The organism is Massilia sp. KIM, assembly GCF_002007115.1.
Taxonomy (GTDB): domain Bacteria; phylum Pseudomonadota; class Gammaproteobacteria; order Burkholderiales; family Burkholderiaceae_D; genus Telluria.
Map to the genome: position 1 here is coordinate 2,105,258 of NZ_MVAD01000001.1, position 55,590 is coordinate 2,160,847.

Genomic DNA, 55,590 nt, shown 5'->3' on the forward strand with positions numbered 1-55,590 from the left:
TCGCGCCCGCCCTTGCCATACAGTTCCTCGCTCGACGCGATCATCTTGGCGCGCGCATCCGCGTAGTTGGTGCTGGAGGTGAACTTGGTGGTGTTGGCGTGGAACCAGATGCGGAAGGCCTTGTCGAGGCCGATGCCGCTCATCGCCGCCGGCTGCTTCACCAGGAATTTGCTGTAGGCCTCGCTCTCCTTGTCGGCCTGCGAGCCCTTGGCCAGGAAGTAGAACATGCGGTTGTTGGGGCCGCTGCTGTAATGGACGTCCAGGCGCTTGAGGCCGGTGCTCCATGCGTCATGGCTGTTGCCGTCCTTGCTGGGCTTGATCATCCAGCGCAGCGGCGTGCCGTTGCGGCTGATCTCGCGTCCCAGCTGCCAGTCGTTGCCCTCCTCCGGAATCGCCTCGCCCTTGCCGCCGGCGCGCGCATAGGCCTCGACCACTTCGCCGGCGATGTCGGAGGCCGATTCGTTCAGGCCACCCGATTCGCCCGAATACACCAGGTTGGAGGTGGCGGCCGTCACGCCGTGCCCCATCTCGTGGCCGATCACGTCGATCGAGCCCAGGCTGGTGAAATAGGTGCCGTCGCCGATGAACATGCAGCGGCAGGCGTCGCTGTAGTAGGCATTGTCGTAGCCGCGGTTGACGTGGGCCGCGATGTAGGTGGCGGTGTCGTGGCCGTCGAGCGAGCGCCAGCCCAGCACGTTCTTGAGGGCGTCGTAGGTGTTCATCAGGCCCCACATCGCGTTCACGGCGGCGGTCTGGCCGTTCGGCCCGGTGGTGCTGCCGCCCTCGACGAACTGCTTGCCGTCGCCCCAGGTGTTGCTGCTGTTGGTGTACACCTGGCCGGCGCGGCTGGTGTTGTTGGCGTTGGTGATCGCCATCGCGCCGAAGGTCCCGCCCTTGCCGCGCTCGGGGTCGAGCATCTGGTAGCTGCCGTTGGCGAAGGTGGTGCTGAGCGGGACCTCGCCGTTGTACTGGCTCTTGCCCACGCCGGCCACGGTCTGCAGCATGCTCCACTGGTCGATCAGCGCGCCGTCGTGGGCGCTGAGCACCGTGTCGTGGAACAGCGGCTGCTCGCCCAGCTGCATGCGGGTGCGCACCAGGTAGGCCAGCTCGTAGCGATCGACCACTTCCTGCACGTCCAGGGCGTTCAGTTCGGACTCGTTCTTGTTCTGGGCGCTGGCCACCCGCTCCTCGCGCATCACGGGGTAGATCAGGAGTTCGGCGCGCGGCGGCACCACATGCTTCGCACCCGGCACCAGCAGGTTCACTGCCGCCGCGATCGCCTGGCGCGCCGTGAGGCGCGGCTTGACGGCGAAGCTGGCGGTGTGCGCCCCCAGCTTGTTGGCGGCGCCCCGGCCCAGGTGCAGGCGGCGCGGCGAGGCGGATTCGGACACCACCTGCTTGCGCGCGTCCAGCACCACCACCGAGTCCGAACCGAAGATGCGCAAGCCCCTGTAGGTATGGGCCGCGCGCAGCACCTGGGTGCCCTGGACGCCCGGGTGCAGGGCGCTGACGCGGTAGTGATGGTCCGCGTCCAGGCCCTGGGCGGTGCGCGCCGCCGCCAGCTGGCCCAGCACCGAGGCGCGCGCCCTGGCGTCCAGGGTCTGGGGCGGACTCATCATGGGCGCCGCCAGCGCGCAAGCGCCCGGCAGTGCGAGAAGAACGGCAGCCGCCAGGGCAGCGGCGCGAAGGGTCGAAAGCGGCGTCGTGTGCGAAGTCATCTCGTCTCCATCCGGTTAGTCCGGGCCTGCTGGCGGCGCCGGTCATCGACCAGTGTGGACGAGCTTACAAAGGGGAATTTGCTACAGCACAAGACACATGCGGGCGCGTCCAGCGCGCCCGCAAGGGTCGGGCGCGCGTGTCACGCGCCCGGTAAGGAAGCTCGTGGCCGTCAGCGATAAGGGTCGCGGCGGTTCAGCAGATACCAGGCGGCGCCCACCACGGCGCCGGCGATGGCAGCCTTCTTCACCAGTCCCGCCGGGTTGTGTTTCCACTCCGACTTGATGCCCATCTCGGCGAAGATGTTCGGCACATGGCCGCGTGCCAGGTCCTCGACCACCCCTTCGACCACGTTGACCCGGTCGGCCAGCAGCAGGAGCAGCCAGTGGCGCAGGTCGTTCTCGGTCGACTTGAAGGCGACGCGGCGGATGGCGCCCGACACCCCGGACGGCGGCTGCGCCGTGCCGAAGATCGGCGTGATGCCGGGACGCTCCGGCGAGACCAGCACCTCGACCCTCTCGGGCTGCTGCGTCACCGGGCCCTCCTTGGCGTCGGTGAAGCGCGGCGGGGTGCGCTCCATCGGCACCCCGGGACGGTTCTTGCGGTCGAGGTCCGCGCCCCAGCCCTGGATGTGCTTCAACTCCTCGGGCGAAGGGCGGCGCGGCACGAGATGGCCCTGGGACGGATGGGTGTGCACGTGGCCATGTTCCTCGTGTGCCTGCCCCGGCTGATGGTGGTGCTCGGCGATCTGATTACGCGTTTCCATGTTCCCTCCTCAGTGCAGTGCGCTGGCCGACACCGCACGCACCTGGTCGGCGTTGGGCGGAATCAGGACGGTCTTGATACAGTTGTCGAGTTTGCTCGAAAAGATGTGGTAAGCGTCGGCGACGTCTTCCAGCGGGACCTTGTGGGTGATGATCTCCTTCGGATTCAGGCGCCCTTCACGGATGTGTTCGATCAGGCGCGGCAGGTGGCGCTTGACGCTGGCCTGGTTCATGCGCAGGGTCAGGCCCTTGTTCAGGGCGTTGCCGATCGGGACCGCGTTGAAGGTCGGGCCGTAGACGCCGACGATCGACACGTTGCCGCCCTTGCGCACCGAGTTAATGCACCAATGTAAGACCGTGGCGGCGCCGGCCTGGCTCTTCATGAGACGCCCGGTCAAGGTCTGGGCGATGCTGCCGGCGGCGTCGCCGCCCACCGCGTCGATGCAGACGTCGGCGCCCATCCAGTCAGTCATCTTCTTGATGTGCAGGGCCATGTCGTCGACCTCGCGGAAGTTCACCACCTCGCACTGGGCGTAGCGCTGAACGAACTCGAGCCGGTACTCGACCTCGTCGACCACGATCACGCGCCCGGCGCCCATCAGCCAGGCCGACTTGGCGGCGAAGATGCCGACCGGGCCGGCGCCGAACACCACCACGGTGTCGCCCTGGGCGATGTCGCCCATCTCGGCCGCCTGGTAGCCGGTCGGCAGCGCGTCGGTGAGCAGCACGGCGTCGTCGTCGTGGATGTCGTCCGGGATCACCATCGGGCCGACGTCGGCCATCGGCACCCGCACCAGTTCGGCCTGGCCGCCGTCGTAGCCGCCGGCGGTGTGCGAGTAGCCGTAGATGCCGCCGACCGCCGTGGCCTGCGGATTTGTGTTGTGGCAATTGCCGTACAACTCGTGCTGGCAGAAGTAGCAGGAACCGCAGAACAGGTTGAAGGGCACAAGCACCCTGTCCCCGACCTTCAGTTTCTCGACCGCCGGGCCGACTTCGTGCACCACGCCGATGAACTCGTGTCCGAAGGTATGGCCGACCCGGGTGTCGGGCACCATGCCGTGGTAGAGGTGCAGGTCAGAACCGCAGATGCAGGAGCGGATGACGCGCACGATGGCGTCGCCCGGGTGCTCGATGACGGGTTCAGGCTTCTGGGCGGCGCGGACGCGGTAGGGGCCGCGGTAGTTCATTGCCAGCATAGATCCTCCTCATGGGGTGTAGGCAGCCTGTCGACGACGGGCCGATGTGCCAACCACCATATGTCAAAACACCAAGGAAGACGATACGCGCACGGAAACGAACAGGCGTTTTCTGCCAAATTTAACGCAATTAGTGGATGATAAGTTCGCGTTAGGAAATTTTAGCGACAATTCCCTTCACAGGCGGCGCGCCTCGAAGGTATTGCAGGCCGCGACCTCGCCGCTCTCCAGCCCGCGCTGGAACCAGCGCACCCGCTGCTCCGAGCTGCCATGGGTGAAGGAGTCCGGCACCACCACGCCGCGCGCCTGCTTCTGCAGGGCGTCGTCGCCGATCGCGGTGGCCGCGGCCAGGGCGGCCTCGACGTCGCCGCGCTCGATGATCTGCTCGCGCTGGTTGGTGCGCTTGGCCCAGACCCCGGCGAAGCAGTCGGCCTGCAGTTCCAGGCGCACCGAGAGCGCGTTGCCCTCGACTTCGGAGACGCGCTGCTGGGCCGCGTGCACCTTCTCCGACAGGCCGAGCAGGTTCTGCACGTGGTGGCCGACCTCGTGCGCGATGACATAGGCCTGGGCAAATTCGCCCGAGACATTGAAGCGCTGCTGCATCAGGCGGAAGAAGCTGAGGTCGATGTAGACCTTGCCGTCGGCCAGGCAATAGAAGGGGCCGGTGGCGCTCTGGCCGGTGCCGCAGGCGGTCGGGGTCCGGCCCTCGAACAGCACCAGGCGCGCCGGGGTGTACTGCGCGCCCTGCTCCTGGAAGATGGTGGCCCAGGCGTCCTCGGTATAGGCCAGGGTGGTGCGCACGAAGCGGGTCTCGCGGTCGTCGGCGGGCGCGCTGCGGGCCGGGGGCTGCTGCTGCACCGCCACCGGGGCGCCGCCCGACAGGAGGCTCAGGATGGTGCCGGGGTCGACCCCGAAGATGGCGCCGCCGATCAGGGCCAGCACCAGGGTGCCGATCCCGATCGAGCGCCCGCCGAAGCCGCCGAATCCGCCGAATCCGCCACCGCCGCGGCGGTCTTCCACGTTATCGCTCTCCCGGTCGCCTTCCCAACGCATGCTGCCTCCTTCGTGCCGGCCCGGTCACCTCCCGTGCCGCTTCAAGTTTCCCGTATCCGCGCGTTCGCGCGCATCCTTGGTGCGGAATTCCTCCGGCGTCGCCAGTCCGGCGCGCGCCTCGTCGTGCAGGCTGCGCTCGTGGCGCTCGCGTTCGATCTCGCGCGCGATGCGCCCCAGCGGCGCCCCTTGTTCTTCCCTGCTGGCCATGTTCTCTCTCCCTGTCGTCGGGCTCGTACGCTCGAGTCTGCCGCACTGCGCACACCGGAACCGTACGGGTCTTCACATAGTGAATGATATTCCCATGAGCACGCCGCTGTCTCCACAGTCTGCATTAAGTGGGCTGGCGCACGGTCGGCGGACGAGCGCCATGCCACGCTGTGGGAATGAACCCCTCCCAAGCCAACGCCCTGCTCGCCCTCGGCAATAGTCTGCGCGAAGCAGGCTACCGTTTCATGACCGTGACGCCGTCCACCCACCGGCGCATCAACTGCCGCCCGGGCAACGAGCGCGCAAACGATCTGCGCGGGGTGTTCGGCTGGAGCCGCCCCTTCGCCCCCGATCTGCTGCCCGGGGCGATGCTGGACCTGATGCGGGAAGCCGGCGTGCTGGAAAGCGTGGACGGGGGCCTGCTCAAGGCCGGGCTGCGGGTCTCCAGCCTGGGAGGCCTGCTGTTCTTCCATTCGGCCTGGCCCACCCGCGAGGACGACGCGGTGTTCTTCGGGCCCGACACCTACCGCTTCGTGGGGACGATGGAGCGCGCCTTCGCCTGGCTGGGCTCGGGGCCGACAAGGGCGCTGGAGATCGGCTGCGGCGCGGCGCCGGCGGCGATCACCATCGCCGACCGCTTTCCGCACGCCGAAGTGATCGCGGCCGACATCAATCCGCGCGCCCTCGACCTGTCGGTGGTGAACGCACGGCTGGCGATGCTGGACAATTTCGCGGCCTGCCGCAGCGACCTGTTCGACGGCCTGCACGGCGACTTCGACCTGATCGTCGCCAACCCGCCCTACATCCTCGACCAGGACGAGCGGCCCTACCGCCACGGCGGCGGCGAGCGCGGCGCGGAGATCTCGCGCAGGATCGTGGAGGAAGGCCTGGCGCGCCTGCGCCCCGGCGGCAGCCTGATGCTCTACACAGGAGTGGCGATCAGCGGGCCGGACGACCACTTCCTGGAAAGCGTGCGGCCGACCCTGGAACGTGTCTGCGGGCACTGGAGCTACGACGAACTCGACCCGGACATCTTTGGCGGCCAGCTCGGCGAGCCCGGCTACGAAGACGTGGAGCGGCTGGCGGCCGTGTGGCTGCACGCCGTGAAGCGGTAAGGCCTGCGCGCCTTGCGGCGCGCCGGACTCAGAAGGACTTGCTCCAGCTGACCGCCAGGGTGCGGCCGCGGCCGGCGTAGGTGGCGGTCGAGTCGGTGGCGGAGGCCGACTGCGAGTAGTAGCCGACGTACTGCTTGTCGAACAGGTTCTCCACGCTCACGCCCACGCGGCCATACGGGGTCTCCCAGGTGGTCGCCGCATCGACCAGGGTATAGCCCTTGAAATGCTCTTCCAGGTTGCTGGTGCCCACGCGGCGGCCGATGTTGATGTCGCGGTCGCGCAGGTGGATGGCCTGCAGGCGCATCTGGGCCTTGGGCAGGAAGCTCCAGTTGGCGCCCAGCACCGCCTTGTCCGGGCCCTGGGAGCGCGCGCCCAGGTCGAGGTCGAGCGGCGCGCCCTGGGTCGCCGCGGTCTTGCCGTCGGTGGTGGCATAGGTGCCGAACAGCGACAAGCCTTTCACCGGACGCCACTCGGCGTTCGCTTCCCAGCCCTTGACCGTGGTCGGCACGCGCTCGACCAGGCCGATGCCGGCCGCGTTGATACGGATCACGCTGCCCAGCTTGGAGCGCGAGTCGTAGCGCGAGATGCCGAACTGGCCCTGGGCGCCGCGCCAGTTGATGCCGACTTCCTTGTTGCGGGTGACGATGGGCTGCAGGCTGATCAGGCTGGCCACCGACTGGTTGGGCACGCTCACGCCGCGCAGCACCAGGCCGGCGTCGGGCAGGCCGAAACCTTCCGAGACCGCGGCGAAGGCCGACCACTGGGGCGCGAAGCGCCACACCGCGCCCAGGTTCTTGACCGACTTCGAGAACTCGGCCTGGCCGCCCTGCACCCGGCGGCTGCCATAGGCGGCCAGCGTGGTGTAGGTGTCGACCTCGAGCTTGGCGTCCTCGTAGCGCAGGCCGCCACGCACCGTGACCGGGCCGATTTCGTATTCGAGCTGGGCGAAGGGCGCGAGCGAACGGAACTTGAGTTCCGGGACCCAGATCCGGTTGGTGCCGGCCAGGCGCTGCTGGGTATGGTCGCGCAGCCAGTCCAGGCCGGTGGTCAGTTCCAGGCCTTCGACGAACAGGTCCGGACGCACATAGGTGATGCGTGAGCCGAACTTGTCCGCCACCACCTCGGACTGGTCGTACAGGGTGCCCAGCGGGGCGATATTGCGGTCCTGGAAGGTGGAGGTGTTGGTGGCGCCGTAGAGCGACTCGAAATCGTGGCTGAACAGCTGGACCGTGAGCGCCCCGCCCCACAGATCGTTGTGGCGGTAGTCCAGGCTGCCGCTGCGCACGCGGTTACGCGGGGTCATGCCCACCGGCGTGCCGGGCGTCGAGCTGGTCGGGATGCCGAGGGCGACATTGCCGGGCTCGTTGCGGTAGTCGCCGTCGCCGCTCAGGTCGAAGCGGTTGACGCTCAGCTGCAGGCGCTGGGCGCCGAAGGTCTTGCCGATCTTCACGAACAGATCGTTGCCGTGCGAATCCAGGGTGTCGCCCTGGACGTTGTCGATGCCCAGGCGGCGGCCGTTGCCGTCGTAGCCCATGCCGCGCCGCTGCACGCTGCCGTAGGCCAGCAGGTCGAAGGCCTCCGACTTGTGGCTGACGGTCAGGCCGGTCTTCCAGTCCAGGTTATCCGAGCGGAACTGGGTGGCGAAGCGGGTGTTGACCGTGTAGCTGGTGCCATTGGCGCGCGGGGTCTTGGTGATGTAGTTGATGATGCCGCCGGTCGCGCCCAGGCCCTGCATGGCCGAGGCGCCGTTGATGACCTCGATGCGCTCGATGATGGCGCTGTCGGCGAAATAACCTTCGCGCATGCCGGCGCGCAGCGGATTCGATTGCGGAATGCCGTCCAGCAGGATCAGCGGCTGGCGGCCGCGCAGCGATTCGCCGGTCGAGGTCATCTTCTGGCGGCTGGGGGCGTAGCCCGGGATATAAGTAGAGAGCGCCTGCGAAGGGTCGTCGGCGATCAGGTACTGGGTCGACAGTTCCTGCTGGGTGATCACCGACACGGCGCCCGGAATCCGGTCGACCGCCTTGGCGGTGCGGGTGGCCGTCACGATGACGGAAGCCATGTCGGCATCCAGCTCCTGCGCGTTGGCCTGCTCCCCTGCCGTCTGGGTTTGCTGGGCGTAGGCGCCATGCGCGGCCATCAGGGCGCAGGCGGTGGCGACGGCGAGGCGGACCGGTTTCAAGGAACTCATTGCTAATCCTGACTTTCGAGATAGAAATTTTTTATGCGGTGCAGATGATAATGATTCTCATGTCACTACGCAAGGAGTATAGGAATCATTCTCATTTGCGTTTATCATGCAGGTCATGAAAACGCTCATCCGCACCATCCATCTCTGGGCCGGCCTGATCTTCGGCAGCATCCTGGTCCTGCAAGGCCTGACCGGCAGCCTGCTGGCCTGGCACCACGAGCTGGATGCGGGCCTGAATCCCGGCCTGCTGCGGACCGCGCCCCCGGCCGGGATGGCGGCGGGTGCGCCCTTCCACGCGGAGCCGCGGCTGGCGGCGGCGGTGCTGGAAAGCCTGGTGCGCGACCCCGACTACGGCCGTCCCGACACCCTGTTCTTCCCCGAGACCGCCGGCGAGGTCTTCGTCGCCTGGTACCGCCCGGCCAAGCCGGCCTCGAGCTGGGAACAGGGAGTGACGCGCCAGGTGATGGTCGACCCGGCCAGCCTGCGCGTGCTGGGCGAGCGCAATTACGGCGAATTCGGCCTCTCGCGTCCGCTCCTGATGCCGACCGTCTTCCACCTGCACCGCTACCTGATCGCGGGCGAGACGGGCAAGCTGGTGATCGCGGTCCAGGGCGTGGCCCTGTTCCTGCTCACCTTGACCGGGATCGTGGTGTGGTGGCCGAAGCTCACGCCCGCCGCCTTCTGGCATGCGATCACGGTGCGCCGTGGCGGCAACCTGACCAAGTTCAGCTTCCAGTTGCACCGCGCGGCCGGCTTCTGGACCGCGATCCCGCTGCTGGTGCTGTCGGTGACCGGGGTCTACTTCAACAAACCGGACTGGGTCAAGCCGGTAATCAATGCGGTCTCCCCGCTGAGCGCGAGCGGCAAAGTGGCCAACGCCAGCCCTCAGGGCGCTCCGCGCATCGGCCTCGACGCCGCCGTGGCGGCGGCCCAGGCCCGCGTTCCGCAGGGGCGCGTGTCGCGCGTGGGCATTCCGGCCAAGCCCGAGCTGCCTTTCGAGGTGAGGCTGCGCCAGCCGGGCGAGCTGCGCCAGGGTCCGGGCGCGACCCGGGTCAGCATCGACGCCGGCAGCGGCGCCGTGCTGCGCGTGATCGATCCCCTGGCCGCGCGCGGCGGCGACTGGCTGGTCAGCACCGCCTTCCCGGTGCACAGCGGCGAAGCCTTCGGCCTGGCCGGCCGCGTGCTGGTCTGCCTGCTGGGCCTCGCGCCGCTCGGCTTCTTCGTCACCGGTCTGGTGGTCTACTTCAAGCTGCGCCGCAAGCCCGCCACGCGCAAGGCCAGGCCAAAGGCCGACGCCCCCTTGCGCCCCGCGCCGGCCCCCGTGCCCGCTGACTGAACCCGCGTCCCGCGCAAGGGGTAGCGCAGGTTCTCATGATTTAACACAGTGTCCCAGACGCGGCGCGGCGCGCGGTGTCACGCTCTGGCTGGCGCTGTCTCAGCCTGCGCCAGCCTCCAGGCGTGCGAGGATTTCCTCGATACTGGTGCGGCCTTGCCCGAAATGCGCGCCATTCAGGAAGCTCATCGGCACCACGCGCACGTCGCGCGCCTCGGCTTCGTCCCTGAATAAGCTGCCGTCGATCGCCACCGTGCGGATGCGCGGGTTGAGCGCGGCCATCGCATTGAGCATCTGGACCACGTCCGCGCAGTTATGGCAGTCGAAGGAAATATAGGTCTCGAACAGGAAGTCGCCTTCGAGATCGCGGATGCGTTGCGCCAGCGCAGGCTCGATCCGCGGCGGACGGCCGCCGGCCTGCAGCAGCGCCAGCACCAGCGACGTGAACTGGCTGCCTTGCGGGGCCAGGGCGAAGCGCACCGCGCCGGCGGCGCCCGCGCCCTGCACCGCGAACGAGGGCGTGGGCGGGTCCGGCGCCTCCTCCAGGCTGACCCGCGCGCCGAGTCCCGCCACCGCGTCGAGCAGGCTGCGCATCGTGCGCGCCGCCACCGAGTCGTCGAGGGAGGCGAGCAGCCGCACCGGGTGGGCAAGCTGGTCGAGGTGGCCGCGCAGTTGCGCGGCGAGGGCCGGGTCGAGCATGCTTTGTCCTTGAGGGCGCAGTATGAGGAAGTCCATTGTAGACCGGTAGCGGCGGCCACGCCGGCGAGGGGCGCCAGGCCGGGGGCGAAAAATAAATGCGGAAATGGTGTAACGGGACGGCGGCGGCGCCGACTTAACGCTACCCACCACTCGTACAGGAGCATGTCATGAACAAGATCCTCGCAGCCGCCGCCCTGCTGTCCCTCGGCGGCGCCGTCCAGGCCCAGTCGCCCGCCAGTCCCGGCCCTGCCGACCTGGTCGACGCCCTCAACGGCGCCTTCGGCAGCCACGCCGGCAAGCGCGCCTCGCACGCCAAGGGGTTGTGCGTGCGCGGCGAATTCACCCCGGCCGCCCGCGTCGGCGACTTCGTCGACAGCCCGCTGTTCAGGCGCGGCGCGGTGCCGATCAACGCCCGCTTCTCGATCGGCGGCGGCAATCCCAAGGCTCCGGACAAGAGCCGCTCGGTGCGCGGCCTGGCCCTGCGCATGGAGGGTGGCGGCGAGACCTACGACCTGCTCCTGGTCTCCGAACCGGCCTTCTTCGCGGCCACCCCGGCCTCCTTCGTCAGCTTCCTGCAGGCGCGGGTGCCCGATCCGGCCACCGGCAAACCCGATTCCGCGAAGATCGCCGCCCACAACGCCGCCCACCCGGACGGTGCGCGCCAGCCGGCGCTGCTGGCCGCCCATGCGGCGCCGGCGTCCTACGCGACCACGCCCTACTTCTCCAACAATGCCTTCGTATTCGAAAGCCGCGACAAGATGCGCCGGCACGCGCGCCTGGTGGCCGAGCCGCAGGCCGGCACCCGCTACCTCGGCGCCGACGAGGAAAAAGCCCTTCCCGAGCTGTTCCTGGAGGACGAGCTGGGCCAGCGCCTCGCGGGCGGCGCGGTCGGCTTCACGCTCTACGCGCAGTTGCCGGCAGCCGGCGACTCCCTGGTCGATCCGAGCACCGTGTGGCAGGGCGCGGGCAAGGTCGAACTGGGCCAGCTGCGCATCACCGCCAGGTCCGCGCCGGAGCAATGCGAGGGCATCGTCTATATGCCGGTCGCCCTCCCGAGCGGCATCACGCCCTCGGACGATCCGATCCTGCAGGCGCGAGCGGCCGCCTACGCGGTCTCGCTCTCGCGGCGCAGCCAATGAGCATGCGCGCCGGCGACGCCGGAGCCGACCTGTGGCAAGAGCTCGCCGCCGAGCGTCCCTTCCTGCTGCGTCTCGCACGCCTGCAGCTAGCCTCGCAGGCCGACGCCGAGGACGCGGTCCAGGAAACCCTGGCCGCCGCCGCCGCTGGCCAGCAGGGCTACCAGGGCCGCTCCAGGCTGCGCAGCTGGCTCACCGGCATCCTGCGCCACAAGATCGTCGACGCCATCCGCAGCCGGCGCGTGCGCCTGCCGCGCTGCGAGCCGGCCGCCGCCGGGGCCCATGAGGAGTTCGACCGCCTGTTCACGGCCGACGACGCCTGGCATCCGGACACCTTCGTCGACCACGTCTGCGGCGCCAGCGCCGCGGCCCAGCGCCAGCTGCTCGACATCGTCGAACTGTGCATGCGCCGCCTGCCCGAGGACACCGCGCGCCTGTTCCTGATGCGCGAATACCTCGGCATGGAACTGAAAGAAATCGAAGAGCGCTGCGCGCTCACCAACGCCAACCTGCGCGTCGTGCTCTATCGTGCGCGCATGCGCCTGCGCGAATGCGCGGTGCGCAGCTGGGGAGAAGATTGATGGACCATCCGCCCGCACCACTCACCTGCCGCGACACCACTTACCTGGTGTGCGGCGCGCGCGACGCGGCGCTCAGCCCGCAGCAGGAGCGCCAGCTCGCCGCCCACCTGGCGGGCTGCCCTTCCTGTCAGGTCGCCTCGCGCCAGTTCGCCCGGCTGTTCGGCCAGCTCGACACACTGCTGGCGCGCGACGAAGATGCCGATATTTAATTAGGACTCTTGACTAAAAACGCCGAGAGCGTATGATCTGCACATGCTCAGGCGCACCCTCAGCTTAGCCGCCTGAAACATATCCTCACGCGTGAACGCGAGCCCGGCTCACGCGATTTTTTGAACCATAATATTTAGGACTCCTATTTCAAGAGTCCGCAGGCCACAAGGAGAATCACATGAAACGCCTCGCCACCGCCCTCGCCGCCGCCGTTCTCGCGTCAAGCTTCGCCACATCCGCCCTGGCCCACAAGGGCCACGCCGGCGGCATTCAGAGCGCACCGTCCAAGGCCGTGAAAGCCGACTTCGACATCGTCCACACCAAGATCACGACGGAAGACAACAATGCGATCTTCCATATCGCGGTCTCGGGCAAGGCCGGCAAGTCGACGCCGTCGAAAGTCGGCAAGCTGGCCGGCAGCAGCGTGTTCTCCTATGTATGGCCGACCACCATGGACCCGTCGGTCGTGGGCTTCGACAAGGGCGCCGGCATCCTGGCCTTCGCCGTGACCTCGCATCCCGACTTCGACGACACCCCGCTGTACGACGAGAACGGCGACGGCGACCGGAAGAACGACGGCGACCTGTGGCACTCGCACTGGGTTGTCCTGACGCCGGACGAGGCTTGCGGCAAGGGTGCATTGAAGGTGGTCGACATCCCCGAAGGCGCCAAGCCGAAGCTGCCCAAGACCTGGCCCGGCCTGCCGCTCTTGATCGACAGCCCGGCCTGGAGCCCCGTGTTCAAGGGCGACACGCTGGAAGTGCGCGTGCCCTTCGACGACATCGGCGTGGTCAAGGCCGCGAGCTTCGACGGCGTCAGCGCGGCCCTGCGCGTCAATGCCAGCGTCCACAGCCCGCTGCTGTGCGTGGTCGACGTGTTCAAGGTCGCCTCCGGCAAGCTGAACCTGCCGGGCAAGGTCGACCAGTAAACCCCTGCCCGGCCTCGGCGGCCGCTTACAGGCTTTCCAGCGCCAGCGCGATGCCCTGGCCGCCGCCGATGCACAGGGTCACCACCCCGCGCCGCGCCAGGCCGCGCCGCATCGCATGCAGCAGGCGCACCGTGAGGATGGCGCCGGTCGCGCCGATCGGATGGCCGTGCGCCACCGCCCCGCCCTCGACGTTGACCACGTCTTCCGCCAGCGACAGCTTGCGCGCCACCGCCAGCGGCACCGCCGCGAAGGCTTCGTTGATCTCGTAGCGGTCGACCTCGGCCAGGTTCCAGCCGGCCCGCTCCATCAGCTTTCTCACCGCCGGCACCGGGCCCAGGCCGAACATGCCCGGCTCGACCGCCGCCACGCTGGAAGCCACCAGGCGCGCCAGCGGCTGCAGCCCGAGACGCTCGGCCGCGCCGCGCTCGGCGACGATGACGGCGGCCGCGCCGCTGTTCAGGCCAGGCGCATTGCCGGCGGTGATGCTGCCGTCAGGACGGAAGGCAGGCTTCAGGCGCGCCAGCGCCTCCTGGGTGGTGTCGGGGCGGTTGGCCTCGTCGCGCGCGAACACCTCCACGCCCTTGCGGCCACGTACCTCGACCGGCGCGATCTCGCCCTCGAAGGCGCCCTCGGCCTGGGCCTGGGAGAAGCGCGCCTGCGAGCGCGCGGCCCAGCGGTCCTGGTCTTCGCGGCTGATCGCCAGCTCGCGCACCATGTCTTCGGTATGCCAGCCCGAGTGCTGGGACGAGAAGGCGTCGTTCAGGCCGTCGTACAGCAGGCTGTCGTAGATCTGGGCATGGCCCATGCGCGCGCCCCAGCGCGCCGAGGGCTGCAGGTAGGGCGCCAGGTCCATGTTCTCCATGCCGCCGGCCAGCACCAGCTGCGACTCGCCGGCCAGGATCTCGTGGGCGGCCGAGGCGATCGCCTGGGCGCCCGAGCCGCACACCCGGTTCAGGGTCATGGCCGGCACCGCCACCGGCAGGCCGCCCCCGATCCCGGCCTGGCGTGCAGGGTTCATGCGGTTGCCGGCCTGGACCACGTTGCCCATCAGGACCGAGTCGATCCGGGCCGGATCGATGTCGGCGCGCGCGATCGCGGCCCGCACCGCGACCGCCCCCAGCTCGGTGGCGGGGACACTCTTGAGGGAACCGTTGAAGGCACCGATGGCGGTACGCACCGGGGCGCACAGGACGACGTCACGCGTAGACATATTGACTCCTCAGGTTGGGCCGCTCCGCCGAATGCGAAGAGGCAGGAATTTGAGAGTATATACACTTACCTGAAGCAGCGTTGCCGAAGGTCGGCCGGGGCCGCGCGCCAAATGTAACGCCGAGTCACCTTTGCGCAACAATTAGTGAGAATGTTGATTTCCCGGGAGAATTGAATGCTAATATAACGCAACACTGCCCCTATCCCCGGCAGCCTTGCTTACCCCCTGTATTCGGCCTCCTCCCCGCCGACTTCATGCATGCTATGGAGCGGCCGATGATCTTCCCCACCCCTGTTAACGAACTGTCGCGCCTTGCCGCGCTCGAGGCGCTGGGCGTGCTCGACACGCCGCCGGAAGCGCGCTTCGACCGCTTCACCCGGCTGGCGGCGCGCACCTTTGGCGTGCCGATCGCCCTGGTCTCGCTGGTCGACGGGCAGCGCCAGTGGGTCAAGTCACGCTGCGGCATCGAACTGAGCGAAACGCCACGCTCGATCGCCTTCTGCGCCCACGTCGTGGCCGAGGGCGAGATGCTGGTGCTTGCGGACACCGCCGCCGACCCGCGCTTCGCATCCAATCCCCTGGTCACGGGCGAGGCGCAGCTGCGCTTCTACGCCGGCCAGCCGCTGTTCAGCGAAGGCCAGGCGGTCGGCACCCTGTGCATCCTAGACCACGTGGCGCGCGACTTCGGCGAACACGAACGCCAGTGCCTGCGCGACCTCGCGAGCCTGGTCGAGGCCGAGCTGGTGCATGGCCGGGTCGAGGCCGCGCGCGTGTCGGCTGAGCAGGCGCTGAAGGCCCTCAATGCCGAACTGGAGCAGCGCATCCTGGCCCGCACCGCGGAACTCGAGGACAAGGTAAGCGAGCTGTCGCGCGAGATCGCCCAGCGCGAAGCGGCCGAAGCGACCCTGCGCCAGGCCGAGAGCTGGAACCAGAGCATCGTGGCGGGCTCCTACAGCGGCTTCGTCGGCGTCGGCGAGGACGGTCGGATCACAGAGTGGAACGCCTCGGCCGAGCGCATCTTCGGCTGGACCCGCGCCCAGGCGATCGGCGCCCGGATGGCAGACCTGATCATCCCGCCAGATCTACGCGCGGCCCACGAGGCGGGCATGCGCCGCTTTCTGGAAACCGGCGAGGCCAAGGTACTGGACCGCAAGATCGAATTGCCTGCCCTGACCGCCAGCGGCCGTCAGATCACGGTCGAGATGACCATCGGCGCCTACCAGTGGCAGGGTCGACGCTGCTTCGGCGCCTTCCTGAACGACATTTCGGAACGCATCCGCACCCAGCACCAGCTGGAGGAAAAGCAGGAGTTGCTGGACGCCGTGCTGGAATCGATCGACGTCGCCGTTGTCGCCTGCGACGCGGCCGGCAAGCTGACCGTCTTCAATGGAGCCGCGCGCAGCGTTCATGGCAAGGACCTGCAAAACCTTGCGCCGGCCGACTGGTCGAAGCATTACTCGCTCTATCATGCCGACGGCAGCACCCCGCTCGGCATGCAGGATGTGCCGCTGGTTCGGGCGCTGCAGGGCGAGACCGTGCGCGACGAGGCAATGGTGATCGCACCGCAGGACGCGGAACCGCATACCATGCTCGCCAGCGGCCGTCTGCTGCGCAGCGCCTCGGGCCGCCCACTGGGCGCCGTGGTGGCGATGAAGGACATCACCGAACTGAACGCATCGCGCGAACACCTGCGCATCAATGAGCGCCGCCTGCGCGCCATCACCGAGAACCTGCCGGCCCTGATCGGCAAAGTGAATGCGGCCGGACGCTTCGTGTTCCTGAACGGCTACGCGCTCAGGGCCTACGGCAAGAGCGAGCAGGAGCTGCTCGGTCAGGATATTGCCTATGCCTACAGCGACGAAGGGTATGCCGCGATGCGTCCCTATATCGAGCGTGTCAAGGCCGGCGAACGTGTCGACTTCGAGCACGTGACCCGGCGCGACGGCCGCGACTACCATTACCAGTGCTGTCTCGTGCCCCAGCGCCTGCCCGACGGCCGGCCGGATGGCTTCTTCGCCATGGCCCACGACATCACCGCGCGCAAGCTGGGCGAGCTGCGCCAGGCCGAGCATGAAGAGCACCTGCGCACCATCACCGACAACGTGCCGGTGCTGATCGCCCAGCTCGACGCCGGCGGGCGCTACGTGTTCGCCAACGCGGTGCACCAGTCCTGGCTTGGCAAGGCGCCCGAGTCCATCCTGGGCCAGACCATGGAAGAGGCTTTCGGCCCGGCCTACCACGGCCCGCAGCGCGAGGCGCTCGCCCAGGCCTGGCGCGGCATCGCCTCGCAGTGCGAGCACGAGATCGTGCGCGGCAAGCACCTGCGCATCGCGCACTCCACCTTCCTGCCGCAGCTGCGCGGCGGCCAGGTGACCGGCGTCTACGTGCTGACCACCGACGCCACCGCCTCGCGCCTGCACGAGCGCAACCTGCACGCGCTGGCCCACACCGACGCCCTTACTGGCCTGCCGAACCGGCGCCAGTTCGAAGCCGCCCTGCAGGCGGCGACGGCGCGTCCTGGCCAGCCCGGCCATCACACTGCCCTGCTCTACCTGGACGTCGATCACTTCAAGCAGATCAACGACCGCTACGGCCACGGCGCCGGCGACATCGTGCTGGTGGAGTTCGCCCGCCGTCTGCGCGCCGCGGTGCGCGGCTCCGACCTGGTGGCGCGCCTGGCTGGCGACGAGTTCACGGTGCTGCTGGGCGAGGTGCGCAGCCTGTGGGACGTGGAGCTGGTGGCGCGCAAGATTCTCGCCGCGGTGCGCGAACCCTTCGTGCTGGCCGAACGCACCCTGCAGGTCACCACCACCATCGGCGCCGCGCTGGGCGACGCCGACGGCAGCACGCCGCGCGCGCTGACGGAAGCGGCCGACCAGGCCCTGTATTCGGCCAAGGAAGCCGGGCGCAACACCTACGAGGCGGTCAGCCTGGCCGAACGCGCGTCGCAGTTCCGGAGGCTGGCCCATGCATGAAAGCGGCTTTCACGTCTACGTACGCTCGCGCGAGGGCGACATCCTGATCTGGACCGAGGCCAGCACCCTGGACGCCGAGGTCGCCGAGCAAGCCATCGCCGACCTGGCGGGCCGCCACTACTTCCAGGGCCGGCCGCTGGTGCTGGTGGCCCTGCACGCGGGCAGCCTCTACTTCACCCACGAATTCGCGCCTGCCTTCGACGAGGCCCAGGCCCAGTCGCTGGCCCTGCGCGGCACCGGGCGCATCGACTGGCTGCGCTTCCCCACTATCCACTGAAACGGCGCCGACCGGGGCCCACCTTCACGCATGCTCGCCGCGCCGGGCAGCGAACTGCGCGCCCTCGGCATGGAATACCTCGGGCTCGCCCGACAGCGCATCCTGCAGTCCCGACATGAACAGGCAATGGTCCTCGCTGGCCTCGAATCCCGGCGTATGGTCCGCGAGCGCGCGCCATTGGACGATCAGCGTGAAGACGTCGGGCGACTCGATCCCGCGCGCCAGAGCGTGTCCAAGATAGCCCTCGGCGCGCGCCAGCAGGTGCTCGACCCTGGCGAAGTCCTGGCGGAACCCGTCGATTCGGTCTTCGCGAACCGGCAAGTGCGCGAGCTCATAAATCATGACTGGGCCTCCGGCGAGACGGCGATCGCGACCTTGCCGCGCAAGCCGTTGTTGGGGCTTTCCAGGCGCGCGTGGGCGGCAGGGATGTCGGCCAGCGAATACACCGCGCCAACGTGCGGGCGCAGCTGGCCACGCTCGACCAGGGCGCTCAGTTCGTCGAGCTTGCCGCGCAGCTGGCGCGTGAACACGAAGTGGTAGCTGGCGTTGCGGCCCCAGGCCTGGATCAGGTTCTGCGGCTTGGCGATGTCGACGATGCTGACCACGCGGCCGAGCTGGGCCAGCACGTCGGGACTGCGCGAGAGCGTGTCGCCGCCGATGGTGTCGAACACGACGTCGACGCCCCGGTCGCCCGTCTCGCGCAGGACGGCTTCAACGTAGTCCTCCTTCTCGTAGTCGATGACGACGTCGGCCCCCAGGCTGCGCACGAAATCGTGGTTCCCGGCGCGCGCGGTGGTGAACACCTTCGCGCCCACCGCCTTGGCGAGCTGGATCGCGACATGCCCCACTCCACCCGCGCCGCCATGCACCAGGATGCTCTCGCCCACGCGCAGGCCGGCGCGCACCACCAGCGCCTCCCAGGCCGTGCCGCCGACAAGGCTCAGGCTGGCGGCTTCCAGATGGCTCAGCGCGGCAGGCTTCTTGCCGACGATGCTTTCGTTGGCGACGTGGTACTCGGCATAGCTGCCGGGGCCGTCGAAGATCTGGGGCGTGTACCAGACTTCGTCGCCGGGCGCGAAGGCGGTCACGCCAGGGCCGACCGCTTCGACCACGCCCGAGATGTCGTGACCGGTGATCGAGGGCAGCGGCACCAGCTCAGGGTAGTCGCCGCGCCGGACCTGGTAGTCGAGCGGGTTGATCGAGGTCGCGTAGACGCGGACCAGGACTTGCCCGGCGCCGGGTGTCGGCTTGGGCAGCTCACGCAGTTCGAAGGATTCCGGACCGCCAAATGCCTTGAGGACGATTGCTTTCATTGCAGCTCCTTGTTTCGATAAAACGGGATATCGGGAATTTCCGATATGTACTGGTAAAAAAAACTCACAGCTCCTTGCCGATGATGTCTGCGAGCGCGCTGATGGCTGCTTCGTTCCGCTTGTAATAGGTCCACTGACCGATCCGCCTGACTTCCACCAGGCCAGCCCGCTGGAGGGTGGCCAGGTAGTCCGAGACGGTCGACTGCGACAAGCCGACGCCCTCCTGGATGCTGCTGACGCAGACACCCACGGTGTGAACGTCTCCTTCGTCCTGCGGCGGGAAGCTCTTCTCGGGGTCTTTCAGTCCCTTGAGGATCTCGAGTCGCGTACGGTTGGAGAGGGCTTTGAATATTTCGAGCAAATCCATACGCGCAGTATATCGGCATTTCCCGATATGTCAATCTAAATGTTTGGGGATCCCGAAAACAGGGAGGCCCCTGCGGAGTAAGGCCATCGGGCTATCCCGAAGATCGTCGTTCCGGCGCAGGCCGGAACGACGTGCGGACGCACGCTCCGGGCGCGAGCGCCGCTCACCGCCCCAATCTTTTCTGAGCAGGAAATAATAAAGGCTCCCATGGGGAGCCTTTTTTATTACTACTGGCGGAGAGGGTGGGATTCGCCTACATCCCGCAGGCCGCCCCGGCGCTTGCAAGCGCCGGGCTTCGAATCCCACGCGAGAGCCGCACAGCGGCTCTCTCCTTCCGCGTACGCAATAAAAAAGGCTCCCATGGGGAGCCTTTTTTATTACTACTGGCGGAGAGGGTGGGATTCGAACCCACGGTACGGTCACCCGTACGCCTGATTTCGAGTCAGGTACATTCGACCACTCTGCCACCTCTCCAGATTCGGCCGACGCATCGCTGCGGGAGGCCGCATTATAGTGACCCACTGGAAGAATGGCAAGTGATGCACGGAAACGACTCAAGCCGACGAAATGCCCATCAGGCGTTCGCCCAGCGTTACCCCCGTCATCACCATGCCCTGCCCCGCCGTCAGGCGCAACTGTTCCCACTGCGCCAGGCCGACGTCGGGCGCGCCCTGGCGCTGGTTCAGCAGCATGGCGAGGGTGAGCGCGTCGCCGGCCGCCTTGGCCGTGCTGCCCGCCGTGTGCGGGCGCGGCAGGAAGGCGGCGTCGCCGCACAGCAGCACCCGGCCGTCGAGCATCCTGGGCGACTCCAGGTCGGCGATCGCCTGCACGAAGGGCGCCTCGGTAGCCTCCATCAGGCTCTGGAAGGATGGCGCGGCGAGACGACGCGCATCGGCCAGCAGCGCGGCGTAGTTCGCCGGCGCGACGGCCCCCGGCGGCAGCGAGGCGCCGTGCGGACGTCCCTCGCGGTCGGTCAGCACCAGCGCCAGCTCGGGGCCGGGCGCCACGCGCCGGTACCAGATCCAGTTCCAGCGCCGCGCCCCCTCCTCCACCGCCCCGTCCTCGCCAGGCACCAGGTAGGCCAGCAGCAGGTGGCCGTCGCCCTGCTGGAACACGAAATCGCGCGCCAGCCTGTCGCGCAGAGCCTGCGGCAGCAGGGTTTCCGCGACCACGCCGCGCCAGGCCACGTAGCCCGCATAGCGCGGCGCCACCTCGGGCAGCATCTGGGCCCGCACCTGCGAGCGCACGCCGTCGGCGCCCACCAGCAGCTCGCCGCTCTCGCTGCCGCCATCGGCGAAATGGGCGGTGACCCGGCCCTCGTGCTGCTCGTAGCTTACGAAAGTCCTTCCCGCATGCAGGCGTTCGGGCGGCATACCGGCGCGCAGCACGCGGTACAGCACGTTCCACGAGGTCTGGGTCTGGGGCATGCGGCTGCGCTGCAGCACACGGTCGGCGCCGTCCAGGTAGATGCGGTCCTCGGAGCGCACGCCCAGCAAGCCATTGTGGGCGAGCCCCGCGAACTCGAAGGCCCTGAGCACGTCGGCCTGCAGCACGATGCCGCCGCCGCGGCTGCTCAGTTCCCCGTCCGAACGCTCGAACACCTCGACCTCCCAGCCCACCGCGCGCAGGGCGTTGGCCGCCAGCAGCCCGCCCAGCGAGCCGCCGATCACGAGTGCGCGCGGCGCGCCGCTCACGGGCTGCTCCGCGGCGCGAACCGGGCCACGTGCGGCAGCACGTCGCGCCCCAGCTCGGCGATCACCTCTTCCATCGGCCGCGCGCCCTGAGCCAGCTGGACCAGGGTATGGCCCACGCCCATGGCAGCGATCCGTTCGAGGTAGGCCAGCAGCGCCTTGCGGCCGCTGCGCATGCCCAGGTTCAGCGGCTCGGACGGCGCGTCGGGATCCGCCAGCAGGTCGAGATAGAGGGATTGGACGAAGGGCTTGGCGCTGCCCGGCGCGCGCTCGGCCAGGGCGCTGTGCCACAGCGCCAGGCGGCCCTGCTGGCGCGCCTCTTCGCGGTGGTAGCTGGCCCAGGCGTCGGCATGGGTGGCGGTCCATTGCAGCGACTGGCGCGCAGTGCCAACCACGATCATCGGTATGTCGGCGGCCGGCTCCAGGCCCAAGGGGTAGCCGCCGGTGGCCTCCAGCAGCGCGGCGCGCGCCTGCGGCGAGGTCGACAGCGCCGCACGCAGCACCGCCCAGTGTTCGCGAAAGCGCGCGCCCGCGCCTTCCGGGTCCAGGCCGAAGGGGGCGAATTCCTCCAGCCGGTCGCCGGAGCCGAGCCCGAGCAACAGGCGACCGCCGCTGAGACGGTCGAGGCTCAGCGCAGCCTTGGCCACGTGCAGCGGATGGCGCAGCGGCAGGACGATGGCGGCGCTGCCCAGGGCCACGTTCGGGGCGGCGCCGGCCAGGGCGGCCAGCCACAGGAAGGGATCGTCGAGGGCGGCCGCTTCGCCCTCCGCGCCCTGGGGGATCATCAGGGGCACGTCGCGCGTCCACAGCGCGGCGAAGCCGTGGCGGTCGGCCAGGGCCGCCAGCGGCAGCTCGGCGGACAGGTCGGCCATGCGGCCACGTGTCCGCACCAGCGGCGTCATCAGGCCGATGCTCATCGGCGCCGGGCCAGCCGGCTCGCCGAACACCTGGCGCCAGGCGCGGCTAACCATGGACCTTTCCGACGACGGCGCGAGCGCGGTCATCGGCTGGCGGAGCGGCGGCGTCAGGGTGCATGGCGATCTCCCGGCGTATTTACCTCCAGTGTAAGTCGGCTGTCCTTCATTGGGAACATGCCAATGAAAGATATGTCTCTTTTACAGGCGAGCGCAATACACGATCGTGTGTCGCGCTCCTATCCCTTCGTATAACTGGACGCCCCAGTCGTGCGCTTCCAGAATGCCACGGCGCGCTGCGTTGCGCTCCATCCGACTCCACAGAAAGGAACCAGCATGAAAGGCACCCGCACCATCAACTCGGTAACCGTCCGCGACGGCACCCAGATCCACATCACCGAATGGGGTCACGGCATCCCGGTCGTGTTCAGCCACGGCTGGCCGCTGTCGGGCGACGCCTGGGAGGACCAGATGCTGTTCCTGGCCGAGCACGGCTACCGCGTGATCGCCCACGACCGCCGCGGCCACGGCCTGTCGAGCAAGCCCTGGCACGGCAACGACATGGACACCTATGCCGACGACCTGGCCACCGTGATCGAGACCCTGGACCTGAGCGGCGCCATGCTGGTCGGCCACTCCACCGGCGGCGGCGAAGTGGCGCGCTACATCGGCCGCCATGGCAGCGACCGCGTGAGCAAGGCGGTGCTGGTGGGCGCGGTCCCGCCGCGCATGCTGATCGGCCCGGACAACCCGAAGGGCCTGCCGATGGACGTCTTCGACGGCATCCGCCAGGGCGTGCTGGAAGACCGCTCCCAGTTCTTCAAGGACCTGACCCTGCCCTTCTACGGCTACAACCGTCAGGGCGCCAAGGTCTCGGAAGGCGTGCGCGACACCTTCTGGCTGCAGGGCATGCAGTGCAGTATCAAGAGCGCCTACGCCTGCATCAAGCAGTTCTCGGAGACCGACTTCACCGAGGACCTCAAGAAGATGAACATTCCGACCCTGCTGATCCACGGCGACGACGACCAGATCGTGCCGATCGACGCCAGCGCGCGCCGCGCCGTCGAGCTGCTGCCGCAGGGCACGCTGAAGGTCTACGCCGGCGCCCCGCACGGCCTGCCCACCACCCACAAGCACCAGCTCAACGCGGACCTGCTGGCCTTCCTGCGCAGCTAAGACCATAAGCTGGCGCTTATCGCGCCGCGCGCGATAAGCGATTGGCCAGCACGGCGCGGGCTTCCTATCATCGTGCTACGGACCGGCATTTCAGACCGGTCCCCGCACGAAGGGAGCCCGCCATGTCCGCATCGCATTCCACCCTGGCCGCGCCGCGGGCCGCGCCGTCCGCCGCCTACGCCGTCTTCGCCGGCCTGTCCGCCAGCCTGGTCGCCATCGGCCTGGCGCGTTTCGCCTACACGCCGCTGATCCCCGAACTGATCCGGGCGCGCTGGTTCGCGCCGGGCGACGTGGTCTACCTGGGCGCCGCCAACTTCGCCGGCTATTTCGCCGGCGCGCTGCTGGGCCGCGCCCTGGGCGCGCGCTGGACCAACCGCGCCATGCTGCGCCTGATGATGGCGCTGGCCACCCTCTCCTTCGCGGCCTGCGCGCTGCCGCTGTCGCTGCCCTGGTTCTTCGCCTGGCGCTTCGTGTCGGGCTTCGCCGGCGCGGTGGTGATGGTGCTGGCGGCGCACGCCGTGCTGCCCATGGTCGCACCCGAGCGGCGCGGCATGGCCAGCGGCGCCATCTTCATGGGAATCGGGGCCGGCATCATCCTGTCCGGCACCGTGGTGCCGCCACTGCTGCGCCTGGGACTGCACGCGGCCTGGCTCGGGCTGGCCGCCTGTTCGGCCCTGCTCACGCTGCTGACCTGGCGCGCCTGGCCCGCGCAGGACCAGGCCGCGCAGGCGGCGGCGATCGCGCCGGGCACGCTGCCCTTCGCCGTGCGCCTGCTGTACGCCGAATACGCCGCCGTCGCCGTGGCCCTGGTGCCGGCCGCCGTGTTCCTGGCCGACTACGTGGCGCGCGGCTTGGGCCAGGGCACCGCCGGCGGCGCCCTGGCCTGGGTAGTGTACGGGGCCGGGGCCATGGCCGGGCCGATGCTGTATGGCGCGCTGGCCGACCGCCTCGGATTCCGGCGCGCCCTGCGCGGCGCGCTGCTGCTGTCCGGCGCCGCGGCGGCCCTGATGGCGCTGTGCCGCCAGCCGCTGGCGCTCGGCCTGGCCAGCCTGCTGCTGGGCGCCTTCACGCCCGGCGTGGCGACCCTGATGATCGGCCGCCTGCACGAGCTGCTGCCCGGGCGGCGCGCGGCCCAGCACGCGGCCTGGGGACGCTCGACCAGCGTGTTCGCGCTGTTCCAGGCCCTGGCCGGTTACGCCCTGTCCTGGCTGTTCGCGCACAGCGGCGGCCAGCACGCGCTGCTGTTTCTGGTGGCCGGCGCGGCCTTCGCCTGCGCCCTGCTGCTCGACTTCCTGGGCGACCTGGCGCGCCGCTGAATCAAGGGCGCCGCTTCACCGGTGGGTTTCATTGGTGCGTGTCGCCGCCGTCCAGCGCCAGGCGGCGCGCCTCTTCCAGCGCGATCTCGAGGAAGTCGAGCACCAGCGGACGCGCTTCGGCGTCGCGCCAGAAGGCGTGCATCAGCAGCGGCGCCAGCCCCGTCACCGGAATGAGGCGCATGCCCTCCACTTCCGCGCCCAGCACATAGCCGGTGCCCAGCATGCAGCCCATGCCGGCGCGCGCCATCTGCACCCCGGCCTGCACCTGGGTGGTCTCGTAGACGATGTCGAGCTCCGCGCCCGCCTGGCGGCAGGCCAGGCGGATCGCGTCGTAGACGGCGGGATTGATGTCGCGCGCAAAGATGATCACCGGCTGGCGGGCGAGAACAGCCAGGTCGACGGCGTCGCTGGCGGCCAGCGGGTGGTCTTGCGGCACCAGCAGGCGCCAGCGCGAGGCCATCAGGCGCCGGGTCGCGATCGCGCCGCCGGGCGGCAGGCCGGGGGCCGGATCGTCGAACATGACGGCGACCCCGACATCGATCTCGCCGCGCAGCAGGGCTTCGTACTGGGCCGGTCCGCCGATCTCGCGGCGGTCGAGGCGGATGCCCGGATACAGGGCCTGCAGGCGCCCGAGTGCGCGCGGCAGCAGGGCCACGTTGGCGTACTCCTTGAGCCCGACCGCCAGGCGCAGGTCCTGGAAATGGCCGGCCTCGCGCGCGCCGCGCGTGGTCTGGTCGATCAGTTCGAACACCCGCTGCACGCCGTCGCGGAACACCTTGCCGGCCTCGGTCAGCGCCACCCCGCGCGCGTCGCGCACGAACAGCGGCACCCCGACCGCCTCTTCGAGGCGCGCGATCTGCTGGCTCAGGGCCGGCTGGGTGATGAAGCACAGCTCCGCCGCGCGGCCGAAATGCAGTTCGCGCGCGAGGATCAGGAAGTAATGGAAACGCCGGAGTTCGCCGGTACGCATGGGCCATCTCAGCTGACACGAAGCGCACAGCTTATCACCGTGCGCGCGCTTGCGCTTCAGGCGCCCAGGCCCGGCGGTCCTTCCAGGCGCATGCGCCAGTCCTCGATGGAGCCGGTCAGCAGGCGGCGGTCGAAGGTGTCGCGCCAGCGCTGCGCCAGCTCGGGCAGCGCGCTGGCCCGGTGCCATTCTTCGGGCAGCCAGGGCGCGCCGGTGTCCTGCGGGTACAGGGCGGCGATGAGGCGCGCCAGCGGCCAGTCGGGTTGCGGACGGTCGACCAGCTCGAGCACGTCGCCCGCCGCCAGCCAGCCTTCGCGCAGCACGCGGTAGTACCAGCCGGTGCGGCCCGAGTCCTGCATGCGCCGTGCTACGCCATGAGCGCCAAGGCGCAGGTTGAGCTTGAAACAGGGCTGGCGCGCCTGGGTCACCTGCAGCAGCGTGGCGCCGGCCCTGAACACGTCGCCCACATGCACCTCGCGCTCGCTCATGCCATGCGTGGAGATGTTCTCGCCAAACGCGCCGGGACCGAGGGCGACGGCACTGCCCGGCACCCATTGCCGCCACAGCACGTAATGCTCCGCGGCGTAGTGATGCAAGGCCTTGTCCGGACCGCCGTGGTAGACCCTGTCGCCCTGCTCGTCGCCTTCCAGGCCGGTGCGCGACAGCCACAGGGCGCCAGCGCGCGCCCGCTTGCCGATCGCGCTCAGCAGCGGCTGGCCGTCGAGGCTGGCCACCGGCACGGCGGCGCCGGCCAGCAGCGCCTCGATCGGGCGTGCGGGCGGCGCTCGCATCAATGCGCGCCTTCGGCCAGTTCGGACAGCATCGAATGCTGGCTGACCGGCAGCACCTCGCCGTCCGCCACCAGGCAGGGCAGGACGCTCACGCCCAGCATCTCCGCCTCGGCGATGCGTGCGGCGTCCTTGCTCAGGTCGACGATCGCCAGTCCGGGCATCAGGCGGCCGAAGATGTCGGCGATCTGCAGGCAGGTCGAGCAGCCGTCGTGGTAGAAGGTGGGGCCGAAGCCGGTCTCGATGGTGTCGTTCATGGATGTCTCCTTGGTTCAGTTAAATGATGGGATGCCGTCAAGCCAGCCCTGAAGCACGGCGGCGCCCGCGCGTTCCAGCGCGGCCGCATGGCGGGCGCTATCCGCGCGCAGCTGCCCGAGGTCGATGCCGGCCAGTCCCAGTTCGACGGTATGGCCGACCAGCCATGCCTCCAGCTGGGCGCCCTCGAACTCGGCGTGGAACTGCAGGCCCAGCGCATGCTCGCCGACCGTGAAAGCCTGGCAGGGCGTCCCCGGTGTCGAGGCCAGGGTCGCGGCCTGCGGTGGGGGCACGATGTTGTCGCCATGCCAGTGCAGGACCGGCAGCCCGGCCAAGGGATCGAGCAGGCTGTCCGCGTCGCCGAGGGCGAGTTCGCTCCAGCCGATCTCGCCGCCCTGCGCGCGCCGCTCGACCCGGCCGCCCAGCGCGGCCGCCATCAGCTGGGCGCCCAGGCAGACGCCCAGGGTCGGCCGGCGCAGCGCGAGGCGCGCGCACAGCCCGTCCAGCTCCTGCTCCAGCCAGGGATAGGCCGCGACGTCGCCGACGCCGATCGGCCCGCCCAGCACCACCACCAGGTCGGCGCCCTCCCACTCGTCTTTCGACAAGGGATCAGTGCCAGCGTGACGGTATTCGAGCTGATAGCCGCGCTGGGCCAGGGGCACGGCGAAGCTGCCCAGGTTTTCGAAGGCGACGTGATAGACCGCGATGCATTTCATGTCCGGCTCCTGGTCAATGGGATGGCGGGATGCGGCAGCCGTCGGCGTCGCAGTTCTGGTCCACCGCCGGTTCGGCCAGCAGTGAGCCGATCAGCGCGCCGATCTGCAGGTCCGGCAGATGGCCGAACAGGCTGTGGCGCAGGACGCCCTGGCGGTCGAACAGCAGCAGGGTCGGCGTGCCGCGCATGCGATAGCGCGACATGGTCGACGGGATCGGGCCCGCTTGCGCCGGGCGGTCGACGCCGACCGGGAACTCGACGCGGTACTCGTGCAGGAAGGCCGCCAGCGCGCGCTCGTTCATCGCTTCATGATGCTCGAACACAGTGTGCAGTCCCAGCACGGTCAGCTGCTCGCGTCCGAAATGCCGGCCCAGTTCCTTGGCCTGCGGGATCGCATGCGATACGCAGCCGGGGCACAGCATCTGGAAGGCGTACACCGCCACCACTTTGCCGCGCTGGGAAGCGAGGGTCACCGGGCCTGGCGCGTTGAGCCAGGCCGAGACCTCGAACTCCGGGGCGGGATGCGAGGTCGTGTTCATCATTTCGCGCGCAGCTTCACGCCCGGGAAGTCGACCGGCACCTTGAAGGCCACGTTCACGTAGTTGGTGAACAGGTTCAGGGCCACGTGGGCCAGGATCTCGACGATCTCGCCGTCATTGAAGCCGGCCACGCGCAGCGCGGTGACGTCGGCGTCGTCGATATGGGCGCGCTTCTCGACCACGGCCAGGGCGAACTTCAGGGCGGCGGCGGTCTTCGGGTCGTCCGACTGGCCGGCCTGGGCGGCAGCCATTTCTTCGCGGCTGGCGCCGGCCTTCTGGCCCAGCGCGGTATGCGCGGCAAGGCAGTATTCGCAATCATTGCGGTCCGCCACCGCCACCGCGATCTGCTCACCCAGGCGGGCGCCGATGGTGCCGCCGCCGAGGGCGCCGAACGCGCCCCACATGCTGCGCAGCGCGGCCGGCGAATTGGCGACGGCGCGGAACATGTTGGGAACGACGCCAAAGGCGCCGTTGATCTGTTGCAGCAGTTGGGCCGCTTCGCCCTGGGCTTGTGCGGTGTTGACGAGTTCGATACGGGACATGTCGTGCTCCTTCATTCGAGGCCTGGGACGGTGCGGCCGGATCACCATAAAGTAGGAGTCCTAACTAATGAAGCCAAAAAAACGTATCGCAAGCCCGGCGTATGCCACGGTGCCGCCATGCTCGCATGGCGCCCGGAGAGTCCGCCTCACTGTCGACCAGAACTCCATGTCCACAAGTATAAACGGACTCGAGCATTTGTCAAGGACTCCTAAGTATATTTCTGCGGCGTGGCTGAACGTGGTGGCGGCCCCGCTGCGTGCCGGATGTCAGACAAAGATTTCCCAGTTGCGGCGCTGGGTGACCGGATCGGTCGGCTCGTGTTCGGCGCAGTCGATGCGCAGGAAGGAAATCGGCAGCGGCGCATTGACCAGGGCGCAGTGATGCGGCACCGCTTCGCCGGCGTATTTATTGGCTTCGAAATGGCGGCAGGACAAACAGGCACGCAGTTCGGGAAACCGGTCGGTCTTCTGCAATTCGGCGATCAGCTTGAACAGGCCGGTCAGGAGTTGCAATTGCTGGGCCGCCGGCAGCCGCGAGGCGGCCGAGTCGGCGAAGGAGAGGGCATGGCCGAGACGTGCGGCCACGGCCTCCCCTTCCGGGGTCAGGTGCAGCGCGGTGGCGCGGCCATCGTCTTCCGCCTTCGCCTTGCGCACCAGGCCCTTGGCCACCAGCGCAGCCACCGAGTCGCTGGCGCTGGCCGCCGAGATCGACAGCTGCTTGGCCAGCCAGGTCAGGCGCACGCCACGGGTGCGATGCTGGAGCAGTTGCAAGATCTCGGCCTGGGCCGGATTCAGGCCCTCGCTGGTCGACACCTCCCACATGCCCGAGCGCAGCACGGTGGCGATGCGCCCGATGGCGGTCACGATGCGCGCCGAGACGTCGGGCGTGCTGTCCCAGGGAGTTTCAGGCTGGATGTCCATAGCCGCCAGCATACCATAAATCCCCAACATGACAAGGAGTCCTAATGAATGACACGGATTTTCCGGCCGGAACTACTACGACTGTGCTCAGAGACATCTGCTTTCGATCAAGGAAGCGGCGTTTCACGCCGATAGAATGGAACTCATATTGACGAACAGTTAATGTGAGGTATGCACATGGCTGCGCTGCACGATGGACCGCCGAAGCGCCGCGCCGCGCCCCCGCGGCGCCAGGATGGGGCCTTCGCCCTGCTGTACGCGGCGACGCTATTCGTCATCCTCGGCGTCAGCGGCTTGGCGCTGGACCTGGGCATGCTCTATAACCGCCAGGCCGAACTGCAGGGCGTGGCGCGCGCCGCCGCCCTCGCCGCTGCCCGCGAGCTGAACGGCACCGCGGCTGGCATCGACGCCGCCCTGGCCGGCAGCGCGCGGGTGCTCGCGGACCGGAAGATCGGCTACGGCAGGCCGCTCGCCTGGCGCCCCGAGGCCCTCTCCTTCTCCAGCTCGCCGGCCGCCGGTGCGCGCTGGGTCGGGGCCGGCGCGGCCCGCGCGGCGCCGGCGGCCCAGTTCTTCGTCCGGGTCGACACCCGCCTGCTGGACCGGGACAGCTGGACCGTGGCGGCCTTCGTCATGCCCCTGCTGTCTCCCGCGCTCGACAGCATGCGCGCGGGCGCCAGTGCGGTCGCCGGCCGCTCCACGGTGAACGTGGTTCCGCTCGCGGTGTGCGCCATGTCGCCGCTGCCGGGCGTGGCACGCGCGCATGCCGGCAAGCCGGCCGAACTGGTCGAGTACGGATTCCGGCGCGGCGTCAGCTACGACCTCATGCGACTCAATCCCCAGGGCGCGGCGCCGGCCAACTTCGTGGTCGACCCGGTCTCCCCGCCGGGCGGCCTGGGCGCTCCCGGCAACACCACGGCTACCACGGTGGCGCCCTTCGTCTGCAGCGGCAATATGTGGGTGCCGCGCGTGACGGGCGGACGCATCCGCGTCAGTTCCCCCTTCCCGCTCAAGTCCCTGGTGCGCGAACTCAATTCGCGCTTCGACCAGTACGGCGGCAGCTGCGATCCCCACGGCGCCCCGCCGGACCGCAACATCAAGTCCTATGCCGCGCCGGGCTGGATGCAGCCGGCGCCGATCGCTGCCAGCGCGGCCAGCCTGGCCGAGGGCGCGCGCCTGCACACGGTGGCCGACGCGGCCAAGCCGCCGTCCAACATCCAGCCCGGCATGTATGGTCCGCTGTGGTCCTATGCGAACGCCGTCAAGCACGCCGGCTATCTCGAGGGCCAGCCGGAACCGGCAGCCGGTTATGAGACCTTCGCCCCGGCCGACTGGAGCGGCCTGTATCCGTCTGGCCCACGCGCCTCCGGCTATCCGGCCCAGGCGCCCTATTTCGCCAGCGCCGGCCCGGCCTACGAGGCGCCGGCGGCAGCCCGCCGCACGCTGGCGACGCCCGGCCGGCGCCTGCTGCTGGTGCCCCTGCTCGAATGCCCGGTGCCGCCCGGGGCCAACGTCGGCGCCAAGGCCCTCGCGGTCGGCAAGTTCTTCATGACGGCGCCGGCCACCGACACCAGCATCCACGCTGAATTCGCCGGCCTCGCCGCCGAAACCACGCTGTCCGGGCAAGTCATCCTCTACCCATGAACACCCTGCCCCACTTGCCCAGACGGGCGCGCGGAGCCGCCGCGGTCGAACTGGCCCTGATCCTGCCGCTCATGCTGGCCCTGCTGGCCGGCCCGCTGCTGCTGGCGCGCTTCTGCTGGCACTACACGGCGGCGAACAAGGCGGCCCAGGATGCAGCGCGCTATTTGTCGACCGTGTCGCGGCAGGAGATGCGCGAGCCGCAACTAGCCCTGGCGGCGGCCGTAGTGGCGCGCGAGATCGCACTGGCGCAGGTGGCCGAGCTCCCGTCGAACGAAGGCGGGCCGCGGGTCGAGGTCCAATGCGGCGAGGCGGCCTGCAGCGGCGTGCGCGAAGGCGCCCTGCCGGCCACGGTCCGCGTGAGACTCGACCTCGACATGGCCGAGCTGCTTGGCCTGGGCGCTGCGGGCGGCCAGGGAATCGTGATCAACGTGGATGCGGTGATGCCTTATGTCGGCAAATGAGAAACGCCCCGCGCGCAGCGGGTGCATGCAGCGGCAGGCGGGCGTGGCGGCGGTGGAGGTCGCCATGCTGGCCGGCTTGTTCTTCGCGCTGCTGGTCGGCGTGCTGGAGGCGGCGCGCCTGATGTACCTCTATAACTCGGGCCAGGAGGCGACCCGGCGCGCGGCCGCGGCGGCGGCCCTGGTCAGCCACCGCGACGCGGCCGGGCTGGCGCGGATCCGGCAGGATGCGGTGCTGCGCCGTTCCCCGGGTCCGCTGGTGTTCGGCGAGCCGGTGACGGACGCCAGCGTGCGCATCGACTACCTGGCCCTGTTGCGCGACGCGGCAGGAGGACTGCGCATGACGCCGATTCCGGACGCCGCGCTGCCGCTGTGCCCACGCGAGAACCGGCGCGTTTGCATGAACAATCCGAACGCGCCGAACTGCATCCGATTCGTGCGGGCGAGGATCTGCGCGGCGGGCGCTGACTGTCCTTCCCTGCGTTATCGTCCACTATTCGAGCTGCTGCCCTTCACGCCCGCGTTGCCGCACGCGACAACGATCGCAGTAGCCGAATCGCTCGGCTCGATGCCGGAAGGCACACCCTGTCTTTAAGCGCGCGTAGTAAATAAGGAAGGGTCCCCGTCGGGATTAGTGCCATCAAGTTAGCGCTTGATCGTCGCCCCGGCGAAGGCCGGGGCCCAAGTTTGCATACACGCCAGCGCAGGGTAACCTGGCTCCGGCCTGATCAATCCCCTGGTCGATTTACCGAACCGCAGTCTCCGGAGATTGCCAACCTGCCGCAGCGTGCGGAGGACCTTCCTACCGGAACTCCGTCGACCCGTTCATGAGGGTCGAGCTTATCGATCCTCAATCTGCGCTAGCCTGAAGATGCCAGAATTAATTATTCCAACTGGAAATTCAGGGAGCACGCTGTACAGAATGGCAACGAGCTTGTTGATTTCGTGCTGGCCGAAAAAACCTCGATGACAGGACCGATTGTGCATTGGGCCATCCATCACTGTTCCGACGCGCTTGTTCCGCTGCCATCGGCTGCTGTGACCGATTTTGCGCCGCCCCCTTGTACCTGGACCGTAATCCACTGCTGGCCCTGGACGAGGCAAGCGAACCAGATCATTTCATCGCCAAGGCAAACATGATGCGCAATGGCTAGGCCTTGCCCGGCAGTTCGGTTGAACAACACGAGTGTGCATTAGCGGCGCGTCGAGCATGGCGGGCGGCCGGCAACGCTAACCCTCTTATCTTGATGTTCTTGACTGAGGCCGCACTCGTGACCAGAGTCGGCGTCCTAAGACTGCCAGAGGCCGTCAAATTACATGCGATGAATGAAATCAGCGCGTTCCGAAACACATTGCGGGAACTCATCGACGCTATTAGGCAAGCCCAATTGGGCCCGATACGGGAACGGTTAAGGCGACGATCCAAGTGTGAACCGATTTTGAACTATCGCAGAGGCATTATGAAAATTCCTATCCTCTCTTTTTTGCGATCGCATCCCATTGCGTCTTTACTGGCACTGGGGGTGTTTCTCGGCTCTTATGCGCTAATCCACAAGGGTCCCAAGGACAAGGACCGTATGGGCGTTTCCGTCAACCGGCTTCAGCGCTTGGGTCCCGATTATCGCATTCACGAGTTTTACGTCAGTAAAGGTTACTACAGTAATGTTGGGGAAGGCGGCGGCGGCGGTAGTCACATGTGTTGTGTCACGATCCCGAAAAAATGGTATCCGGGCGCAGAAGCAGATGTGCGATGGCAAGTGCACCCGATCACAAAACCGTCCAACCCAGCCGCACTAGAATCAGGGGAGATCGAGGGCAGATACGGTGCGCTGGTGCCAGTGGAGGCGTATCGGGAACCGGGTGAGCTTGTTGTCCACTTCTTCCCTAATCGTCGCGTGCGCATTGTTGTGAGTTCGTTTGATCATACTGCGGATGAGCACCCGATTAAATGGGGGAATGCTCAAGAGAGCTTGTTAGCGACTGCGGGAGCGCCGATCAAGGAAATCTTCACCGCGGAAGAACTCGCGGAGCTTGATCGCGAAAATGCCCGCGACAAAGCAAAAATGTGGAGTCTGACGACGAAACGGCCGATGTCACCATAGCGCCCACAAAAAGTGTATCGACCTCTGGAGTCCGGCGAATCGTCGCGGAATACGAATGCGATTTCAAGAAATGTGAAGTCACCCTGACCAACGAAACCCCAACGAGCCCGCAAAACGAGGCTTCCAGGATGCTGGCTTCTGCGGAGGGTACTGGACAGTATTCGGCAACAAAAAGCCCGCTGTCTCCATGGGGACAGCGGGTCCGTGATATCCCAAAACATCTTGGAATCGATCTGACGGAGAGGGTGGGATTCGCCTACATCCGCGGGCCGTCCCGGCACTTGCGAGCGCAAGGCTTCAAATCCGACATGAGAACCGCTCAACGCGCGCGCTCTTTTTTCCCGCGTACGCAATAAAAAAGGCTCCCATGGGGAGCCTTTTTCATTACTACTGGCGGAGAGGGTGGGATTCGAACCCACGGTACGGTCACCCGTACGCCTGATTTCGAGTCAGGTACATTCGACCACTCTGCCACCTCTCCTGATTCGGTCGATTGTTGCTGTGAGCTGCAACAGACCGCCATTATAGCGGCTCTTCCGGAAAATGGAAGGAGAAATTTCACCGCGGTGTCATTTCCCCCTACTTCCTGCCTCTTCAGGCAGCCGGCGTCAGACGCTCCAGCCCGCCCATGTAGGAACGCAGCACTTCCGGGATCACCACGCTGCCGTCGGCCTGCTGGTAGTTCTCCAGCACGGCCACCAGGGTGCGGCCCACGGCCAGGCCCGAGCCGTTCAGGGTGTGCAGCAGTTCCGGCTTGCCCTGGGCATTGCGGAAGCGGGCCTGCATGCGGCGCGCCTGGAAGGCTTCGCAGTTCGACAGCGACGAGATCTCGCGGTAGGTGTTCTGCGCCGGCAGCCAGACTTCGAGGTCGTAGGTCTTGGCGGCCGAGAAGCCCATGTCGCCGGTGCACAGCGCCATCACGCGGTAAGGCAGGCCGAGCGAGGTCAGGATGAATTCGGCCTGGCCGACCATCTCTTCCAGCGCAGCGTACGAATGCTCCGGGTGCACGATCTGGACCATCTCGACCTTGTCGAACTGGTGCTGGCGGATCATGCCGCGGGTGTCGCGGCCGTAGCTGCCAGCCTCCGAACGGAAGCACGGGGTGTGGGCGGTCAGCTTGATCGGCAGCTCATCGGCCGCCACGATCTCGTCGCGCACGATGTTGGTCAGCGAGACTTCCGAGGTCGGGATCAGGTAGAAGTTCTCGCCCTCGCCTTCCGCGCCGCCCTTCTTCACCGAGAACAGGTCGGCTTCGAACTTCGGCAGCTGGCCGGTGCCGCGCAGCGAATCCGCGTTCACCAGGTAAGGGGTGTAGCATTCGGTGTAGCCGTGCTTGGCCGTGTGGGTGTCCAGCATGAACTGCGCCAGCGCGCGGTGCAGGCGCGCCACCCCGCCCTTCATGAGCGAGAAGCGCGAACCGGTCAGCTTGGTCGCGGTGTCGAAATCGAGGCCCAGCTTTTCGCCGATGTCGACGTGGTCCTTGACCTCGAAGTCGAAGCTGGGCGGAGTGCCGACCTTGCGCACCTCGACGTTGCCGGATTCGTCCTGGCCTTGCGGGGTGCTTTCGTGCGGCAGGTTCGGCACGGCCTCCATGAAGCGCGCCATCTTGGCCTGCACCTCGCCCAGGGCCTGTTCGTTGGCCTTGAGCTCGTCGCCCAGCCCGGCCACTTCGGCCATCACGGCCGTGGTGTCTTCGCCTTTGCCCTTGAGCATACCGATCTGCTTGGACAGCGAGTTGCGCTTGCCCTGCAGTTCCTCGGTGCGCGTCTGGATCGCCTTGCGCTCCGCTTCCAGGGCGGCGAAGCCGGCCACGTCGAGCTGGAACTTGCGCGTCGCCAGGCGCGCGGCGACGGTGTCGATGTCTTTGCGAAGAAGTTGGATGTCTATCATGTCGGGTTGGACTTGCGTATGTCGAAACCGCAATTGTACCAAGCCGACAGCCGGAATCCCCTAGTTTCCTGTTGCGGGATTCGCTTGCGCTACGCTCGCGCTACGCTTGCGCTAGGCTCGTGTTACGCCGGCACTGCGCCGCTGCGGTGTCGGCAATCGCTTGCCGGCCCCGCTGGCCCGCCGGGCTCAGCCTTCCAGCTGGGCGCGTTCGACGGCGGACAGGCGCGGCGCGGTCACGACGATGGTCTGGATATTGGCTTCGTCGATGGCCGGTGCGCTCGATTGCACGATCTCGACCGGACGGGCATTGGCGGTGGCGAAGCTGGCGACCAGGCCCAGGGCGGCGGCGGCAAGGAACAGGGCTTCGAAGTTTTTGCGGATGTTCATGATGCGCTCCTTCAGGGGTAAAAGTGATTCGGTATGGTTGAACTTTACCGAACGCCCCTCGGAGCCGCCATCGACTTGCGATGAAGCGCCAAAAACATGGCGCAGAATGCGTAAAACGCGGACCGGCCGCACAAAGCCGGCATGATGCGCGATAAAGCGCGACGAAACGTCATGGGAAGCGCCTTGACGTGCTCAGGAACCTGTATCCCGGCCTGCGCCGGCACGACCTGCAAGTGCCGCAGGCCGGGGCTCAGCGCCCCTCGCCGCCCGAGCGCGCGTCCTCGTCCAGGCTGCGCAGCCAGGCCAGTTTCTCGGCGATCTTGGCCTCGATCCCGCGCGGCACCGGCTCGTACCAACCGGGCTCCGCCATCCCGTCCGGGAGGTAGGTTTCGCCCGCCGCATAGGCATGCGGCTCGTCGTGCGCGTAGCGGTACTCGTGGCCGTAGCCGAGCTCCTTCATGAGCTTGGTCGGCGCATTGCGCAAGTGGACCGGGACCTCGCGCGACTTGTCCTTCTTGACGAAGGCCATGGCGCGGTTGAAGGCGTTGTAGCCGGCATTGCTCTTGGCCGCGATGGCGAGATAGATCACCGCCTGGCCCAGCGCCAGTTCGCCTTCCGGCGAGCCCAGGCGCTCGTAGGTTTCGGCGGCGTCGTTGCAGAGCTGGATCGCGCGCGGATCGGCGATGCCGATGTCTTCCCAGGCCATGCGGATGATGCGCCGCGCCAGGTACTTGGGATCGGCGCCGCCGTCCAGCATGCGGCACAGCCAGTACAGGGCCGCGTCCGGATGCGAACCGCGCACCGACTTGTGCAGGGCCGAGATCTGGTCGTAGAAATTGTCGCCGCCCTTGTCGAAGCGGCGCGCGTTGAGGGTCAGCGCGTTCTCGACGAACTCCGCCGTGATGCGGGTGACGCCCGCGGTGTCGGCCGAGGTCTTGGTCTGCTCCAGCAGGTTGAGGAAGCGGCGCGCGTCGCCGTCGGCGTAGCCGACCAGGGTGTCGACCGCCACCTCGTCGAAGCTCAGGTGCTGCAGCACGCGCTCGCGGGCGCGCTCGAGCAGCTGGCGCATCTCGGCGTCGGTGAGCGCCTTCAATACATATACCTGTGAGCGCGACAGCAGCGCCGAATTCACTTCGAAGGACGGGTTCTCGGTGGTGGCGCCGATCAGGGTGACCAAACCCGATTCCACGAAGGGCAGCAAGGCGTCCTGCTGCGACTTGTTGAAGCGGTGGATCTCGTCGATGAAAAGGATGGTGTGCTTGCCCTGTTGCAGGTAGTGCTCGGCCTGCTCGATGGCGGCACGGATGTCCTTCACGCCCGAGAGCACGGCCGAGAGCGCGATGAACTCGCAGTCGAAGGCATAGGCGGTCAGGCGCGCCAGCGTGGTCTTGCCGACGCCGGGCGGGCCCCACAGGATCATGGAATGCGGCTTGCCCGACTTGAACACCAGGTTCAGCGGCTTGCCCGGGCCCAGCAGGTGGCTCTGGCCGATGACTTCGTCGATGGTGCGCGGACGCAGGGCTTCGGCCAGCGGCGGCGCCGGCTCGGTCTTGAACAGGTCATCCACGGCGGCCTCCAGTGAGGCGCGGGTGAAGGGCGAAATGGTGCGAATGGCTAGGCATGGGCGTAGTGTAGCCGATGCGCCGCCATGCCGCGAGGCGCGCGCTTGAGCCAGCTCGTGCGCGCGCCGAAAGGAGGCTTACTGGTTGACCACGTCGGCGCCCTTGGGCGTCTCGAACTTGAACTGTTGGGCCGCGAGCTGGGGGTTGCGCTGGAAACTGGTGAAGCGCAGCACCGAGGTCTGGCCGAAGTTATCCTTCAGTTCCATCGCCACCGGCACCCCGCCCTTCAGGCCGATGCCGATCTGCTCGAAGCTGGTGTCCTTGGCCTTGGGCACGGCATTGAGCCACTCCAGGCCGTCGCGCTCGCCGGCTTCCGAGAGCGTGAAGTTCTGCTCCAGGTTATTGCTGCCGAACAGGATCGCGGCCGGCGAGGAACCGAGGGCGTTGCCCAGCTTGCGCACCGTGACCTGGTTCAGGTCCTTGTCGTAGATGTAGAGCTGTTCGCCATCGGCCTGCAGCAATTGCTCATAGGGCTTTTGGTAAGTCCAGATGAACTTGCCGGGACGGGCGAACACGAAAGTGCCGCTCGAGACCGGCGCGGCCTTGCCGTTCTTGGTCTTGCCCACCTGCTGCTGGGTGAACTCGCCGCGCGCCGACTTGGTGCTGGCGACAAAGGTCTGGAACTGGTCCAGGGCGGCCGCCTGGGCGGGGCCGGACAGGCTCAGTGCGGCACTGAGCGCGGCGATCAGGGCGGCCTTGCCGCCGGTCGTGAATTTCATCGGCATTCCTCTTGTTAGCCGCCTGCGCGGCAGGCGGGATTATTCAGCGCTCGCAGCCGGGACCAGGATGTCGCGGTTGCCGTTCGATTGCATCGCGGAGACGACGCCGCTCTGCTCCATCTGTTCCAGCAGGCGCGCGGCGCGGTTATAGCCGATGCGCAGGTGGCGCTGCACCAGCGAGATCGAGGCCCGGCGGTGCTTGAGCACCACCTGCACGGCCTGGTCGTACATCGCGTCCGACTCGCCGCCGCCCTCGCCTGCCGCCACCCCGTCGGCCGCCCCGCCTTCTTCCAGCGTGCCGCCTTCGAGGATGCCCTCAATGTAGTTCGGTTCGCCCAGCGACTGAAGATGTTTTACAACTCGATGCACTTCGTCGTCCGACACGAAGGCGCCGTGCACCCGGATCGGCAGGCCGGTCCCGGGCGGCATGTAGAGCATGTCGCCCATGCCCAGCAGGGTCTCGGCGCCCATCTGGTCGAGAATGGTGCGCGAGTCGATCTTGGACGAGACCTGGAAGGCGATCCGGGTCGGGATGTTGGCCTTGATCAGGCCGGTGATCACGTCCACCGAAGGACGCTGGGTCGCCAGGATCAGGTGGATGCCGGCCGCGCGCGCCTTCTGGGCGATACGGGCGATCAGCTCTTCCACCTTCTTCCCGACCACCATCATCAGGTCGGCCAGTTCGTCGATGATGATGACGATGGTCGGCAGCTTCTCCAGCGGCTCGGGCGAATCCGGGGTGATCGAGAACGGGTTCGGGATGTGCTCCTCGCGCTTGGCCGCCTCCAGGATCTTGTTGTTGTAGCCGGCCAGGTTGCGCACGCCCAGCTTGGACATCAGCTTGTAGCGGCGCTCCATCTCGTTCACCGCCCAGTTCAGGGCGTGGCCGGCCTGGCGCATGTCGGTCACGACCGGCGCCAGCAGGTGCGGGATGCCTTCGTAGACCGACATCTCCAGCATCTTGGGGTCGATCAGGATCAGGCGCACGTCCTGCGGGTCGGCCTTGTACAGCAGCGACAGGATGGTCGCGTTGATGCCCACCGACTTACCCGAACCGGTGGTGCCCGCCACCAGCAGGTGGGGCATCTTGGCCAGGTCGGCCACCACCGGCTTGCCGGCGATGTCCTTGCCCAGGGCCACGGTCAGGCTGGAAGCCGAATCCCCATAGACCTTGGAACCGAGGATCTCGGTCAGGCGCACGATCTGGCGCTTCGGGTTCGGCAGCTCGAGCGCCATGTAGTTCTTGCCCGGGATGGTCTCGACCACGCGGATCGAGGTCAGGGACAGCGAACGCGCCAGGTCGCGCGCCAGGTTGACGATCTGGCTGCCCTTGACGCCGGTGGCCGGCTCGATCTCGTAGCGGGTGACCACCGGGCCCGGATAGGCGGCCACGACCTTGGCTTCGACGCCGAAGTCGGACAGCTTCTTCTCGATCAGGCGGCTGGTGAATTCGAGGGTTTCCACCGCCACGGTTTCCTGGGCCGGCGGCGCCTCGTCCAGCAGGGCCAGCGGCGGCAGGCCGTTCTCCGAGGCCAGCTCGTGGAACAGCGGCGTCTGCATCTCCTTCTGGGCGCGCTCGGACTTGGGCACGCTCACCATCTGCGGCTCGATCTTGATGCTAGGTGCGGCGGCGGCCATCGGGCTCGGCGGCGCCAGCATGGGTTCGTGCGCGGCGGCGGCCGGCGCGCGCGGCGCGGACGGCAGCTCCAGGCTGGGCTCGGCCTTCACCACGGCGATCGGGGCGTTGGCGTGCTTCTCGGTGAACTTGGTGCGCTCGTGGTCGACCACTTCCTCGCGCTTCACCGCCGCCGCTTCGCCCTGCTTGCGGTCTTCGTGGTCTTCGTAGCGCAGGCGGAACCAGTCGATGGCGTTCTCGACCATCTCGCCGATGCGCTCGGCCACGGCCAGCCAGGACACCTGGAAGAACAGGGAAAAGCCCAGGCCGAACAGCAGCAGGAGCAGCAGGGTCGCGCCGGTGAAGCCGAAGGTGACGTGGGCGCCGTGGCCTATCAGCTGGCCCAGCACCCCGCCCGGGGCGCGTGGCAGGGACACGTCCCAGGACCACATGCGCAGGTATTCCAGGCCGACGCTGCCGGCGAACATGAGGGCGAAACCGATCCAGCGCACGTACATCTCGCCGTGGTGTTCCGGTTCCGGGGCGGGGCCGAGCTTGTCGGTCAGGCGTCGCCAGCCGCGCCAGACCTGGCGCAGGAAGATCACGCCCCACCACCAGGCGGAGAAACCGAAGATGAACAACAACAGGTCGGACAGCCAGGCGCCGGCGCGCCCGCCCAGGTTGGCGATCTTGGGCACGACGTTGGCGTGCGACCAGCCCGGGTCGGCCTTGTTGTAACTTAATAAAATAAGCACGAAATACAGGAAGGCGACCGCGCCCGCGATCCAGCGCGCTTCGGAGAGCAGGCGCGAAAGGCGGCCCGGGAGCGGCTGGCGCGCGCTGGCCTGGGTACGGGTGTAACCTGAAGTGCTGGCGGATGAATTCTTGCTCATGCTGGGTACTGCTGGAAGAGTTCGCTATCGACGATCCGCCCATTCTAAAGGATATATGGCCGGGCAGGACCACGATTCATGCTTGTGTGCATCATCGTCTATAATCCCGGCTTCCCCACCGGGCCTTGATTCCTGCCCCGGTCGCCCCCAATTTCCGTCTGTCACCAACTCTAGGAAGTGCCGCCATGTCTACTACGAAACACGCCAAAGTCCTGATTCTCGGTTCCGGTCCCGCCGGCTACAGCGCCGCTGTGTACGCCGCCCGCGCGAACCTGAAGCCGATGCTGGTGACCGGCGTCGAGCAAGGCGGCCAGCTGATGACGACCACCGACGTGGAAAACTGGCCGGGCGACCCGCTGGGCGTGCAGGGCCCGGAGCTGATGCAACGCCTGCTGCAGCACGCCGAGCGCTTCAACACCGAGATCGTGTTCGACCACATCCACACCACCTACCTGAACGAGAAGCCGATCCGCCTGGTGGGCGACGCCCACGAGTACACCTGCGACGCCCTGATCATCGCCACCGGCGCCTCGGCCCAGTACCTGGGCCTGCCCTCGGAACAGGCTTTCATGGGCAAGGGCGTGTCGGCCTGCGCCACCTGCGACGGCTTCTTCTACCGTAACCAGGAAGTGGCGGTCATCGGCGGCGGCAACACCGCGGTCGAGGAAGCCCTCTACCTGTCGAACATCGCGTCCAAGGTGACCCTGATCCACCGCCGCGACAAATTCCGCGCCGAACCGATCCTGGTGGACCGCCTGATGCACAAGGTCGCCGAAGGCAAGGTAGTGTTGGAAACTAACCACACCCTGGACGAAGTCCTGGGCGACGAAGGCGGCGTGACCTCGCTGCGCATCAAGTCGACCGTCGACGGCGAGACCAAGGTGCTGAACGTGCACGGCCTGTTCGTGGCGATTGGCCACAAGCCGAACACCGGCATCTTCGAGGGCCAGCTCGAGATGCATAACGGCTACATCAAGACCCGTTCGGGCACCGAAGGCATGGCCACCGCCACCAGCGTGCCGGGCGTGTTCGCCGCCGGCGACGTGCAGGACCACGTCTACCGCCAGGCGATCACCAGCTCGGGCACCGGCTGCATGGCGGCGCTCGACGCCCAGCGCTACCTGGAGGCGCTGGAGTCCTGAACTCCGCAAGCAAGCGCAATCAAGAAACAGGCATCACGATGGCGGGCATGAAAGACTTTGCTGAGCTGAAGGCCTTGCGCGACAAGCTCAAGGAAGACGAGCGGGTGCGCGCCATCGAGAAGGCCGAGCGCGAGAAGCAGGAGCGGATCGCGCGCGAACGCGCCGTGGAATTCCGCGGCGCGATGAAGGACGTCGTCAAGCTGCCCGAGTCGAACCGCTACGTGCACCGCCCGGTGTACGTGGCCCCCAACAAGCCCGCCGCGCCGGCCAGGCCGCTCACCCCCGAGGAAGAAACCGCCGCGGTGCTGCGCGAATCCCTGTCCGACCAATTCGACGTCGAAGGCCTGCTGGACGAGGACCCGAGCCTGAGCTACGCCCGCGATGGTGTCGGCCCGGACGTGGTGCGCAAGCTGCGCAAGCGCCACTGGCCGGTCCAGGACGAACTCGACCTGCACGGCCTGAACCGCGACCAGGCGCGCGACGCCCTCACCGATTTCCTGCACCGGGCCAACCGGCGCGGGGTGCGCTGCGTGCGCATCATCCATGGCGTCGGCTATGGCTCGCCCAAGGGCCAGCCGGTGCTGCGCAGCATCGTCCACAGCTGGCTGGTGCAGAAGAACGAGGTGATCGCCTTCTGCGTCGCCGGACGCGCCGACGGCGGCAATGGCGCCCTGATCGTGCTGCTGCGCGCCGCCCTGCTCGATTATTGATTCCGTCAATATCGTCAAAAAAATACGACAGGCTCCGGCGAAAATCCGGTGTACTGTACGTCGCCGCACCGTGATCTGACTTCGCCCCGTGTAGAATTCCTCGCAATCCGTGCAGGTGCGCGGAAACTCTCGGGAAAGGGACGGTGGATTGAAGGCGACGCAAGCAGTTCCGATGGAACATGGCCGTCAGGTGGACCTCCTTTCCTGCGCCGACGAACCGATCCACCTGCCGGGTTCGATCCAGCCCCACGGCGCCCTGCTCTTTTTTCGCGCCGACGGCGCCCTCGAGGGCTGGAGCGCCAACGCCCCCGCCCGCCTCGGCTTCGAGCCGCGCCTCGGCCAGGCGTTCGACTCCCTGCCCCTGCCCGACGCCGCCCTCGGCCTGATCGCCCTCGGCCTGGAGGCGCTCGAGGACACCGACACCACCCCGGCCGTCACCGCCCTCACCATCAACGAGGCCGACTACGACTGCGTGGTGCATGGCGCCTTCGGCCGCGTGATCGCCGAATTCGAGGCGCGCGAGACGCCGGCCGAGGAAGTCGTGCTGTTCGCCGTCAAGGCGCACGGCTCGATCGACCGCCTGCGCCGCCAGAAGACCATCGACGGCCTGCTGCAGGCGGCGGTGCGGCAGGTGCGCGAGTTCACCGGCTTCGACCGCGTGATGGCCTACCGCTTCCGCCCCGACGACAGCGGCGACGTGGTGGCCGAGGCGCGCCGCGAGGACCTCACGCCCTATCTCGGGCAGCGCTATCCGGCGTCCGACATCCCGGCCCAGGCGCGCCGCCTGTACGTGCTGAACACCCTTCGCATGATCGCCGACGTCGACTACAACGCCGTGCCCCTGCTGGGCGAGCCGGGCGCCGCGCCGCTGGACATGAGCCACGCCGTGCTGCGCAGCGTGTCGCCCGTCCACGTCGAATACCTCAAGAACATGGGCGTGGGCGCCTCGATGAGCGTGTCGATCGTGATCAACGGCCGCCTGTGGGGCCTGATCGCCTGCCACCACATGTCACGCAAGCTGGTGCCCTACGCGATCCGGATGGCGGCCGACGTGCTGGCCCAGGTGATCGCCTCCACCATCCACAGCATCGAGGCGCGCGAGGACGCCGCCCTGGTCGAGCAGGCCGCCGCCATGCGCACCAGCCTGGTCGAGGCCCTGCTGCTCGATGAAGACCCGCTCGAGACGCTCGGCCAGCACGCCGCGAAGCTGATGGCGACCTCCAACGCCCAGGCCCTGGTAGCCTCGCTCGACGGCCGGGTGGTGGCACACGGCGAGCTGCCGCCCGGCCTGGCCGATGCCATCGTCGCTACCTTGCCGGAGGGCCGGCACGACCTGGTGACGCGCGAATGCGCGGGCGACTGGCCCCAGGACGTCCGCGAACAACTGGGCAAGTGGGTGGGCATGCTGGCCCTGCCCTACGATCCGGCCGCCAACGGCTGGTGCGTGCTGCTGCGGGTCGAGCAGATCGAACAGGTGGCCTGGGGCGGCCGGCCGGAAAAGGCGGTGCAGGTCGGCCCGCTGGGCGAGCGCCTGACGCCGCGCGGCTCCTTCGACGCCTGGTACGAGACGGTGCGCGGCTGCGCCCACCCCTGGGAGCCGACCGTGCTCTCGAACGCGCGCCTGACCCAGGCCGAGCTGGTGCGCGCCACCAGCGCCCGCCGCGCCCAGCTCGACGCCACCCGCGCCCAGTTGCTGGCCATGCTCGGCCACGACCTGCGCGACCCGCTTCACTCGATCAACATGGCCGGCATGGTGCTCGAACGCGGCAACAACCAGCAGGGCATCGGCAAGCGCATCCAATCCTCCACCAACCGCATGCAGCGCATGATCGGCCAGGTGCTGGACATGAGCCGCATCGACCGCGGCCTGGGCCTGGGCGTGGCGCCCGAGCCGGTCGAGCTGTCCGAGCTGGTGAAGGACCTGCTGGACGAGGCGCGCATGGCCTATCCCAGCATCGACTTCGAACTGGTGTGCGACCAGCAGGCCGTGGTGGACGCCGACCGCGGCCGCATCGGCCAGGTGTTGTCCAACCTCTTGAGCAATGCGCGCCACCATGGCGAACCGGGCCACCCGATCCGGGTCTGCCTGTCGCGCGCCGAGGGCAAGGCGGTGATCGAGGTGTCGAACCAGGGCGTGCCGATCGCGGACGAGATCCTGGCGACCCTGTTCAATCCCTTCAAGCGCGCGTCGCTGAACAACGCGCGCAACCGCAGCGGCCTGGGCCTGGGACTGTACATCGCCCAGCAGATCGTGCGCGAGCACCGCGGCGAGATCGTCTACCGCCACGAGCACGGGAGGGTGGTGTTCGCGGTCCAGCTGCCGCTGGCCGCCGCCTGAAACCCTAGCGCTTCACCACGCTCACCAGGGTCGGAAGAATCCAGGCCCCGCCGATCGCGATCTCGCGGCACATGCCGCTGCGCGACTTCGACGTATGGACGAAGGCGCGGCCATCCCACACCCATTCTTCCGCGCCGTAGCAGTCGCCGATGCCGCGTCCGCGGTGGCCGGCGCTGATGGTGCCGGCCGCGTGGTCGGTGCCGTCGTAGGTGACCAGCCTGGGAGAGAACGGCGGGCGCGCGTTGGCCACCCAGTAGCCATGCCCTTCGTTATAGGCGCCGCGCCAGCAGCGCGCCGAGACCAGCATCCGGTCGCGCGACAGCGCCTCCAGCTCCAGCTCCTCCTCGCCCTTGGCCACCGCTTCCAGATCGGCGCAGTCCTCGCCCGCGCCCTTGCGCAGCACGGCCAGCAGCTCGCGCCGGTCGGCCGCGCTCAGGACCGGCTGCTTCAAGGCCGGCACCTTGGCCGCTAGCACCACCGGCGCCGGCAGCGGCGGCAACACGCCCGATTCATCCTTGTCGCCCTTGCGCAGCGCCGCGCCGCAGGTGCCCAGGCGCCCCTGGAACTCGTCCATCTTGAGCAGCACCGCCGCCGCGCCCTTGCCCGACAGGCGCCAGACCTGCTTGCCGGCGCGCCATTCGACCCGTCCGCTGCCGCCGACCGCCGCCAGCAGGGCCGCCACCTGGCGCGGGGCGAGCGCGCCGATGCTGCCCGCGCGGTCCAAGACCACCTGGCCGAGCGGCTTGCCGTCGACCCGCATCTCGAGCTGCCCCGGCCCGGCGTCCTCCCCGTCGGCCATCCCCAGTTGCAGTTCGCCCGTGAGCGGCGTCCCCGGCCCCGCCTTGCGTTCGAGGAGCACGCTGACCGGCAGCGCCCCGGGTTCTTCCGCGTGGTAGCCGGCGGCGCGGCAGGTGCGCGTGTTGTCGCACACCAGCTCCCAGTCGTGGTGGCTGAAGTCGACACCCGGACTGTCGGCTGCGAGCGCCGGGAGGGCGCCGAGCAAGGCGGCAAGGAAGACGGTTTTCTGCATGAAGGCTCCGGGAAAGAATCCTCTTACGTGAATGGCAAGGGGCATGGTAGTCTAACAAGGTCACCCGCTTTCCGCACCTGCATGACCCTCATCAAGTTCATCGAAATCATGGCGATCCTGGTCGGCGCCTTCTCGGGCTTCATCGAAGCGCGGCGCAAGCGCATGGACCTGGTCGGGGTGTTCACGGTCGCCTTCATCACCGCCTTCGGCGGCGGCACCCTGCGCGACATCCTGCTCGACAAGCGGCCGCTGTTCTGGGTGACCCACCAGGAATACGCGATCCTGATCTTCGTGCTGGCCCTGGTGGCCTCGCCCCTGATCCGCACCCTGCGCCAGATCGTGTCCGAGCGCCTGATCGTGATCGCCGACGCGGTGGGCCTGGGCCTGTTCTCGATCGCCGGGGTGTCGGCGGCCCTCGACGCCGGCATGCCGATCTTCATCGCCTCGATGATGGGGGTGATCACCGGGATCTTCGGCGGCGTCCTGCGCGACATCGTCTGCAACGAGGTGCCGATGGTGTTCAGGGACGGCAAGCCCTACGCGATCTGCGCCTTCCTCGGCAACTGGCTCTTCCTCATCATGCGCAAGTACGACGCCCCGCCCGATTTCGCGCTGTGGTCGAGCGCCCTCTTCATCAGCGGCCTGCGCCTGCTGAGCTGGCGCTTCGACATGCGCATGGGGCGCTGAGGGCGCGGTCCCTCAGGCCACGCGCTGGGCCAGGGTGCGCAGCAGCGCGCCGCGCAAGGCCTCGAAGGAATACGGCTTGGGCAGCACCGACACCCCCAGCCCCTGCAGCCGCTCGGGCGCGATCACGTAGCCGCTGGCCAGCAGCACGGGCCGCTCGGGATGGCGGTCGCGGAGCTCGCGCGCCAGGTCGACGCCATCCAGGCTGCCCGGCATGATCACGTCCGAGAACACGATGTCGATGTCTTCCAGCGGCAGGCGCAGGGCCTCGTCGGCGCTGGCGGCCAGCACCACGCCGCAGCCGAGCTGCTCGAGCATCGGTTTGGTGGCGTCGGCCACCGCGCGGTCGTCCTCCACCATCAGCACCCGCACCCCGTTCAGGGCGCCGTCCAGGGAGGCCGTGTCCGCGGGCGCGGCGGCGCTGGCGGCGGACACGCTGCGCGGCAGCAGGATCGACACCGTGGTGCCCGACTCGGAACTCTCGACCCAGGCCGTGCCGCCCGACTGCTGGGCGAAGCCGTAGACCTGGCTCAAGCCCAGCCCGGTGCCGGAGCCGACCGGCTTGGTGGTGAAGAAGGGATCGAAGGCCTGGCGGGCCACCTCGGGGCTCATGCCGGCGCCGGTGTCTGCCACGGTCAGCCAGACGAAGTCGCCGTTCAAGTCCTGCACCGCCTCGGGCATCCCAGCCGCGGGCAGCTCGACGTTGCGCGCGCCGATGGTGACGCTGCCGCCCTTCGGCATGGCGTCGCGCGCGTTGACCGTGAGGTTCAGCAGCGCCACCTCGAGCTGGGTCGGATCGGCCTTGGCGTGCCACAGGCCCGGCGCCACCTCCAGGGTGAGGGGAATGCGCTCGCGCAGCGACTGCTGGAGCAGCTCGCGCATGGCTTCCAGTTGCTGGGCCACGTCGAGGGCTTCGGCGTTCAGGCTCTGGCGGCGGCCGAAGGCCAGCAGCTGGTGGGTCAGGCGCGCCGCGCGCGTGGTGGCGCGGCCGATGGCGTCGATGGTCTGGCTGTAGCGCTCGCTGCCCGGCGTCAGCAGCGGCAGCACGGCGGCCGAGCCCTGGATCACCTGCAAAAGGTTGTTGAAGTCATGCGCCACGCCGGCGGTCAGGCGCCCGACCGCTTCCAGACGGCGCGATTCGTTCAGCGCGCTCTCCATGCGCTTGCGGGTCTCGACCTCGGCATAGAGCTGGGCGGTGCGTTCCAGCACGCGCTGCTCCAGCAGGGCCGCCGCCGCCGCCAGCGTCTGCATCTGGTCGCGCACCGTGTACTGCCAGGCGCGGGCGCGGCAGGCGGCGTCGAAGGCCGCGCGCAGCACGTTGGGCGCGCAGGGCCGGCCCAGCACCGTCAGGTTGGCGAACTGGCGCAGGAAGCGCCACTGGGCGCCGGTGCCGCCGCGCCCGGCCTGGGCGCTGAGCAGGATCAGCGGCAGGTCGGACCACAGCGGCTGCTCGCGCAGGCTGTCCGCCAGCGGCGCGGCGGAAGACTCGAGCGCCTCGTCGGTGAGCAGCAGCAGCGAGACCGTTTCCTCGGCCGCCAGCTGTCCCAGCCCGGCGCCCGGCGCGACCACCCGCACCTGGGCGCCCCAGCTGTCGAGCAGTGCGCTCAGGGCCTGGGCGTCGCGTCCCAGGGGTGCGCACACCCCGGCGACCACCGGCCAGTCGTGCTTGCGCGGATCAGCCATGCTCCGACTGGGGCGGCGTGCTGCTGCCCCTTGCCAGACGGGGCGTGCCGGTCAGCACGCCTTCCATGCCCTCCAGCTGCTCGCCGACCGCCACGCCCTCGGCGGTCAGCATGAACTGGCGGATCGCATTCTCGTGCCGGCCCGGGCGCTTCTTGACCACCGAGATCGCCTTGCTCACGGTGCCCTGGGCCTCGAAGAAGCGCAGCAGGATCACGGTGTCGGTGATGAAGCCGATCTCGAGCGGGTCGTGCACCTTGTCGAGCAGGCCGGACTGGCCGACGATCATGATCGACAGCACGCCCTGGTGGGCCAGGTAGTTGAGCAGTTCGTGCATCTGCAGCGACAGCGCCGTTTCCTCGTGCATGGTCTCGAGGTAGGAATTGAGGCTGTCGATCACGACGATGACGGCATTATGGTCCTCGACCTGGCGCCTGACCTTCCAGATGAACTCCCCCGGCGAGATGCGCGAGGGATTGATGCGCTCCCAGTGGATGCTGCCGCTCTCGATCGCCTCGGCGGCGCGCATCGACAGGCCGTTGGCCCGGTCGAGCAGGGTTTCCTTGGTCTCGTCGAAGGAGAAGTAGGCGACGTGCTCGCCGCGCTCGGCCGCCACGTTGGCGTACTGCAGGGCGAGCGAGGACTTGCCGGCGCCGGTCGGCCCGAGCAGCATGGCCGAGGTGCCGCGCGCCAGGCCCCCGCCCAGCATCTCGTCCAGGGCCGGAATGTTGCTCGGCACCGCCGCGCGCGTATGCGGCCGCACGTGCTCGTCCGCGATCAGGCTGGGGAAGACATAGACCTCGCCCGAGGTGATGGCGAAATCGTGCCAGCCGCTCTGGAAGTCGGCGCCGCGCATCTTGACGATGCGCAGGCGGCGCCGGGCCGCGCCGAATTCGCGCTCCAGCTGTTCGAGGGTGATGACGCCGTGGGCCGTGCCCTGCAGGTCGTACTGGCGCGGCTCGTCGGTCAGGTCGTCCATCAGCATCGAGGTGCAGCCCTGCTCCACCAGGAAGCGCTTGAGCGCCACCACCTGGCGGCGGTAGAGCATGGGGTCCTGGGCCACCATGCGCAGCTCGGACATCGAATCGATCACCACACGCTGGGGCGCGTGTTCGCGGATCGCGTCCATGATGGCGGCGATGGTCTGGCCCAGCTCCAGCTCGGACGGGAACAGCACGCTCTGCTGCTCCTCGAAGCGCGATTCGACCGGGACGATCTCGCGCATCCCGATCCCGTCCAGCGACCAGTCGTGGCTGGCGGCGGTCGCGCGCAGCTCCTCGACCGTTTCGGACAGGGTGACGTAGAGGGTCCTGTCGCCCACCTGCGCGCCCTCGATCAGGAAGCGCAGGCCGACGGTGGTCTTGCCCGAACCGGGACGGCCCTCGACCAGGTGGATGCGCTGGCGCGGCAGCCCGCCGCGCAGCACCATGTCGAGTTCCGGGATCCCCGTCTTGATTTTCTGGATGTCGCTCACCTTGTATCCCCGAAGTAGGAAGTTGACCTTCAGGACGCCCCGTGGTGATGCCAGAAAGTCAACAAGATGGAGCCATCATAGAACAGCCGGGCTGGCCGCGCATGTGCGTGAGCGCTCATAACGGCGCAAAAACCTGGCTGCCGGGCGGCAAAAACCGGGTCAGACGGCGTCGGCGCCGGTCTCCCCGGTACGGATACGGATCACCTGTTCCACGTTCTGCACGAAGATCTTGCCGTCGCCGATCTTGCCGGTGCGGGCCGCCTTGATGATGGCGTCCACCACCTGCTCCGCCATGGAGTCGTCGACCACCACCTCGATCTTCACCTTGGGCAGGAAGTCGACCACGTATTCGGCGCCACGATACAGCTCGGTGTGGCCCTTCTGGCGGCCGAAGCCCTTCACCTCGGTGACCGTCAGGCCGGTGACGTTGACTTCGGCGAGCGCCTCGCGCACTTCGTCGAGCTTGAATGGCTTGATCACGCAGGTAATCTGTTTCATCGTTAAAGTCCTCTTCTTATGTAAAAGCCAGGTTAATCCGGGATGTTCGCCAGGTCGTCCAGCCACACGACGGCCTCGGAGTCGGAGGGCGCGCGCCAGTCGCCGCGCGGCGAGAGCGAACCGCCGTTGCCGACCTTGGGGCCGTTCGGCACGCAGCTGCGCTTGAACTGGCTGGTCTTGAAGAAGCGCCACAGGAAGATGCCCAGGTTGCGCTTGATCGCGGCCAGGTCGTACTCGTTGCGCTCGCCTGCCTCGGCCGGCCACCTGCCCTGGCTGCGGTCGTGCCAGGCGCTCCAGGACAGGAAGGCGACCTTGCTCGGCTTGAATCCGTAGCGCAGGGTGTAGAACAGGTTGAAGTCCTGCAGCTCGTAGGGGCCGATCTTGTCCTGGGTGCTTTGCGCGGGCTTGCTGTCGGCGCCCCCTTGCGGGCCGCCCGGCACCAGTTCGGGGCTGATCTCGGTGTCGAGGATGTTGAGCAGGACCTCCTTGCCGCCCTGGACCACGGCCCCGGTCTCGGCCACCCAGCGCACCAGGTAGGAAATCAGGGTCTTGGGCACGCTGGCGTTCACGTTGTAGTGCGACATGTGGTCGCCCACGCCGTAGGTGCACCAGCCCAGGGCCAGCTCGGACAGGTCGCCGGTGCCGATCACGATCGCGTTGTGGAAGTTCGCGAGGCGGAACAGGTGGTTGGTGCGCTCGCCGGCCTGCACGTTCTCGAAGGTGATGTCGTATTCCGCCTTGCCCTCGACGTAGGGGTGGCCCAGGTCCTTGAGCATCTGGATGCAGCTCGGGCGGATGTCGATTTCGTGGGCGCTGCAGCCCACCACCTCCATCAGGTCGCGCGCCTGCTTCAGCGTGCGTTCACTGGTGGCAAAGCCCGGCATCGTATAGGCCAGGATGTTGGTGCGCGGCAGACCAAGGCGGTCCATGGCCTTGGCGCAGACCAGCAGGGCGTGGGTCGAATCCAGCCCGCCCGAAACGCCGATCACCACCTTCTTGATGCCGCTCGAAGAGAGGCGCTGCAGCAGGGCCTGCACCTGGATGTTGTAGACCTCGGTGCAGCGCTCGTCGCGGCGCGCGGCGTCGGCCGGCACGTAGGGGAAGCGCTCGATGTTGCGCTTCAAGGGCAGCTCGCCTTCCAGCGGCAGCTTCAGCTCGACCGGGATGACGCGGAACTTCGCCACCTCGTCGGCGTAGCGGCGCACCGAGTGGGCGAAGGTGGTGGCGTGCATGCGCTCATTGGACAGGCGGTCGAGGTCGACGTCGGCGTAGATGATGTGCGACTCGTCGCTGAAGCGCTCGGATTCGGCCAGCAGCTCGCCCTTTTCGTAGATCAGGGACTGGCCGTCCCAGGCCATGTCGGTGGTCGACTCGCCGCGCCCGGCCGAGGTGTAGAGGTAGGCCGCCAGGCAGCGCGCCGACTGCTGTCCTACGAGCTGATGGCGGTAGCCGCTCTTGCCCACCACGACGTTCGAGGCCGACAGGTTGACCAGCACCGTGGCGCCGGCCATGGAGGCGAAGGACGACGGCGGGACCGGCACCCAGACGTCCTCGCAGATCTCGATGTGGAAGCGCAGCAGCGGCAGGTTCGCGACCTGGAACAGCTGGTTCGGGCCGAAGGGGACGGTCTTGCCGAGCAGCTCGATCTGGTCGACCGCCGCGCAATCTGCGGCGCTGAACTGCCGGGATTCGTAAAACTCGCCATAATTAGGGAGGAAGCTCTTTGGCACCACGCCCAGCACGCGGCCGTTCGCGACCACGGCGGCGCAGTTGAAGAGCTGGTGATTCACCCGCAGCGGCAGGCCGACGATGAGGGCCGGGGCCAGCGAGCGCGAGGCCTCGACGATGGTCGCCAGGCCGCGCAGGCTGGCGTCGAGCAGCGCGCCCTGGTGGAAAAGGTCTTCGCAGGTGTAGGCCGAGATGCCCAGTTCCGGGAAGGCCACCAGGGCCGCGCCCTGCTCGGCCGCCTGGCGCGCCAGGACCAGGGTCTGCTCGACGTTGAAGTCCGGGTCGGCCACGCGGCAGCGCGGGCTGGCCACGGCCACGCGGGCGAAATGGTGCGAATACAGGTTGAAGAATGGGCTGTTCATGAGTGAGTCTTTCGCATCGCAACGAGCGCTGGTCGACCGGGATGCTTCCCATGGCGCGCCGGCCGCTCACTTCTCGTTTCTTCGATAGATGGAAGTAATTTTGAATTATCGCACGCATATCGTTTCTGATCTTTCCGAGATCGGCCAGGCAGGCTGGGACGGCCTGGTCCGGGCCCAGGACAAACCCAACCCTTTTCTCTCCTACGCCTTCCTGCATGCCCTGCACGAGTCGGGCAGCGCCGCGCCGCAGACCGGCTGGCAGCCGCAATACCTCGTGCTGTTCGACGGCGAGGAGCTGGCCGCCGCCCTGCCGCTCTACGTCAAGGACCATTCCTATGGCGAGTACGTATTCGACTGGGCCTGGGCCGACGCTTACCAGCGTCATGGGCTGGATTACTACCCCAAGCTGCTGTCGGCGATCCCCTTCACGCCGGTGAGCGGCCCGCGCCTGATGGCGCGCGACGCCCATGCGCGTGCGGCCCTGGTGGACGTGCTGGTGGCCACCCAGCAGGCCACCGAGGTGTCCTCGACCCACCTCCTGTTCCCGCCCGAGGAACAGGCGCGCCAGTTGAAGGAAGCCGGCTTCCTGCTGCGCAGCGGGGTGCAGTTCCACTGGCTGAACGGGGGCTATGCGAATTTCGAGGAATTCCTGGCGACGCTCGAACAGAAGAAGCGCAAGAACATCCGCGCCGAGCGGCGCAAGGTGGCGCAGGCCGGCGTGACGCTGCGCCGCGTACGCGGGCGCGAGGCCACGCATGCCGACTGGGTGCTGTTCAACCGCTGCTACCGCAACACCTACCGCGCGCATCACTCGACGCCCTACCTGAACCTCGACTTCTTCGAGCGCATCGGGCGCGACATGCCGGACAATATTCTGCTGGTGATCGCCGAGCGCGAAGGCAGGCCGATCGCCGCCTCGCTGGTCATCCACGACGAGACGACGCTGTACGGCCGCTACTGGGGCGAGCTGGAGCACGTGCCCTGCCTGCACTTCGAGGCCGCCTACTACCAGCCGCTGGAGTTCTGCATCGAGCAGAAGATCGCGGTCTTCGAGGGCGGCGCGCAGGGCGAGCACAAGATGGCGCGCGGCTTCCTGCCGACCAGGACCTGGTCCGCCCACTGGCTGGCCCACCCCTCCTTCGCCGACGCGGTCGAGCGCTTCCTGGAACGCGAGTCCGGCGGCATCGACGACTATCTCGACGAGCTCAACGAACGCACGCCCTTCCGCAAATAAAACAAGATCCCCGCACTACGCCTTCCCTCTCCAGCCCTGCAAATAAAACCAAGGTCGGAGCGCAAATAAAACTAGGGTCGGAGTCGAATTGAATGACAACTTCTAAATGTTGTCAAAAAATTCGACTCCGACCCTAGTTTATTTATTCTCCAACGGAAAACTCGAAGCGCTTGGGTTTGCGCTCTCTCAAACGGGTTTTGCTTGCTGTCTTGCGTACTTGTGCTTTGGCGAACTCAGCAGGCCAAAAACAAATAGGGTCGGAGTCGAATTTTTTGACAACATTGGAAAGTTGTCATTCAATTCGACTCCGACCCTAGTTTTGATTCCCGGCTTGGGGAGGGCTTAGTTCCAGCCGCCGGCGTTGCTGCGGTAGGCTTCCGGGGCGGGCTGCTTGGACTGGGACTGGTAGTCCATGATCTGGCGTGCGCGGGCGCGCGCTGAGGCCAGCAAGGCGGCGGTCACCGCATTCCATAAGTTCTTCATTGCGTACTCCTTCCTGCCAAACACTTTGATACTGAAGTTATATAGGCGGGAGGGAGGAAATTCCAATTCTCATTGGCAATATCAGATATGGGCTGCGTGAATGCTCAGTCTGCGTGGCGGGCTAGCCAGCTGCGTACACCCTCGAGCGAGCGGAATTCGGAGACCGAGCGGCAGGCGATATGGCTGTGGCGGGATTGCAGCATCCGCGACAGGGCGGCGCCCGGGCCGAGTTCCAGCGCGACAGTGACCCCGGCCTCGGCGGCGGCGTCCATGCAGTCTTTCCAGCGGATCGGTTCGGCCAGCTGGCGCGCCAGGTGGGTGATGGCGGCGCCTGCGGCGTCGAGGGGGGCGGCGGCGATGCCCGACAGGACGGGGATGTCGGGGTCGCGCATGCTCGAGGCGCGCAACAGCGATTCGAAGGGCGCCACCGCTGCGCGCATATACGGCGTGTGGGAAGCGATCTCCACCGGCAGCATGGTGGCGTGCGCGCCTTCGGCCGCGAGCGCCGCGGCGAGGGGCTCGCGCGCTGCGGCGGGGCCGCCGGCCACCAGGCTGTCGTCGCCGGTGAGAATGGCGGCATGGAAGCCGAAGCGCGCCAGGATGGTCTCGATACGGGCGCTGGCGATGCCGGAGGCGGCCAGCATCGCCTGCCCTTCCCCGTCCGCCCGGCAGGCGTCCATCAGAGCGGCGCGCCGGCGCGCCAGCGCGACCGCTTCGACCGGGTCGAGCGCGCCGGCGACGCCATAGGCGGCCAGTTCGCCGATGCTGTAGCCGGCCACCAGGGCCGGAGCCGGCGTGAACTCGCCCAGCGCCATCCAGGTCGCCAGGGTCGCGGCCACGATGGCCGGCTGGGCCAGCGCGTTCGAGAACAGGGACGCGCCGTCCATGCCTTCCGCGCCGCAGGCCGCCAGGAACGCGGCCGCACGGGGATCGGCGCGCGCCAGGTCGAACATGGCGGGCGACTGCGCGCCCTGCCCCGGGCACATGAGAAGGAGCCGCGCCGCCATGCTAGAGCACACCTCCGCAGGCCCCATGCACCAGGCAGACCGCCGCCAGCAGGTCGGCCGCGCCGCCCGGCGACAGGCGCTGCGCGACGAACGCGCGGTGGCAGTCGAGGGCCTCGCGCTCCCAGTCAGGGGCCGCGGTGCCGCCGCGCGCCACGAAGGCCAGGGAGCGGGCCCGCACGGTAGCCGCAGCTTGCGCGCCGCCGCGATGGTAGACGTTGGTGTCGCTCATCCGCCCCATCAAGGCGAACAGCGCGTCGATGCGCGCCAGGCGCATGCCGCGGCCCTGCGCCAGCGTGCACCGCAGCGCCGGCAGGCCGGTCTCGAATACCGAAGGCAGGCCAAGCGCGGCCTCCTCGCGGGCGCCGCTGGCGGCGTAGCGCAGCGCCGCCTGGGCGCCATGCGAGCGCAGGCCGGCGTCGCCGGTATGGGCTGCCAGCGCCCTGCCCCAGCGTTCCAGCAGCGCGGCGCGGATCGCCGGCGGCGAGAGCGCGATGCCGCGCGCGCGGCAATGACCGATGGCGGCGCACAGCAGGCCCAAGCTGAAGATCGCGCCGCGATGCGTGTTGATGCCGCCGGTGGCGCGCAGCATGCGCGCCTCGGCCTCGATGCCCAGGCGCTTCAGGACGGGGAAAGGCGCGTCCTCCATGCCCGCCAGGCAGATCGCATGAAAGTAGCGGCGCAAGGCGAACAGGCTGCGCAGGAAGGTGCCGGCATTCATGTCCTCGTGGCTGCCGTTGTCGACCAGGGAGACCAGGCCCGGCTTGGGATATAGGCTCAGCTCCGCGTACAGGCTGCGCA

General features: G+C 68.1%; 52 protein-coding genes and 2 tRNA genes (2 of these 54 only partly in view). 19 read left to right on the plus strand and 35 right to left on the minus strand.

Features of this window, described 5'->3' with window-relative positions; translation table 11 throughout:
* The 5 genes from B0920_RS09085 to B0920_RS09105 all read right to left on the minus strand — a co-directional run.
* Positions 1 to 1,718: the 5' portion of a M4 family metallopeptidase gene (locus B0920_RS09085; protein ID WP_078032189.1), read on the minus strand. The gene continues 142 nt to the left of window position 1, outside the view; the window shows 1,718 of its 1,860 coding nt (coding positions 1–1,718); its start codon is at positions 1,716 to 1,718; the stop codon falls past the left edge of the window.
* Between the two features lie 170 nt (positions 1,719 to 1,888).
* Complete coding sequence (locus tag B0920_RS09090) at positions 1,889 to 2,482, minus strand: hypothetical protein (RefSeq protein ID WP_078032190.1); 594 nt, start codon at positions 2,480 to 2,482, stop codon at positions 1,889 to 1,891.
* A 9-nt stretch (positions 2,483 to 2,491) separates the two neighbouring features.
* Complete coding sequence (locus B0920_RS09095; RefSeq protein ID WP_078032191.1) at positions 2,492 to 3,676, minus strand: zinc-dependent alcohol dehydrogenase; 1,185 nt, start codon at positions 3,674 to 3,676, stop codon at positions 2,492 to 2,494.
* A 177-nt stretch (positions 3,677 to 3,853) separates the two neighbouring features.
* Positions 3,854 to 4,729 (minus strand): neutral zinc metallopeptidase, encoded by an 876-nt coding sequence (locus tag B0920_RS09100; protein ID WP_078032192.1) that lies wholly within the window; start codon positions 4,727 to 4,729, stop codon positions 3,854 to 3,856.
* Between the two features lie 24 nt (positions 4,730 to 4,753).
* Positions 4,754 to 4,936, minus strand: a complete 183-nt coding sequence (locus tag B0920_RS09105) for a hypothetical protein (RefSeq protein WP_078032193.1) — start codon at positions 4,934 to 4,936, stop codon at positions 4,754 to 4,756.
* Positions 4,937 to 5,112: 176 nt separating this feature from the next.
* Here B0920_RS09105 and B0920_RS09110 point away from each other — a divergent pair, with 176 nt between their 5' ends.
* Positions 5,113 to 6,051 carry a class I SAM-dependent methyltransferase gene (locus B0920_RS09110; protein WP_078032194.1) on the plus strand — a complete coding sequence of 313 codons (939 nt, stop codon included), beginning with the start codon at positions 5,113 to 5,115 and terminating at the stop codon, positions 6,049 to 6,051.
* 28 nt (positions 6,052 to 6,079) lie between these two features.
* Here B0920_RS09110 and B0920_RS09115 read toward each other — a convergent pair whose 3' ends face one another.
* Complete coding sequence (locus B0920_RS09115) at positions 6,080 to 8,242, minus strand: TonB-dependent receptor (protein WP_229455312.1); 2,163 nt, start codon at positions 8,240 to 8,242, stop codon at positions 6,080 to 6,082.
* Between the two features lie 115 nt (positions 8,243 to 8,357).
* On the opposite strand from B0920_RS09115, the gene B0920_RS09120 reads away from it, so the two are divergent.
* On the plus strand, positions 8,358 to 9,578 hold the full coding sequence (locus B0920_RS09120; RefSeq protein ID WP_179119127.1) for a PepSY domain-containing protein: 1,221 nt from the start codon (positions 8,358 to 8,360) through the stop codon (positions 9,576 to 9,578).
* 99 nt (positions 9,579 to 9,677) lie between these two features.
* On the opposite strand, the gene B0920_RS09125 is transcribed toward B0920_RS09120, so the two are convergent.
* Complete coding sequence (locus B0920_RS09125; RefSeq protein ID WP_078032197.1) at positions 9,678 to 10,274, minus strand: hypothetical protein; 597 nt, start codon at positions 10,272 to 10,274, stop codon at positions 9,678 to 9,680.
* 167 nt (positions 10,275 to 10,441) lie between these two features.
* Between B0920_RS09125 and B0920_RS09130 the strand changes: the two genes are divergently transcribed.
* From B0920_RS09130 to B0920_RS09145, 4 genes are all read left to right on the plus strand, one after another.
* A complete protein-coding gene (locus B0920_RS09130; protein WP_078032198.1) occupies positions 10,442 to 11,413 on the plus strand; it encodes a catalase in 972 nt (323 codons plus the stop codon).
* A complete protein-coding gene (locus B0920_RS09135) occupies positions 11,410 to 11,991 on the plus strand; it encodes a sigma-70 family RNA polymerase sigma factor (protein ID WP_229455315.1) in 582 nt (193 codons plus the stop codon). Before B0920_RS09130 ends, B0920_RS09135 begins: the two co-directional genes overlap by 4 nt.
* Positions 11,991 to 12,200, plus strand: a complete 210-nt coding sequence (locus tag B0920_RS09140; protein WP_078032200.1) for a zf-HC2 domain-containing protein — start codon at positions 11,991 to 11,993, stop codon at positions 12,198 to 12,200. Before B0920_RS09135 ends, B0920_RS09140 begins: the two co-directional genes overlap by 1 nt.
* A 179-nt stretch (positions 12,201 to 12,379) precedes the next feature.
* Positions 12,380 to 13,129, plus strand: coding sequence for a hypothetical protein (locus tag B0920_RS09145; protein WP_078032201.1), 750 nt, complete (start codon positions 12,380 to 12,382; stop codon positions 13,127 to 13,129).
* Between the two features lie 25 nt (positions 13,130 to 13,154).
* On the opposite strand, the gene B0920_RS09150 is transcribed toward B0920_RS09145, so the two are convergent.
* Entirely contained in the window at positions 13,155 to 14,339 is a 1,185-nt protein-coding gene (locus B0920_RS09150; protein ID WP_078032202.1) for a thiolase family protein, read from the minus strand.
* A gap of 275 nt (positions 14,340 to 14,614) precedes the next feature.
* On the opposite strand from B0920_RS09150, the gene B0920_RS09155 reads away from it, so the two are divergent.
* Both B0920_RS09155 and B0920_RS09160 read left to right on the plus strand, forming a co-directional pair.
* Entirely contained in the window at positions 14,615 to 17,314 is a 2,700-nt protein-coding gene (locus tag B0920_RS09155) for a PAS domain-containing protein (protein WP_179119128.1), read from the plus strand.
* Positions 17,307 to 17,591: a hypothetical protein gene (locus B0920_RS09160; RefSeq protein ID WP_078032204.1), complete on the plus strand. Its 285-nt coding sequence runs from the start codon at positions 17,307 to 17,309 to the stop codon at positions 17,589 to 17,591. The genes B0920_RS09155 and B0920_RS09160 overlap by 8 nt, the downstream gene beginning before the upstream one ends.
* 24 nt (positions 17,592 to 17,615) lie before the next feature.
* Here B0920_RS09160 and B0920_RS09165 read toward each other — a convergent pair whose 3' ends face one another.
* From B0920_RS09165 to B0920_RS09190, 6 genes are all read right to left on the minus strand, one after another.
* Complete coding sequence (locus B0920_RS09165) at positions 17,616 to 17,933, minus strand: antibiotic biosynthesis monooxygenase (protein WP_078032205.1); 318 nt, start codon at positions 17,931 to 17,933, stop codon at positions 17,616 to 17,618.
* Positions 17,930 to 18,904 carry a zinc-dependent alcohol dehydrogenase family protein gene (locus B0920_RS09170; RefSeq protein WP_078032206.1) on the minus strand — a complete coding sequence of 325 codons (975 nt, stop codon included), beginning with the start codon at positions 18,902 to 18,904 and terminating at the stop codon, positions 17,930 to 17,932. Before B0920_RS09170 ends, B0920_RS09165 begins: the two co-directional genes overlap by 4 nt.
* Positions 18,905 to 18,968: 64 nt before the next feature.
* Positions 18,969 to 19,271, minus strand: a complete 303-nt coding sequence (locus B0920_RS09175; protein WP_078032207.1) for a helix-turn-helix transcriptional regulator — start codon at positions 19,269 to 19,271, stop codon at positions 18,969 to 18,971.
* Between the two features lie 384 nt (positions 19,272 to 19,655).
* A tRNA-Ser gene (locus B0920_RS09180) sits at positions 19,656 to 19,745 on the minus strand.
* A gap of 80 nt (positions 19,746 to 19,825) precedes the next feature.
* On the minus strand, positions 19,826 to 20,965 hold the full coding sequence (locus B0920_RS09185; protein ID WP_078032208.1) for an FAD binding domain-containing protein: 1,140 nt from the start codon (positions 20,963 to 20,965) through the stop codon (positions 19,826 to 19,828).
* Positions 20,962 to 21,933, minus strand: coding sequence for a TIGR03571 family LLM class oxidoreductase (locus B0920_RS09190; RefSeq protein ID WP_078032209.1), 972 nt, complete (start codon positions 21,931 to 21,933; stop codon positions 20,962 to 20,964). The genes B0920_RS09185 and B0920_RS09190 overlap by 4 nt, the downstream gene beginning before the upstream one ends.
* A 297-nt stretch (positions 21,934 to 22,230) precedes the next feature.
* Here B0920_RS09190 and B0920_RS09195 point away from each other — a divergent pair, with 297 nt between their 5' ends.
* Together B0920_RS09195 and B0920_RS09200 are read left to right on the plus strand one after the other, a co-directional pair.
* A complete protein-coding gene (locus tag B0920_RS09195; protein WP_078033355.1) occupies positions 22,231 to 23,052 on the plus strand; it encodes an alpha/beta fold hydrolase in 822 nt (273 codons plus the stop codon).
* Between the two features lie 122 nt (positions 23,053 to 23,174).
* On the plus strand, positions 23,175 to 24,368 hold the full coding sequence (locus B0920_RS09200) for a YbfB/YjiJ family MFS transporter (RefSeq protein WP_078032210.1): 1,194 nt from the start codon (positions 23,175 to 23,177) through the stop codon (positions 24,366 to 24,368).
* Positions 24,369 to 24,396: 28 nt separating this feature from the next.
* Here the strand turns inward: B0920_RS09200 and B0920_RS09205 are convergent, their stop codons facing one another.
* The 7 genes from B0920_RS09205 to B0920_RS09235 form a co-directional block, all read right to left on the minus strand.
* Positions 24,397 to 25,338 (minus strand): LysR family transcriptional regulator, encoded by a 942-nt coding sequence (locus tag B0920_RS09205; RefSeq protein WP_078032211.1) that lies wholly within the window; start codon positions 25,336 to 25,338, stop codon positions 24,397 to 24,399.
* Between the two features lie 56 nt (positions 25,339 to 25,394).
* Positions 25,395 to 26,126, minus strand: coding sequence for an MOSC domain-containing protein (locus B0920_RS09210; protein ID WP_078032212.1), 732 nt, complete (start codon positions 26,124 to 26,126; stop codon positions 25,395 to 25,397).
* On the minus strand, positions 26,126 to 26,380 hold the full coding sequence (locus B0920_RS09215) for a hypothetical protein (RefSeq protein ID WP_078032213.1): 255 nt from the start codon (positions 26,378 to 26,380) through the stop codon (positions 26,126 to 26,128). Before B0920_RS09215 ends, B0920_RS09210 begins: the two co-directional genes overlap by 1 nt.
* Positions 26,381 to 26,395: 15 nt before the next feature.
* On the minus strand, positions 26,396 to 27,094 hold the full coding sequence (locus B0920_RS09220) for a glutamine amidotransferase (RefSeq protein WP_078032214.1): 699 nt from the start codon (positions 27,092 to 27,094) through the stop codon (positions 26,396 to 26,398).
* Between the two features lie 13 nt (positions 27,095 to 27,107).
* On the minus strand, positions 27,108 to 27,632 hold the full coding sequence (locus B0920_RS09225) for a redoxin domain-containing protein (RefSeq protein ID WP_373887896.1): 525 nt from the start codon (positions 27,630 to 27,632) through the stop codon (positions 27,108 to 27,110).
* Positions 27,632 to 28,174: a carboxymuconolactone decarboxylase family protein gene (locus B0920_RS09230; RefSeq protein WP_078032216.1), complete on the minus strand. Its 543-nt coding sequence runs from the start codon at positions 28,172 to 28,174 to the stop codon at positions 27,632 to 27,634. Before B0920_RS09230 ends, B0920_RS09225 begins: the two co-directional genes overlap by 1 nt.
* A 267-nt stretch (positions 28,175 to 28,441) precedes the next feature.
* Positions 28,442 to 29,107, minus strand: a complete 666-nt coding sequence (locus tag B0920_RS09235; protein ID WP_229455317.1) for a MarR family winged helix-turn-helix transcriptional regulator — start codon at positions 29,105 to 29,107, stop codon at positions 28,442 to 28,444.
* Between the two features lie 165 nt (positions 29,108 to 29,272).
* On the opposite strand from B0920_RS09235, the gene B0920_RS09240 reads away from it, so the two are divergent.
* From B0920_RS09240 to B0920_RS09255, 4 genes are all read left to right on the plus strand, one after another.
* Positions 29,273 to 30,736, plus strand: a complete 1,464-nt coding sequence (locus B0920_RS09240; RefSeq protein WP_143745685.1) for a pilus assembly protein TadG-related protein — start codon at positions 29,273 to 29,275, stop codon at positions 30,734 to 30,736.
* Positions 30,733 to 31,197 (plus strand): TadE/TadG family type IV pilus assembly protein, encoded by a 465-nt coding sequence (locus B0920_RS09245; protein ID WP_078032218.1) that lies wholly within the window; start codon positions 30,733 to 30,735, stop codon positions 31,195 to 31,197. Before B0920_RS09240 ends, B0920_RS09245 begins: the two co-directional genes overlap by 4 nt.
* A 25-nt stretch (positions 31,198 to 31,222) precedes the next feature.
* Complete coding sequence (locus tag B0920_RS09250; protein ID WP_229455319.1) at positions 31,223 to 31,789, plus strand: TadE family protein; 567 nt, start codon at positions 31,223 to 31,225, stop codon at positions 31,787 to 31,789.
* Between the two features lie 865 nt (positions 31,790 to 32,654).
* Entirely contained in the window at positions 32,655 to 33,296 is a 642-nt protein-coding gene (locus tag B0920_RS09255) for a DUF3304 domain-containing protein (protein WP_179119129.1), read from the plus strand.
* Positions 33,297 to 33,687: 391 nt separating this feature from the next.
* On the opposite strand, the gene B0920_RS09260 is transcribed toward B0920_RS09255, so the two are convergent.
* The 6 genes from B0920_RS09260 to B0920_RS09285 form a co-directional block, all read right to left on the minus strand.
* Positions 33,688 to 33,777 (minus strand) — tRNA-Ser (locus B0920_RS09260).
* A gap of 113 nt (positions 33,778 to 33,890) precedes the next feature.
* On the minus strand, positions 33,891 to 35,186 hold the full coding sequence (gene serS, locus B0920_RS09265) for a serine--tRNA ligase (protein WP_078032221.1): 1,296 nt from the start codon (positions 35,184 to 35,186) through the stop codon (positions 33,891 to 33,893).
* Positions 35,187 to 35,372: 186 nt separating this feature from the next.
* Positions 35,373 to 35,573: a hypothetical protein gene (locus tag B0920_RS09270; protein ID WP_078032222.1), complete on the minus strand. Its 201-nt coding sequence runs from the start codon at positions 35,571 to 35,573 to the stop codon at positions 35,373 to 35,375.
* Positions 35,574 to 35,823: 250 nt separating this feature from the next.
* Positions 35,824 to 37,140 (minus strand): replication-associated recombination protein A, encoded by a 1,317-nt coding sequence (locus B0920_RS09275; protein WP_078032223.1) that lies wholly within the window; start codon positions 37,138 to 37,140, stop codon positions 35,824 to 35,826.
* 132 nt (positions 37,141 to 37,272) lie between these two features.
* Entirely contained in the window at positions 37,273 to 37,914 is a 642-nt protein-coding gene (gene lolA / locus B0920_RS09280; protein ID WP_229455321.1) for an outer membrane lipoprotein chaperone LolA, read from the minus strand.
* A gap of 39 nt (positions 37,915 to 37,953) precedes the next feature.
* On the minus strand, positions 37,954 to 40,422 hold the full coding sequence (locus B0920_RS09285) for a DNA translocase FtsK (protein WP_078032225.1): 2,469 nt from the start codon (positions 40,420 to 40,422) through the stop codon (positions 37,954 to 37,956).
* 185 nt (positions 40,423 to 40,607) lie between these two features.
* Here B0920_RS09285 and trxB point away from each other — a divergent pair, with 185 nt between their 5' ends.
* The 3 genes from trxB to B0920_RS09300 all read left to right on the plus strand — a co-directional run bounded on the left by trxB (position 40,608) and on the right by B0920_RS09300 (position 44,612).
* Positions 40,608 to 41,564, plus strand: coding sequence for a thioredoxin-disulfide reductase (gene trxB / locus B0920_RS09290; protein WP_078032226.1), 957 nt, complete (start codon positions 40,608 to 40,610; stop codon positions 41,562 to 41,564).
* A 38-nt stretch (positions 41,565 to 41,602) separates the two neighbouring features.
* A complete protein-coding gene (locus B0920_RS09295; protein ID WP_078032227.1) occupies positions 41,603 to 42,274 on the plus strand; it encodes a Smr/MutS family protein in 672 nt (223 codons plus the stop codon).
* Between the two features lie 172 nt (positions 42,275 to 42,446).
* Positions 42,447 to 44,612 (plus strand): ATP-binding protein, encoded by a 2,166-nt coding sequence (locus B0920_RS09300; RefSeq protein ID WP_078032228.1) that lies wholly within the window; start codon positions 42,447 to 42,449, stop codon positions 44,610 to 44,612.
* A gap of 4 nt (positions 44,613 to 44,616) precedes the next feature.
* Here B0920_RS09300 and B0920_RS09305 read toward each other — a convergent pair whose 3' ends face one another.
* Positions 44,617 to 45,642: a DUF1176 domain-containing protein gene (locus B0920_RS09305; RefSeq protein ID WP_078032229.1), complete on the minus strand. Its 1,026-nt coding sequence runs from the start codon at positions 45,640 to 45,642 to the stop codon at positions 44,617 to 44,619.
* Between the two features lie 81 nt (positions 45,643 to 45,723).
* Between B0920_RS09305 and B0920_RS09310 the strand changes: the two genes are divergently transcribed.
* A complete protein-coding gene (locus B0920_RS09310) occupies positions 45,724 to 46,329 on the plus strand; it encodes a trimeric intracellular cation channel family protein (RefSeq protein WP_078032230.1) in 606 nt (201 codons plus the stop codon).
* Between the two features lie 12 nt (positions 46,330 to 46,341).
* On the opposite strand, the gene B0920_RS09315 is transcribed toward B0920_RS09310, so the two are convergent.
* From B0920_RS09315 to B0920_RS09330, 4 genes are all read right to left on the minus strand, one after another.
* Positions 46,342 to 48,009, minus strand: a complete 1,668-nt coding sequence (locus B0920_RS09315) for an ATP-binding protein (protein ID WP_078032231.1) — start codon at positions 48,007 to 48,009, stop codon at positions 46,342 to 46,344.
* Positions 48,002 to 49,480, minus strand: a complete 1,479-nt coding sequence (locus B0920_RS09320; protein WP_218669347.1) for an ATPase domain-containing protein — start codon at positions 49,478 to 49,480, stop codon at positions 48,002 to 48,004. Before B0920_RS09320 ends, B0920_RS09315 begins: the two co-directional genes overlap by 8 nt.
* A gap of 159 nt (positions 49,481 to 49,639) precedes the next feature.
* On the minus strand, positions 49,640 to 49,978 hold the full coding sequence (locus tag B0920_RS09325) for a P-II family nitrogen regulator (protein WP_078032232.1): 339 nt from the start codon (positions 49,976 to 49,978) through the stop codon (positions 49,640 to 49,642).
* 32 nt (positions 49,979 to 50,010) lie between these two features.
* Positions 50,011 to 52,068: an NAD(+) synthase gene (locus B0920_RS09330; RefSeq protein ID WP_078032233.1), complete on the minus strand. Its 2,058-nt coding sequence runs from the start codon at positions 52,066 to 52,068 to the stop codon at positions 50,011 to 50,013.
* Between the two features lie 100 nt (positions 52,069 to 52,168).
* Between B0920_RS09330 and B0920_RS09335 the strand changes: the two genes are divergently transcribed.
* Positions 52,169 to 53,302, plus strand: coding sequence for a GNAT family N-acetyltransferase (locus B0920_RS09335; RefSeq protein ID WP_373887878.1), 1,134 nt, complete (start codon positions 52,169 to 52,171; stop codon positions 53,300 to 53,302).
* A gap of 342 nt (positions 53,303 to 53,644) precedes the next feature.
* Here B0920_RS09335 and B0920_RS25945 read toward each other — a convergent pair whose 3' ends face one another.
* The 3 genes from B0920_RS25945 to mdcB form a co-directional block, all read right to left on the minus strand.
* Positions 53,645 to 53,785 (minus strand): hypothetical protein, encoded by a 141-nt coding sequence (locus B0920_RS25945; RefSeq protein WP_179119130.1) that lies wholly within the window; start codon positions 53,783 to 53,785, stop codon positions 53,645 to 53,647.
* Between the two features lie 104 nt (positions 53,786 to 53,889).
* Positions 53,890 to 54,792, minus strand: coding sequence for an ACP S-malonyltransferase (locus B0920_RS09340; protein ID WP_078032235.1), 903 nt, complete (start codon positions 54,790 to 54,792; stop codon positions 53,890 to 53,892).
* A gap of 1 nt (position 54,793) precedes the next feature.
* Positions 54,794 to 55,590 carry the 3' portion of a triphosphoribosyl-dephospho-CoA synthase MdcB gene (gene mdcB, locus B0920_RS09345; RefSeq protein ID WP_078032236.1) on the minus strand. It continues 70 nt past the right edge of the window, so 797 of the gene's 867 nt are visible here — the last part of the coding sequence; the start codon falls outside the window, past its right edge; its stop codon occupies positions 54,794 to 54,796.

Bases quoted from the DNA above. Each gene is read 5' to 3' on its own strand.
- B0920_RS09255 (WP_179119129.1), top strand. From the start codon at position 32,655: ATGAAAATTCCTATCCTCTCTTTTTTGCGATCGCATCCCATTGCGTCT.
- B0920_RS09150 (WP_078032202.1), bottom strand. From the start codon at position 14,339: ATGTCTACGCGTGACGTCGTCCTGTGCGCCCCGGTGCGTACCGCCATC.
- B0920_RS25945 (WP_179119130.1), bottom strand. From the start codon at position 53,785: ATGAAGAACTTATGGAATGCGGTGACCGCCGCCTTGCTGGCCTCAGCG.
- B0920_RS09215 (WP_078032213.1), bottom strand. From the start codon at position 26,380: ATGAACGACACCATCGAGACCGGCTTCGGCCCCACCTTCTACCACGAC.
- B0920_RS09325 (WP_078032232.1), bottom strand. From the start codon at position 49,978: ATGAAACAGATTACCTGCGTGATCAAGCCATTCAAGCTCGACGAAGTG.
- B0920_RS09315 (WP_078032231.1), bottom strand. From the start codon at position 48,009: ATGGCTGATCCGCGCAAGCACGACTGGCCGGTGGTCGCCGGGGTGTGC.
- B0920_RS09100 (WP_078032192.1), bottom strand. From the start codon at position 4,729: ATGCGTTGGGAAGGCGACCGGGAGAGCGATAACGTGGAAGACCGCCGC.
- B0920_RS09330 (WP_078032233.1), bottom strand. From the start codon at position 52,068: ATGAACAGCCCATTCTTCAACCTGTATTCGCACCATTTCGCCCGCGTG.
- B0920_RS09095 (WP_078032191.1), bottom strand. From the start codon at position 3,676: ATGCTGGCAATGAACTACCGCGGCCCCTACCGCGTCCGCGCCGCCCAG.
- B0920_RS09300 (WP_078032228.1), top strand. From the start codon at position 42,447: ATGGAACATGGCCGTCAGGTGGACCTCCTTTCCTGCGCCGACGAACCG.
- B0920_RS09200 (WP_078032210.1), top strand. From the start codon at position 23,175: ATGTCCGCATCGCATTCCACCCTGGCCGCGCCGCGGGCCGCGCCGTCC.
- B0920_RS09285 (WP_078032225.1), bottom strand. From the start codon at position 40,422: ATGAGCAAGAATTCATCCGCCAGCACTTCAGGTTACACCCGTACCCAG.
- B0920_RS09125 (WP_078032197.1), bottom strand. From the start codon at position 10,274: ATGCTCGACCCGGCCCTCGCCGCGCAACTGCGCGGCCACCTCGACCAG.
- B0920_RS09120 (WP_179119127.1), top strand. From the start codon at position 8,358: ATGAAAACGCTCATCCGCACCATCCATCTCTGGGCCGGCCTGATCTTC.
- B0920_RS09235 (WP_229455317.1), bottom strand. From the start codon at position 29,107: ATGCTGGCGGCTATGGACATCCAGCCTGAAACTCCCTGGGACAGCACG.
- B0920_RS09245 (WP_078032218.1), top strand. From the start codon at position 30,733: ATGAACACCCTGCCCCACTTGCCCAGACGGGCGCGCGGAGCCGCCGCG.
- B0920_RS09340 (WP_078032235.1), bottom strand. From the start codon at position 54,792: ATGGCGGCGCGGCTCCTTCTCATGTGCCCGGGGCAGGGCGCGCAGTCG.
- B0920_RS09310 (WP_078032230.1), top strand. From the start codon at position 45,724: ATGACCCTCATCAAGTTCATCGAAATCATGGCGATCCTGGTCGGCGCC.
- B0920_RS09175 (WP_078032207.1), bottom strand. From the start codon at position 19,271: ATGGATTTGCTCGAAATATTCAAAGCCCTCTCCAACCGTACGCGACTC.
- lolA (WP_229455321.1), bottom strand. From the start codon at position 37,914: ATGAAATTCACGACCGGCGGCAAGGCCGCCCTGATCGCCGCGCTCAGT.
- B0920_RS09155 (WP_179119128.1), top strand. From the start codon at position 14,615: ATGATCTTCCCCACCCCTGTTAACGAACTGTCGCGCCTTGCCGCGCTC.
- B0920_RS09250 (WP_229455319.1), top strand. From the start codon at position 31,223: ATGCAGCGGCAGGCGGGCGTGGCGGCGGTGGAGGTCGCCATGCTGGCC.
- B0920_RS09205 (WP_078032211.1), bottom strand. From the start codon at position 25,338: ATGCGTACCGGCGAACTCCGGCGTTTCCATTACTTCCTGATCCTCGCG.
- B0920_RS09130 (WP_078032198.1), top strand. From the start codon at position 10,442: ATGAACAAGATCCTCGCAGCCGCCGCCCTGCTGTCCCTCGGCGGCGCC.
- B0920_RS09105 (WP_078032193.1), bottom strand. From the start codon at position 4,936: ATGGCCAGCAGGGAAGAACAAGGGGCGCCGCTGGGGCGCATCGCGCGC.
- B0920_RS09170 (WP_078032206.1), bottom strand. From the start codon at position 18,904: ATGAAAGCAATCGTCCTCAAGGCATTTGGCGGTCCGGAATCCTTCGAA.
- B0920_RS09230 (WP_078032216.1), bottom strand. From the start codon at position 28,174: ATGTCCCGTATCGAACTCGTCAACACCGCACAAGCCCAGGGCGAAGCG.
- B0920_RS09145 (WP_078032201.1), top strand. From the start codon at position 12,380: ATGAAACGCCTCGCCACCGCCCTCGCCGCCGCCGTTCTCGCGTCAAGC.
- B0920_RS09305 (WP_078032229.1), bottom strand. From the start codon at position 45,642: ATGCAGAAAACCGTCTTCCTTGCCGCCTTGCTCGGCGCCCTCCCGGCG.
- B0920_RS09140 (WP_078032200.1), top strand. From the start codon at position 11,991: ATGGACCATCCGCCCGCACCACTCACCTGCCGCGACACCACTTACCTG.
- serS (WP_078032221.1), bottom strand. From the start codon at position 35,186: ATGATAGACATCCAACTTCTTCGCAAAGACATCGACACCGTCGCCGCG.
- B0920_RS09190 (WP_078032209.1), bottom strand. From the start codon at position 21,933: ATGGTTAGCCGCGCCTGGCGCCAGGTGTTCGGCGAGCCGGCTGGCCCG.
- B0920_RS09210 (WP_078032212.1), bottom strand. From the start codon at position 26,126: ATGCGAGCGCCGCCCGCACGCCCGATCGAGGCGCTGCTGGCCGGCGCC.
- B0920_RS09240 (WP_143745685.1), top strand. From the start codon at position 29,273: ATGGCTGCGCTGCACGATGGACCGCCGAAGCGCCGCGCCGCGCCCCCG.
- B0920_RS09090 (WP_078032190.1), bottom strand. From the start codon at position 2,482: ATGGAAACGCGTAATCAGATCGCCGAGCACCACCATCAGCCGGGGCAG.
- B0920_RS09220 (WP_078032214.1), bottom strand. From the start codon at position 27,094: ATGAAATGCATCGCGGTCTATCACGTCGCCTTCGAAAACCTGGGCAGC.
- trxB (WP_078032226.1), top strand. From the start codon at position 40,608: ATGTCTACTACGAAACACGCCAAAGTCCTGATTCTCGGTTCCGGTCCC.
- B0920_RS09270 (WP_078032222.1), bottom strand. From the start codon at position 35,573: ATGAACATCCGCAAAAACTTCGAAGCCCTGTTCCTTGCCGCCGCCGCC.
- B0920_RS09160 (WP_078032204.1), top strand. From the start codon at position 17,307: ATGCATGAAAGCGGCTTTCACGTCTACGTACGCTCGCGCGAGGGCGAC.
- B0920_RS09110 (WP_078032194.1), top strand. From the start codon at position 5,113: ATGAACCCCTCCCAAGCCAACGCCCTGCTCGCCCTCGGCAATAGTCTG.
- B0920_RS09165 (WP_078032205.1), bottom strand. From the start codon at position 17,933: ATGATTTATGAGCTCGCGCACTTGCCGGTTCGCGAAGACCGAATCGAC.
- B0920_RS09135 (WP_229455315.1), top strand. From the start codon at position 11,410: ATGAGCATGCGCGCCGGCGACGCCGGAGCCGACCTGTGGCAAGAGCTC.
- B0920_RS09225 (WP_373887896.1), bottom strand. From the start codon at position 27,632: ATGAACACGACCTCGCATCCCGCCCCGGAGTTCGAGGTCTCGGCCTGG.
- B0920_RS09115 (WP_229455312.1), bottom strand. From the start codon at position 8,242: ATGAGTTCCTTGAAACCGGTCCGCCTCGCCGTCGCCACCGCCTGCGCC.
- B0920_RS09295 (WP_078032227.1), top strand. From the start codon at position 41,603: ATGGCGGGCATGAAAGACTTTGCTGAGCTGAAGGCCTTGCGCGACAAG.